Source organism: Stenomitos frigidus ULC18 (genome assembly GCF_003003795.1).
Lineage (GTDB): Bacteria > Cyanobacteriota > Cyanobacteriia > Leptolyngbyales > Leptolyngbyaceae > Stenomitos > Stenomitos frigidus_A.
The window spans coordinates 1-57,671 of record NZ_PVWK01000056.1 but is presented as its reverse complement, the minus strand read 5'-3'; the positions used below and the strand labels follow the sequence as shown (position 1 = coordinate 57,671).

Here is a 57,671-nt window from a genome sequence, read left to right as displayed (position 1 = left end):
TGAACCCAACCGTGCGGCTTGTCGTGCGATCGGCCAAGCAAAATTTGAATGCATTGCTGAGCCAGAGTCTAGGTAATTTTGTGGCGTTTGAAGCCACCCAATTGCCTGCACCTGCCTTTGCGATCGCGGCTCTGGCAAGTGAAGTGCGAGGGTTTATTAATTTAGGTGAGCACCTGCTGCGTGTGGTTAAGGTGCCAATTGGCGCTGACCATCGCTGGCGTGATGTACGGTTGCTGCATGAGCTCAACACCTCAACACGACGACTGCTCAGCCACATCCCAAAGAGCCAATCGCTACCAACAGAATTCCATCAATGGGAAGCGGATGCCAGAGTGCAAACGGGTGATTTGATTGCCTACATCGAAGTCACTGGATTAGCCGACCTTGCCGCTACGGTTACTCCAACCCCTCGTCCGGACAGTCGCGTCAAGCATCTTTGGCGGAAAAGGCGACAGCTTTTGTCCAATGGCTACTTACGCCAGACGCTACTGGCATTCTGGCATGCCACAGCACAGCAGCAAACCAAACGAGTGGCGATCGTGGTAGGCAGTACCATGCTCTCGCTGTTGGTCTGCGGCACCGTGATTTTCAAGCTGACGCAACCCGGCCTTGGTTGGCTGAAAGCGTTCTATACCGCAGGCGTCATGCTACTCGGTTCGTATGATACGGTCTTTGGCATTCTCAACCCGCAGGACTCGATTCCTCTCTGGATGCGGCTCATGAACCTGAGTTACATGATGGCAGGCACAGCATCCATTGCAGTACTCTATGCGCTGTTGACCGAAACGCTCCTGGCTGCGAAGTTTCAGTTGCCAAAGAAGCGTCCACCCATTCCTCAGCAAGACCATGTGGTGCTTATTGGTTTGGGTCGTGTAGGACGACGAGTTGCCACGTTTCTACAGCAGATCAAGCAACCGCTGGTTGGTGTGAGCAACCAAGCGGTAGACCCTACCCTCTTGCCCCAAATGCCGTTGGTTGTAAACGAACTCACCAGCACACTCTCGAAGGTGAATTTAGCGACAGCAAAGAGCGTGGTAATTGCGACAGATGACGAGATGACAAATCTGGAACTGGGTTTGATGGTGCATGCTGCCAATCCCCACTGCGCGCTGGTGATTCGCACATTTGATACGCGGTTTAGCGCCAGCATCGATCGTCTGTTGCCTTACGCCAAAGTGCTGTGTGCCTATGATCTGGCAGCAGAAGCCTTTGTCGCGGCAGCTTTTGGTGAAAACGTGCTCAACCTGATGCGCCTGAACGAGCAAACGGTTTTGGTGACTGAATACACCATTGCGCCAGACGACCATCTGCAAGGTCAGCTATTGGCTGAAGTTGCCTATGGCTACGGGGCTGTACCCATTTTGCATCAGCGATCGACGCAAGCCTCTGGGCGCTTAATGCCATCAGACGACACGCGTCTAGAAGCGGGCGATCGCCTGGTTATTCTGGCAACCAGCAACAGCTTGCAGCAGATTGAACGTGGCGAACGGCTTCCCCGCCAATGGCAGGTGTGCATTGACAAAGCCCTTTCTAAAGATGCGCTCTTTGATGGCGCGACGACGATCGCTCGGATCTCTGGCTGCAGCATCAATACGGCACGCGATTGGATGCAGCAACTCCCCTGCCTGATGCCGTTTCCACTCTACAAACAGCAAGCACAGCGTCTGGTTCGCGAACTGAGTAAAGCGCAGGTGCTGGCGCATTTGGTACCAAAGTAGAGAAAGGCGCATCGGACTCATCCTGGCCAGCGCAAAACGACGACTTCTTCTCGCATTTGTTCATTAGTGGCAGTTGCAATCCGCGTTCGAAACAAGTCGATCGCAACAACTTCGTAACCGAGCGATCGGGCAATATCAGCCAGAATTTGCCCGGTGCGAATCATAACCCGCAAGTAAGACGCTTGATCGCCAACCACATAAGCAAGCTGGGCACCGGGGCGCAAAATTTGGCGGAGTTCCGCGAGGTGTCGTGCCATGCCACCAAAATAGAGTTTGGTGGCTCGCGCATACAGTCGCTCGAAACCGCTCGTTTTGCCCAAGCTAATCCGCCGGGCTTCAATTTCGTTGGCGATCCGTTGCACTTCGGGCTGGTCAACGACCCAGCGATCGTCATCATCAACGGTATAAACATTTCGGGTATTAGACCGCACCAGCCCTTGCTTAAGGGAACGGAGATCAGCTTTATCCTTAATGAAGCCCAGCAGCACAGACTCTAGGCGAGTGGTGCGCGTATAGTCCTTTTCGTTGGGATAGGGTGGTGACGTAATAACAGCATCGATCGACTGGGGGTCTAGTACACTTAGCAACTGGCGTGAATCGGCGTAATGCACCATTGCCTCTACGGGTGGAGACTGTCCCAACGCATGCAGATCGTTCGCGATGGCGGCGATCGCGTTCAGCCAAAGGTCAACAACCGGTGCATCTGGCTTCGCACGTCCGACACAGACCTCTGGCCCAAAGTTTAGATTACTGATGGCACTCACCACCGACTTGGCTAAGGCGAGACGCTCATGGTCATAGAATGAGGCATCCGCTTGCTGCTGCAGATGTTCGAGCAGTACCAGAGTCTTATGCAGCGGTAGAGGGCTAATCGAGTTCTTAAGAATCAGCTTTTCCTGATCACCGTTCAACGATCGCAGGTATACAGGTGCAGTCGTTTGCTCTAGCTCAGCGATCGTCGCGTTAGCGACTTGAGTGGCGTGCTCAAGCAGTCGATCGGGATTGGGGTGCCAATCGACTTTAACTCGACCGGCAAAGTGTGCCATTGGGTTAGCCTCAACCCCCACGCTTGGTATGCCCAGCTTTTTACACTCCACAACCGTGGTTCCCGTCCCGCAAAAGGGGTCTAACACCCGATGTTCTGACGTAATGCCAAACCGTTGCAGGTAGTCACGCACCAGATGGGGAGGATAGGACAACACAAACCGGTACCAGTTGTGTGCCGCGTGGTCAGCAGCAAATAGCTGATTAATCTCGCTGCGGTAGCGAACTTGCTTGGCGGCAGCAGAAGTATCAAGAGGCGTCACAGGCGGTTTCGAGCCTTCAGTCATGAACTAAAAGGACAGTTTAACCGACATTCACCGCTTGTTCTTACGGTGCTCAGGTTTACTTCGTGGACGCTTGAGTCGGCGCAGTGGCTCTGCTGGCTGCATCGCGAATCTGTGGTGCTTCTGCAAGCATGACGATCATGCCAGTGCGCGCGGTTTTAAGCGTGGAGTCGCTCAATAAATCGATCACGGGAACGCCAACAACTGCCTCGATAAGCTCCTTGAGCTGCGGTCGAATGGCCGCATCCAGTTCAGTGTGAAGTTCGTTGACCAACTCATCTTTACCCTGCTCAGCTAAAAGCTGTTCTGGTTGGGTGAGGGATTGCTCCAAGACGATCGCAATCTTGGTTTCTAAAAGTGCGCAATCAACTTCGCTCACGCGATGGCCAAGCTGGCTACGATAAAGCGCCTGAATCTGTTGGGAAAGCGATCGTTCAAGCTGACCGCGTGTGGGAAGCGTAGTGGTCATAGATAGCAGCTAACAAAAGAAATAAGCCTCATATGATAAATAAGCGAATTTAGATTGCTCAAGCTATCCACCGCAGGATTGATCTTAGGAATGAGAATTTAATCAAACCGATAATTTTGTAGGGGCTTAGCATGCGGGTAAAAGCGCTTACCGTAGCCAAAGGCAACCCTGCCGCATGCTAAGCCCTTACCGTGAGGATGACCGATGTTATTGAATCCACGCTCCTAGGGATCGTAGTCTGTCGCCCTAAGGTAGAAAATACCGCTTTGCCGCGTGGGTGCCTGTATTTTAGAAAAGAGCATGGTCATCCAGTTTTCCCCTGGTGCTTAACACGGTATGGTAGCACTTGGAACCACGCTGTTTGCCCGATGATGGAAGCTCGAACAGTCGCTACTTAAACGTTGTCTTCTGTGAGGTCATGAACAATGGCACCGAAAATGTCATCGATCGCGTGTTTGGCGACATGAAACTTGGGTATGTCCCATGTTGGCGGCTGCGATCGTTCTAGTTCAGCAGCATTAAGATACACATGATAGCGAACTTCAATCTGGAGTGCTTCGACACCTGCCATTTGACCATAATGACCCGTAATGTAGCCACCATTAAAGACTTTGTTTCTCACCACTTGATAATTTTTACGGCGGAAATGCGTTTCTACAGAGGCCATTAAGTGTTCTGAGCAGGTCTTGCCGTTACGGTTGCCCAAACAAACAGCTTCAGTGATGGGGCCAAAGAAACTATGTAAGTCCAAAAGATAAACCTTACCGAAGTCAACAATGGTTTTTTGGAGGAGTTGGGTTAGTTTTCGATGGTATGGAACGTAGAACTTTTCAACACGTTCTTGCAACTGTTCTAAGCTGGGAGTCGCGACATAAATCGGTTTTCCAAAAGCCGTTTGCTCTGGAATAACCGATGACCAAAAGCTGCCAAAAATCGGTTCCTGCAGTTGACGATTCAGATCAACCACATAGCGACTATGGGTCGCCTGCAAGACTGTCATTCCTAACATGGGCAATGATCGATAGAGCTGATCAAGATGCCAATCGGTGTTAGGCAATGACTTTAACTGTGTTGGTGCAAACTGTGCCGCGATCGCCTCAGGAACCATCATACCGCTGTGGGGAAGATTAGCGATGATTGGCACTGCCTGTCCTTGCGGTGCATGTAAAATAAATGGTTCCATGGGTTCTGTCATGTCTCTTAGTGCCAGCGTAACGCACTATGTGCCCATATTTTTAGGATGAGTAACGCGACTGAAAGAGACTTGAAGGAGCACTTATAGATAAAAGACTCAATAGAAGACTAAAATTTCAATCCGTCTTGCATCCTCCCGAAGAGGGATTTTTCGGAGTTAGTTTGATGATTGTTGTCGCAGCTATTCTTTCAACGTTATTGCTTTCATCAAAGTGCTCCTTTCCGTTAAGAAAATTAACCATTTTGACTGAATTTCAAGGTCAGATTGAAATAACTTAAGCGCTGCTAAGTGGACGGTTAGTCTATGCTTTAAATAGCAATTAATGAAGCATGCCATTGAGGGAAGATCGCAGGTTGAACGATCACAAAGCCGCCACTGTAGGCTTAATTTCAAGTGAAAATTTTTAATTGCAGCGATCGCTTTCGATGCGCACAACAGTGTTTAAAACGCCATTTAAATTGTCAATACCATTATGCATACTGCTACAGCCTCCGCTCCGCCTCAGACAAGCGTTTCTTTACTGGCACCGCTCTCTGGTTCTCTCTTCGCGATCGAGCACGTTCCAGATCCCGTCTTTGCCCAAAAAATGGTTGGCGATGGCATTGCCATTGACCCCACCAGTCAGAGTCTGCTGGCACCCTGTGACGGGGAAATTATTCAGCTCCATCCCTCACACCATGCCGTGACGTTGCGCACTCTGCAAGGGTTGGAAGTTTTAATGCACATCGGGTTGGATACCGTTGCGCTAAGGGGAAAGGGCTTTACACCACATGTCAAAGTCGGCGATCGGGTGAAAACGGGCGAGGCTCTAATTGATTTTGATGCCGACTATATTGCCCTGCACGCCAAAAGTCTGCTGACGGAGATGGTGATCACAAACGGCGATCGAGTGCAGACTCTGATCGGTCGTTCTGGATCGGTCACGGTGGGAGAAGATATCATCCTGGAGGTCACTCTCGCTGGAGCAGTGGATGCGGAGACGGCAACTCCAGTCGGTGAACAAACCACCTCTGCGCCGATCGTCATTCCCAATCCGATAGGGCTGCACGCTCGACCAGCGGCGGTTCTGGCAAATTTAGCCAAGCACTATCAAGCCAAAATCCAATTGCATCGCGGCAACGACAGTGCCAATGTGCGCAGCGTTATTGCACTCATGAATCTGCAGGTGGTACAGAAGGAGACGGTAACGCTGACGGCAATAGGCGCTGATGCCAAAGCGGCGGTTTTGGCCTTAACGGACGCGATCGCGCGTGGGTTAGGAGAAGACGTTTCTGTTCCCGCCGTTGCACCGCTTAAACCCGCTCAATCCCAGCAGAGTCAGCCGCTTCGTCCTCGCTCTACCGATGCAAACCTGCTGTTGGGCGTCTCGGCGTCGCCCGGTCTTGCCGTCGGACAGACCTATCGAGTGCGCGAAGACGTGCTGTCGATCGTGGAGACCGCTCAAAATCCAGTAGCCGAGAAGCAACAGCTTGACGCTGCGATCGCCCAGGCCATGCTGGAGGTGGAAGCCGTACGAGCCAAGGTCGAGGAGCAGGGCAAGCCAGATAAAGCCGCGATCTTTGCGGCGCATCGTGAATTATTGGCAGACCCAGAATTGCTTGATGTCGCCCACAGCTACCTTGATCAGGGCAAGAGCGCTGCCTTCGCCTGGAAGCAAGCGTTTACTGCCCAAGCCGAACAGTTGGCTCGGTTGCCGAATGCATTGTTCGCTCAACGTGCCAATGACTTGCGCGACGTTGGGCAGCGTGTACTGCGTTTGCTTGTAGGAGCCACCGCCACCGCCGCCAGCTATCCACCCAACACCATTCTGTTAGCAGAAGACCTCACGCCCTCAGACATGGCGACGCTCGATCGCGAGGTGGTTAAAGGCTTCTGTACGCTGGCAGGAGGCGCAACGTCTCATGTCGCAATTCTGGCTCGCTCGATGGGAGTACCCGCGATCGTCGGCGCAGAACCCCGACTGTTAGAGTTACCAGATGGGTCATCGGTCATCCTTGATGGAAGCCAGGGCACCCTCCGCCTCCATGCCACACCCGACGAACTGGAGCGGGTGCAGCAACGTATCGCACAACAACAGGCAAGGCAAACGACCGATCGCCAGTACGCCACCTACCCGGCGGTGACGATCGATGGCTACCGTGTTGAAGTCGTTGCCAATATTGGTAGCCTGAACGACGCTAAAGAGTCCGTGGCTCTGGGTGGTGAAGGCGTCGGGCTGCTGCGGACTGAAGTGATGTTTATGGCACGAGCTTTGGCACCGAGTGAAGAGGAGCAGACAACCCTGTATCGCAGTATTCTGCAAGTCTTGGGACGCGATCGATCGCTGATTGTACGCACCTTAGATGTCGGTGGCGATAAACCGCTCTCTTATTTACCGATGCCCCATGAGGAAAACCCCTTCCTGGGTGAACGCGGCATTCGCATGGCATTCGATCAGCCCGACATGCTTCGCACCCAACTCCGTGCCCTTTTACGAGCTTCTGGTGCGGGTACCTTACGGGTCATGTTTCCCATGATCGGTCGTCTCGAAGAAATCCAAATGGCGAAAGCGATACTGGAAGAAGAGCGGCAACGGCTTGGCATTGCGCCCATTGCAGTCGGCATCATGATCGAAGTGCCGTCAGCCGCCGTGATGGCAGAGCAATTTGCCAAAGAGGTCGATTTCTTCTCCATTGGCACTAATGACCTCACCCAATACACCCTGGCGATGGATCGCGGTCATCCAAAACTGGCTCCCTATGTCGATAGCCTGCACCCGGCCGTACTCCAACTGATTGCCCAGACGGTCAAAGGAGCCAGCCAACACGGTAAATGGGTGGGTGTATGTGGTGGTAGCGCCAGCGACCCGCAAGCAGTGCCACTTTTACTGGGCTTAGGGGTGAAAGAACTGAGCGTTAGTATCGCCACCATTCCCAGCATCAAAGCTCAAATCCGCACCTTAAACTTCGCTCACTGCCAAACGTTGGCAAAACAAGCCTTAACCCTATCCACAGCCGCCGCAGTCAGAGCGCTATGCCCGTTAGTCGATGAGTAGCCTAGCAGCTAGGAGGCAGAGGAGGCAGTCCTCAGCCACCAAAAGCCAATAGAGTCACTCACTGACCACTGTTTGCTGACCACTGACCACTGACTCAAAACTCAAAACTCTCTAGCGTAGCGGCGCACTTACGAAGTAGCTCTCAAAGAGCTAGTGCTACTCAAAACTTTCACCCCACACCCCACACCCCACACCCCACACCCCACACCCCCTTAAACCCAATGTGGAAAAAAGCCTTTGCCCTACTGCAACAGATGGGGAAGTCCTTAATGCTTCCTGTCTCGGTGCTGCCGATCGCCGGGTTACTACTCGGACTGGGTAGCGCCCGCTCGATTGAACTCGAAAACCTGAAAACAGGGGTGATTACCAGTCCCGCTTTTTGGTGGCTGCCCGAATGGTTGGCAACCATCATGAAGCTGTCCGGTGATGCGATCTTTGCGAATTTGCCCTTGATCTTTGCCGTCTCAGTGGCGATCGGGTACACCGGTAATGATGGTGTGTCAGCACTGGCAGCGACCGTTGGTTTCGCGGTCTTCATCGCGGCTTTAGGAGCGGCCTCAACCTCTCTGTGGGGCGTTGATCCTGCCACGCTCAAGCCCGTCATGGGCATCCCCACGCTGGATACAGGCGTCTTTGGTGGCTTGATTATGGGCTGCATTGCGGCCTACCTGTTCAACCGTTTCTTTCGGATTAAGTTGCCGCCGTATCTGGGCTTCTTTGCTGGTAAGCGCTTTGTACCCATCATTACGGGCTTATCGGCGATCGTCATGGGCATTCTCATGAGCGTCATTTGGCCCCCGATCGGCCATGCCATCAGCACCGCCGCCAATGCCGCCGCCTCTGGTAGTAACGTCGCCCTTACAGCCGCGACCTACGGCATTGTGGAACGCGCGCTGCTGCCCTTTGGGTTGCACCATATCTGGAACGTGCCCTTCTTTTTTCAAATTGGCTCGTTCACCGATGCAGCGGGCAAGGTGGTGCATGGTGACATTACTCGCTTTTTTGCAGGCGATAAAACCGCTGGTATTCTCGGTGGTGCCTATTGGTTCAAAATGTTTGGTCTGCCTGCCGCCGCGATCGCCATCTGGCATTCGGCAAAACCCAAAAACCGTAAGGTCACAGGTGGCATCATGCTTTCGGCGGCCTTCACCTCATTTCTCACGGGCATTACGGAGCCGATCGAATTTTCCTTTTTGTTTGTGTCGCCGCCGCTGTATGCCATACATGCTGTGATTGCAGGTTTTGCCGATTGGCTCTTTGTCACGCTGGGCGGCAGGATGGGCTTCACCTTCTCCCAGGGCTTTATCGACTTCTTTTTGTTCAATCGTCTGGGCACTAAGACCTGGCTGATTCTCGCCTTTGGCCCGTTTTTTGCTTTGCTTTACTACTTTGCCTTTCGTTTTGCGATCAAGTCATTCAACTTTATGACTCCCGGCCGCGAGGATGAAACGGTCACGCCTGAAACCGGAGAAGCCACGCTTTCTGGAGGGTCAGCAGGAATGGCAAGAGCGTTGGTGCTGGCCTTTGGTGGGCGTAGCAATATTGCTGGACTGGATGCCTGCATTACGCGTCTGCGCATGACGGTGAACGATATGACGAAGGTGGATAAAGCAAAACTCAAAGCCCTTGGCGCTTCGGGTGTGCTGGAAATGGGCAACAGCGCTCAGGCCATCTTTGGGACGCGATCGGAGAACCTGAAAACCGATATGGTGGAATACCTGAAGACCGCTGGTGCAGACGCTGAGCCAGCGGAGGCTCCGACCGTTGACCCGTTGGCTGCAACCGTCTTGACAGAGACGAAACCACCAGAAGAGCCGCCTGCAACGCTACCTGATTCAAAGGCGACCCAGACAGCACAGGCGATCGTGAACGCGTTGGGTGGCAAAACCAACCTTCGTGAGGTCACGTCGGTTGCCCTGACGCGACTCCGTATCGATGTGGTCGATCGGGCTGCTGTGAACGAATCGGCATTACAAGCGGCTGGTGTCGAAGGCATTTTGCGCTTACCAGAGGGTAGGATGCACCTACTCGTTGGGTTGCATGCTGATCAGTATGCTGCGGCCATGTGCGCTCCAGAAATCTGTCCCTAGTCAGACCTCAAAGAAGCACCGTAGACGCTAGAACGAGTGTAGTAAATAAGAACTCTTTAGGGGTTTGGGATTTTTGCTGCTATGTCAAATCAGGTTTATCAGCTGCTTGCTGTCGATGATATCCCAGACAACTTGTTTCTGCTTCAAACGATTCTAGAAGCCGAAGGGTTTGTCGTCGATGTTGCAACCAATGGCACCACTGCCTTAAACAAAATCAAAGCGTCGCCGCCTGACCTGGTTTTGTTAGATGTCATGATGCCAGGTATGACAGGTTACGAAGTGACCCAACGCATCCGGCAGGATCGGAGTTTGCCGCCGATGCCGATTTTGCTGATCACGGCTCAGGACGAGGCAAACAGCATGCGGGGATTGGCACTAGGGGCAAATGATTTCATTAGCAAGCCGATCGACGTAAATGAACTGTTGTCTAGAATCCGAGCCCACTTGCAGCCAAAGCGCACTGAAGAGAGCGATCGGGTGCAGTCTGCTGTCTTTTCATAAACAACAGGTGAAAACGAGGAGTCAGGATTCCAGCTAAAATAAGGAATCAAGCGTCATAATTGATTTATCCTACCTTCTAACTCCTTAGACCTCACCCCTAACAACGATCGGAGCACCACAATGGCACAACGACTCAAGCGATGGGAGTCTCCCCGTCGCGAAGGACGAAACGACAAGGGTAAAGGCGGTTCTGCCCGTCAACGACAGCGCCGCAAGCAGTTTCAAGCACTGCGACAAAAGCTGAAAGAACAATCCGACAATCAAAACCAGAAACGGGGAAGCATCGTTGCCTCCCCGCTTTTTTTGGCAAGCTAACGGCTCAAATCAGCGGCGGCAGATAACCTCGAACTCAGCACCAGCGACTTTCGAGTGTCCGCCTGCATTTGAATTGTTATGCATCTTCATCGCTGACCGCAACAGCAATATCGAAATGAAGCACATCCTCGCGTACCCCAAGCTTCGTGTAAAGTGCAATCGCAGGTTCATCTCCGATGTCTGCCTGTACAAAAATAACATAGGCTGCTCGTACTACAGCGATCTTCTTTAATTCCTGGATTAATGCGGTGGCAATACCTTCATGTCGATGCGCTGCTGCAACAGCCAGATCGTAAATATAAATTTCACTTCGCTCTTGCTCAAACTTCTGGAGTTCGTAAGCGGCGATACCTCCGACTACTGATCCATTTTTTAGCGCTGCAAGCGCGATGAAATAATCACTGCTTAGCAACCGCTTGAGATAGGTATCGCTTGGGCGAGACGATCTATAAGTATCAACTTCGTCGAAAGCCTCACCGAACGTAGCCAATAAGCCCTCCATAAGTGCCAAGTCATTAGCAGAAAGCTGACGAATGCTAATTGGCTCGAAAGATGACATACTCTACCTACTAATTGGAGCGACGCAGAAAGGTGCTGGGTAAGATGCATAACGGGTCTGTTGAGCGGCTGTAGATAACTTTTGCAACAACACCGAGCTACTCTATCAGTCCGCTGCACCAGAATTGTTCTACGGCGATCGCTACTCAAGTTGGTTGAACTCTGACCGATATTTTACCATTCCAACACTTCCCTCTAATGCACCACTTTCCAACTCCAGCACCATAAATGCCTCATCTGGTACTGGATACTCACAGCCTAATCCCTTCTTCTTGGCTGGAATAAACCCGAATCGTGGATAGTATGCTGGAGAACCCAGGACGACAACAGCCTTAAAACCTAACCGAGCGCACTCTTCTAAACCATGCTGAATCAGCAATGACCCAATGCCTTGTCGCTGATAGTCGGGTAGCACTGCTACTGGCGCTAATCCAAGAACGAGTAAATCCTCAGCATATTCCCCTGTGTTCGCGGAGCGTCCGCTTGGCGGAATCGCAACTGGACTAGAGAAAATGTGTCCAACAATTTGCTCGACTTCAACCGCAACGAAGGAAAATGTAGACGCAACGCCTCGTAACTGATCAACTAAATCAGCCTCACTCTCTCGCCCAAATGCCGCAACATTGACCCTGCGAATCACTTCTATATCTTCTGGTTTCTCGGCTCTAACTTCCATAACTCAGGACTACTGATTGCGGCAGATTACAGATATTTTCAATCAAGATAACTTAGCCTCGAACACCCACTGAGGCTTTTCAAAGGACTGTCACAAACTGTAATCAAAGCGGTAGAACGGCTGAATTGAGCGGCGGCAAGCAATCTTGAACTCAGCACCAGCGGTTTTCAACCGTCCGTCTGTATTTGAATTGTTGGGCGGATCGCTACCCACCTACCATTTCTAGATCACAATTCACGTCGCATCACAAGTTCGCCGTTCTCTTCTTTTCCGGTGTAAACAAAACCCATCTTCTCGTAGAACGGACCGGGACCACCTTTGGTTGGCACACAACTTGTTTCGACTGCATCCGCTCCAGGGCGCGTCTTGACGTGTGCGAAGAACAACTCCAGCGCCTTTCGCCCGTACCCACGCCCCTGGTATTGCTCACCTATCATAAAGCGCCACAGAAAGTACTCTTGCTGAGCTACGTCGTCTTCCAACATCAAAAACCCGACTGGCACATCACCAGCGTAGATCGCGCGGAACCAAGCAACCTCTGGGTTAAAGTGCGCTTCTGCGATAGATGCGGCGTTGGATGCCACGAACTGCTCTTGGTGGGGGGCTACTTTTAAGCGGAGGATATCACGCCAGTTTTCCTTAGTAATCTCGCGCAGCGTTACTTCGAGGTCGAACTTGGACATATAGAGTGTTCTCCCTGAACAATGCTTTTAAGAATAGTTTCTCACTCAGTAATACAAGCGATACCACAACTGCCGCCCAACGGCTAAGTTGAGCCGCTGCCAGCAACCTTTGCACAGCACCGACCAACTGTGTCAGTCCGCTCCAAGCGAATTGTTATGCCGCCTTATACAGCGACCTCTCCATTACGTAATTGATGAATATTTTGCCCCGACAAGTTACCTTCTGCTCTTTAACGATTGAAAACCCCATACGTTGAAAAAATGGTTTTGCCGTGATGCTAGCTTCAGTGATTAGATGGCTCACCCCCAAGCCTAACGCCTTTGCTTCAATCGCTTGATAAATTTGACTACCCACTCCACAACGTTGATAGTTTTTGTGGCAGTAAAAGCAGTCGATATGACCATTAGACTCTAGCTCTCCGAATCCAGCAATCACACCTTCATCGTCAGCAACATAGGTGAATCGATTTGAGCAGATCTTTTCCCAATCTCTGAAGTAAATATTGTTAGGTGCCCATGCCTCAACTTGATTACTTGAGTAATCGCGGATGTTTATTTCGCGTACTGTTTCATGAAACAACCGTGCTACTTTTTCTGCGTCTTGTTTTTCAAACAACCTTATTTTCATAGGATCGCCTCATCGACAATCTAAAAACTGCCTCTTTTCCAGTAACCTCGCGCTAGTTCAACTCTAAACACTGACAGATAACTTCTAACTACTTCCACCACCGAGAACTTGCGGCATAACGGGTCTGTTGAGCGGCGATAAGCAACACCTACACGAAGCGCAAAGACTTTGTTCGCCGCTCCAACAGATTTGTTCTACTGCGCTGCTACTCAGAGCTTCTCAGAGCGTCGATATCTGCCGCTACAATCTTATCCAGATTTCGCGTAATTTTCTCAATGTTCCAATTCCACCAAGCAACTTCAAGCAAGGATTGGATCGCATCATCTTCAAAACGCTGTCGGATACGCTTAGCTGGATTGCCGCCAACAATTGTATAAGGTGAAACATCGCCTACAACAACTGACTTTGCTGCAATGATGGCTCCGTCTCCCACTTGCACCCCCGGCATCATGACCGCTTCATAGCCAATCCACACATCATTGCCGATCACCGTATCGCCTTTGTAGGGCAGTTCTTCAGATTGAGGAGTTACTTTCTCCCAACCGTTGCCGAAAATTTGAAACGGATAAGTCGAAAACCCGTCCAACTTGTGATTAGCACCATTCATGATGAACTTGATGTCTCTTGCCAAAGCGCAAAACTTTCCGATGATTAAGCGATCGCCGATGAACGGGAAATGATACAAAACGTTTCGCTCAAAATCTTCTGAATCTTCTGGGTCATCGTAATACGTGTAATCTCCAATGATGATATTAGGATTCGACACCGTGTTTTGAATGAAGCAGATTTGCGGAAACCCCTTCATTGGATGCTTATCTTTCGGATCTGCTCCGTACAATATCAACAGCCTCCTACTTTCAAAAGTGCATTATCTCTGCATATTATCTGCAAACTCAAAACCGCTGTCTCAACCTTTAACCGAAGCAGTAGAACGTTCCTAGTCAGCGGTTGCCAGAGACTTTGCAGCAACACCAGGCGGTTTTGGTCAATCCGCTGCACTAGGTTTGTTATGCGGCGATCGCTAGCGTAGTAAACATACAACTCCTCATGGTATTGAGACCTAATGCAAACCTTCAGCTTGTAGCCAATTCAAAGTTGTGTCTGCTGCAAGCTTCCAATTTTCCCCCAACATTAAATCATGAGGAAGTTGGTCTAGAAAGACAGGTCGAACTTGATGAATATCAGCAAGCATATTACATTCTCTATCTTGAATTAATGCATCTTTTTTTCCTTTGAGCACCAATATACGCTGAGGTTTTATCGGACGGTTAAACTTCAGAGATGGTAGCTCCTTTAACATCAAATGTCCCGGTTCAGATTGACTTACAATCCGTTTTGTATAGTGATTTTTCTTGTCCTCAGTTATTTCAGGGGATAGAAACATATTTTGGATGACTTGGGAAGAATGCCAGAAGGTATTAGGATTGCCTGTCAAAAGCATTTGCATAGTTTTGATTGGATAAAGACTTAGAAGACGTTTCCCTACAGCATTCAGCCCCTGTGGCGTAGTTGCGGACATAATCACTGCGGCAGGTACAGCATTTGTCTCGATATATTTCTGAACCAACATTCCACCAAGCGAGTGTCCTACCAATATGGTCTGTTGACCAAGTTTTTGTATGGTTTGCTTGATATCTTCCAAATATTCGTTGAAACCCACTTTCTGAAGTGCAAAGCTCTCGCTGTTTCCATGCCCCCGTAAACTGAGAGCATAGGCAAAATATCCAGAATTAGAAAAATAATCTAGAAAGTGCTCTTCCCAACACCATGCAGCATGATACGCACCGTGAACGAATAAGATGCTATTGCCATTTTCGTGATTTGTAGGCGATCTCGAAATTAATTCAAGCTGCATCGTAAGACCCAGAAGGACTAAAAGTGTTTATGCTGTCTCGAATAACTGATTCCAATATCCGTAGCTATCAAACTAACATTAATCTTAAGGCTTGAAGCCGCATAACGTTCGCGCTCACCGGGCGCAGATAATCTTTGCCATTCAACAACCAAATCGAGGCGTTCCGGTGCAGCGCGCTTGTTAGACAGAGGTATCCTCTCTTAACTTAAGTCTATCTGTTAAGTGCAGGCGATCTCCGTCTCAACCTAAAAATCTACTCTTGAAGTTTCTGTCCTTGGTAGACCGTTGGAATCGCCATCATCATCAACATCGCCAAGTTTGCAGCCCAGAACAGTACAACACCAACAAAACCCACCAATGCCAAACGGGACAATGGTAGGTGTGTGAATCCATCCAGTAATTGCCACAACCGAAAAACAGTGTAGAAAAAGCCAATGGGTACAACGATACTGGGTACTAACCACCGACTAAACACACGCTCCGAAATTAATTGCACAGCTACTACCAGCAGGTAACTCCCCCAGAATATCAATAAGGAAGGTTGTCCCCAAGCCTGAATAAACAAGAAAATCGGTAACAAAACCCCAGTAATTAAGGCTAACTTGACCCACCACCGCAAGAATTGCCATTGTTGCTCACTAAATCCAATTTCTGCGGTAAAGGGAAAATGTTGAGCTTTAACGCCAAAACCATAGCCAACGGCTAGGCTTGTTGCAACTAGAATAAAGAGCGTAATAATGAGTCCGTTATTAACTGCCACAACTCCTTCTCCACCAACTCATAGCGTACTTCTTCACATGCCTAACCGCGCTTCTAACTTTCCTATCACTAAAACGAAGGTAGTTATAGGGAATTCATATATTCGGTCAGCGCAAGGGAGATGTCTAACTATTAATAGACTGAAGTTTTCCGCCTAAGATCCCAATTGGGGTAGATAGGTAGAATGATTCGGCATAACACCCGAAATTTACCACTTATGCAGATTGTTTCTGCATAATACGCCGCTTAAGCTAAATAGCGAGAAACTTTCCGCATATTTTCAGATTCCTTACGGAGGTGAGCAAATGTACTATTAGACACGCAGTACATCTACTTATCTCTATGCAGCCACCTCCTAAGAAATTATTAGATCAGGTGCGGGATGCTATTCGCCTTAAGCACTATGCCTACCGCACCGAAGAAACCTACGTGCAGTGGATTCGCCGCTATATCCTGTTTCACAATAAGCGCCACCCCAAAGAGATGGGCAAAGCTGAAATCGAAGCGTTTCTGACTCATCTAGCCGTAGAAGGACAGGTAGCCGCTTCGACACAAAATCAAGCCCTCAGCGCCTTGTTGTTTCTCTATCGGGAGGTGCTCAATCTGGACATGATGGGTATCGATGCGGTTCGCGCCAAGCGACCGCAGTATGTGCCGACGGTGATGACCAAGCAGGAGGCATTAGCAGTAATCCACCTGTGTGATGGCGTGTATCAACTGATCGTGAAGCTGCTTTACGGTAGTGGTCTCCGCTTGATCGAAGGGCTGCGCTTGCGCGTCAAGGATGTTGACTTTGCTCAACAGCAAATCCTGGTCAGGGACGGCAAAGGTAGCAAGAGCCGTGTGACGATGCTGCCATCGAGCGTAGCAGTGGAATTGCGAGATCATCTCGTGGGTGTACAGCGGCAGCACCAACGGGACTTGAGTCGAGGGTTTGGAGCCGTGCCTCTGCCTTTTGCACTAGAGCGTAAGTATCCCAATGCCGACCGCGAATGGCTTTGGCAGTATGTGTTTCCGGCTAGTCAGGTTGCCAAAGATCCACGCAACGGGTTGATGTGTCGGCATCACCTGCATGAGAGTGGCGTGCAAAAAGCGGTCAAACAGGCGGCGAGGGGTGCAAAGCTCACTAAGCGCATTGGCTGTCACACGTTTCGACATAGCTTTGCGACTCATCTGTTAGAGAGCGGGTATGACATCCGCACGATTCAGGAGTTGTTGGGACATAGGGATGTCAAGACAACGATGATCTACACGCACGTTTTAAACCGAGGTGGAAAAGGCGTGAGAAGCCCATTGGACGACTAAGAGCGTCGCTTGCTTTTTACGACTGATTCAATGGGCAAAATGGCTATTTGCTTTCTCATTTTGCTTGTTTGCTTTCTCAAACTGCGATTTGCTTTCTCGTTTCAGTAGTTTCCGTAAGCAAAAAGGTCATATGCTTACTTGTTTTAAGCATTTGCTTACTCATTTCAGTCGATCGCGTACTCATTTTGGTGTTTCCCCCAAACAAAAGGGGAGTTTGCTTTCTCATTCCAGCCGATCGTGCATTCACAATCACCATCACTGTGTAGCAATCATCCTAACTAGACTTAGCGGCAATACTGCTCCACACAGCGGACAAAGATTTCAACACCCATGCCCAAAGCCGTTTCATCAAAGTTAAACCGAGGATGATGGTGGGGATACGCCAGATCCTTGTCAGCGTTCGCGGAACCGAGGAAGAAATAGCAGCCAGGAATTTCCTGAAGGAAAAAGGACATATCTTCGCCGCCCATTGTTTGGCATTGCGGGACAACGCCAAGCGGAGATTCGATAACCGTTTCAGCCACCGATCGCACCAAACCTGCAATGCGCTCATCATTAATCACAGGTGGATACAGACTGTAGTATTCCAGCGTGTAATCCGCACCGTGACTTTGGCAGATCCCTCTCACAATTTGCTCAAGGCGTTGCTTGAAAAACCCATCAAATTGAGGGTTGAAATAGCGTACAGTGCCACTCATTTTGGCTGTGGCAGCAATGACGTTATGCGCCGTACCCGCATGTAACTTGCCCACCGTCACCACCGCTGATTGGATCGGGTCTACATTGCGCGACACGATCGTTTGCAGCGCCGTCACTACTTGCGAGGCAACCACAATGGAATCGATCGTCTGGTGCGGCATCGCGCCGTGCCCACCTTTACCCAGAATCGTGCAGTTAAACAGTTCGACTGCCGCCATCAGCGCGCCACTACGAACGCCGATCGTTCCCAACGGCAAGTTATTCCATAAATGCAAACCAATCATGGCATCCACATCAGGATTTTTGAGCACGCCTGCCTCAATCATGGGCTTCGCTCCACCTGGCCCTTCTTCAGCGGGTTGGAAGATGATTTTGACCGTGCCAGCGAAAGCGTCTCGGTGTTGCGCTAGATAACGCGCGGTGCCGAGGGCGATCGTGACATGCCCATCATGACCACAGGCGTGCATCACGCCATCGTGTTGCGATTTGTAAGCAACCGTATTTTCTTCTTGAATGGGCAGTGCATCCATATCGGCGCGAATCCCCAGCACGCGACCAGGACGGGTGCCCCGAATAATTGCAGCAATCCCCGTTTGAGCAATCCCTGTCTCATGCTCAATGCCCCATGCTTCTAGTTTTTGAGCAATAAACGCTGCCGTTAACTGCTCCCGAAAACCCAATTCTGGTTTTTGGTGTAGCTGCCTACGCCACTCGACTAGCTCAGGCTGCAAGGACTGAATCGTGGCGCGAATGCGCGACGTATCAATCGGGTGTGGGGATAGGGAAGTCGAAACCATAGCGTGTGCCTCTCAAAGAAACCCTGGGCATCCTGAAAGGATTACCGATCGCAATAGATCTACTTTAGCGACTTTAGGCGAGGGCTTTAACTGGCAACCTCTATTTTTCTATGGTGCAGCATGTTCCCCGATCGCCCCAATGTCTGATTCGTCCTGCTACAAGGGGCGATCGCAGAGCCGTTAATCGACTCATTGACCAATTTTATCGATCGCTTCAGCCTCATAAACCCTGGTGGACGCGTCCACTTCCTAATCAAGGGGTGGGAGCGATCGCGGTTGCTATGGGCCTTTTGCTAGTGCTGATCCTATATGGGTTCTACTCACATGCCGTGGCTCTGGGACTAATTTTCGCCCTGGCACTGCGAGCAAATCAGTGGATTGACCGATCGCTCTCAAACGTCTGGGTGGTTGAATGGCGTGGCAACGTGATTGGATGCGCCAAACTCTTTTGCTACGAAACCCATTCCGAGGCGTATCTCGTGTACATTGATGCTCAATGGCGCGGTCAGGGACACGGATCGTGCCTGGTGCAACGGCTTACTCAAGAAGCGATACTGCCACTCTATTTAGCCAGTCAACCCCATCGAGTGCCGTTCTACACACGCCTGAGGTTTGTGCCAGTGCCTACCAAGGCTGTGCCGGACAGCATCAGGGTGAACCTTGGGCTCGATCGCTACCCGTCTTACAACATTCAAGCATTGGTTTTCAAAGCAGTTTAACGGTCAGACAGAGTGATAAAGTGTCCTCACTGCAGAGCCTCTGCAGTTGCTTTTGTGCCGAAAAGTGAACGCTACATGTGTTTCCCTGCTGCTTTAAGGAGTCTCATGCCATGACGATCGGATCTTCTTCACTCAAACGTCGCACCGTCATACGGGGTCTGCTCGCTGCAGGGGCGTTTGGAGCCACCTCGCGTTTCTGGACAGGCTGTACGCCAGCGCCGCCGCAAACCCAGACCGCCCCCAGCGCAACGGCAGTCAAAACGTTGACGATCGGCTACATCTACGTTGGCCCTAAAGATGATTATGGCTACAACCAATCCCATGCAGAAGGCGAGGCTGCTGTTGCCAAAGTCAGTGGGGTCAAAACGGTGGATCAGGCGAGCGTGCCCGAAACCGTCGAAGTGCAGGAAGTCATGCGGAACATGATCAAGGAAAACGGGGTGCAAGTCCTGTTTCCAGCCTCCTATGGCTATTACGATCCACATATTTTAAAGATGGCGGTAGAGTTCCCCGAAGTGCAGTTTTTCCATCCCGGTGCGCTCTATAAAGAAGGCGTTCACCCTAAGAATGTGGGTTCGTATCTGGGCTATTTGTTAGAGCCTGCCTACATTGCCGGGATTGTGGCAGCCTACACCTCAAAAACAGGCAAGTTGGGCTATGTCGTACCCAAACCAATTCCGATCGTGATCCGAGAAGTCAACGCCTTCGCTCTTGGCGCTCGCAGCGTCAAGCCAGATCTAAAAGTACAGGCGATTTTCACAGGCGATTGGTCGCTGCCGGTCAAGGAAGCCGAAGCCACCAACAGCCTGATTGATCAAGGAGCCGATGTGATTATCAGCCGAGTCGATAATTTGAAAGTCGTCATCACCACAGCTGAAAAACGGGGTGTGTTTTCCTGCGGCTACCATATTGACCAGTCCAGTCTGGCTCCTAAAGGCTACCTGACAGGCGTGGAATGGAACTGGGCCAAAATCTATACTAACTACGCAGAGCTGATCAGTGCCGGTAAGACGTTGATGAATGGCGGCATTCCACACGTCATTCGCGGTGGGCTGAAGGAAGAGTACTGCAAGAATTCACCCTATGGCCCCGCTGTGAGTGAAACGGCTAAAAAAGCGGCAGATGAGGCAAAAGCAAAATTCCTCGGCGGTAGTTTAGTAATCTTTAAGGGCGAACTCAAGGACAACAAAGGCAAAGTCGTCATTCCAGCCGGAAAGCAGTACACGCTGCAAGATCCGCAGCTGGAAACGATCGACTGGCTCGTCGAAGGCGTCCTTGGCGATCCCAAGAACACTTAGGTTTCTAACCAGCACAACGCCTGTAAGGGCAGGTTTAGGCGCAATTGCACGGTTGTAGCAAGAGAATTTGTGCGAAACCTGCCCCTAGCAGGGGATAGCAATGATTTCGTCGATGGAGCTGATGCAGAATGTATGTAAAGAAGATTTTGGATTTATCGATCGCAGGTGCACGCGTTGTACTAAGAGCCGCGATCGCCCACGCTGAGACAATGGGTGTGCCGCAGTGTGTCGCTATTGTCGATCGGGGGGGTAACTTGCTGGCCTTTGAGCGCATGGAAGGAGCCAAGCTGCTCAGCCAGCATTCCGCCATGCAAAAAGCAATCACTGCCGCCTCTCATCGCACGCAAACTGGGACACTCCCGGCCGAACTCGGTGTTGGCATTGCTCTAGCCACTGGCCTGCGCTATGCACCCATTGCCGGTGGACTCCCAATCACCATTGATGGTGAAGTCGTTGGCGCGATCGGTGTCGGCTCTGGTAGCGATGAAGAAGATATCGAAGTGGCTCAGGTCGGCATTGAGGCGCTGAAAGCGGTGTTGGCAGAGGCTGAATAGAAGGCAGGGGAGTGGGAATTCAAAATGCAAAACTCAAAACTCTCTAGCGTAGCGGCCCAAAGCGCTACTCAAAAATCCCTTCGCTCCCCTCACACCTCACTCTGCCGCATCGGAATCTCAATCCTAAACTCACTGCCCTGTCCCAATTCTGAGAAGCATTGAAGCGTTCCTTTATGCTTTTCGGTCACAATCTGGTAGCTAATGGAAAGGCCGAGCCCGGTGCCATGACCAACGGGTTTAGTGGTAAAAAAGGGGTCAAACAGTCGCGTTCTCACGGCTTCTGGCATGCCTGGTCCATTATCACGAATCCGAATGGCAATCCGATCGTCGTGCAATTGTTCGGTCTGAATGGTGATTGTGGGGCGTGCGTTGTCCGTTTTCTCGTTCCCACTGTCTGGCTTCATGCCATCGACCATTGGCCACCGACCACTGACTACCGCCTCATCCAGCGCATCGATCGCATTTGCCAGCACATTCATCAGCACTTGATTGAGCGGCCCGGCATAGCATTCGATATGGGGTAGCTCGCCATAGTCCTTAACGATTTGAATGTCGGGGTGATCGTGGCTGTCTTTCAGGCGGCTGTGGAGAATTAGCAGCGTGCTCTCAATGCCTTCATGAATATTGACCGCTTTCATTGCGGCCTCATCCGTCCGTGAGAAGTTGCGAAGCGAGCGCACAATTTGCTGAATCCGCTCTGCTCCCACTTTCATCGATGCCATGAGCTTGGGTAGATCCTCCATTAGAAAGTCCAGGTCGATCGCCTCTGCTTCTGCCTGCACTTCGGGAGCCGGATTGGGGTGATGTTGCTGGTAAAGCTGCACGAGCTTCCGCAAATCCTTCGTGTAGGTATTGGCGTGGGTCAAATTACCATAAATAAAATTCACCGGATTGTTAATCTCATGCGCCACACCAGCGACCAGTTGCCCCAGACTCGACATTTTTTCAGTCTGTACTAGCTGTGCCTGGGTTTGCTGCAGGTCATGCAGCGTTTGTTCCAACTGCTGTGTTCGCTGGCGCAACTGCTGCTCAGAAGCCAAGAGCGACACCTCTGCCTGCTTGCGATCGGTAATATCTTCGATCGTGCCTAAAATGCCGATGACGTTTCCCTCAACATCACGAATGGGAATTTTGTTGACATCAATCCAAGCCTGCTTTTCATCTGCCTGTAGCCGATGTTCAATGAGGTGGAGCACGGGTGTATCCGTTTCCATCACCTGACGATCTTGCTCGCAGTACAATGCGGCTTCTTCTCGCGTCCAGAATAACTCAAAGTCGGTTTTGCCAACGACGTCTTGAAAATGGTTGATTCCGGCTGCCTGTGCCCAGTTCTTGTTGCAACCCATGTAGACTGAGTTGCGATCCTTCCAGAAAATTGCTTGAGGAATGTTGTCCAGTACCAGTTGTAAAAGTTCGGCACTGGTGTTCAGCTTTTCTGCTGCTTGCTGACGTTCGGTGATGTTTTCAAAGGTACAGAGAATGCCAAGCACTTGACCATTGGTATCCAAAAGCGGCACTCTGCTGGCATCGAACCAAAGTTGTTCGCCATTGGCTTTCAGACGGCTCGTCAGGCTGTGAAGGTCAGGCTCACCCGCTAGCATAAGCTGGCGATCACGCGCACCGTAGGAATCCGCTTCTCCCTCTGCCCAGGGTAGATCGTGATCGGTTTTGCCGACGATCGTCGCAGGGTCTGCAATGCCGACTAGCTCTGCCCAAGGCCGATTACAGCCTAAATACACTGAATTCACATCTTTCCAGAAGACACAATGAGGCATGTGATCTAAAACCAGTTCCAGCAATGCTTCCCGCTTCTGGGGCACAGCCGTTACTCGTGTAGATTGGTCGGCTGCAGCAATCTGGATCGATGACAGTGAAGCGGCTGGGCTGGGGCTCATACAGATAGCCTGGGGACAACAGCACGATCATGGCTACCCCCAACCCTATCTGCACATCGTACAAACCACAGAGTTTGTGGCACGACTCGCTACAGTAATGGTCAGAATTACGCGGTTGACTACTGATGCCGCTAGCACAACCCTTACGCAGCATAGGATTTCTGGCTTGACAGTTGTTTATACCCTCATCGCTCCCAGTGGAACGGGTATCAGGCGCTCTAACGCCAGGTTTGAGGCAACTTGAGCTAATTGAGCCAGATCCGTTGGATCAGTCAAATGGGGCATGACTCCTAGAACAGGGGTTCGGGTCAAAGACTGGATCAGGTCAGCTGAGGCCCAGTTCTCAATATCTTCCTCTGTGCAAGGCTGCACACAGTTAAGCACAATGCCTTTGAGGTGAACGCGAGTTTGACGAGCCAGCGCGACATTGGCAACAGCTTGCCCGATCGCGCCCAGCTTGACAGGCACCACCAAGACGGTCGGCAGACGCCAGTCCCAGGCTAAGTCTGCCACAGTAGTTTCGTGCGTGATGGGAGAACCCAGCCCGCCTAACGCTTCTACCAGCAGCCCATCATATTGCTGACGCATGGTTTCAAAGGCTTGCCAGACTGGTTCCATATCAACGCGCCGTCCTTCTTTCGCGGCTGCTAGCGGTGGCGCAAGAGGGGCGTCAAAGCGCAACGGGGTGACTGCATCCGGAGCAAGCGCAAACAGCTGGCTGTAGAGTTCGCAGTCGCCCTTGCCTGTTTGAATGGGCTTCAGAATGCCCCAGGTTTGGTGAGCACAATAGGTGCGTAAGTAAGCTGCCAGTGCCGTTGTGAGAACGGTCTTCCCAGCTTCGGTATCGGTTGCAGTGATCAGTAAAGCGTTCAAAAGAGACAAGGCGTATTTGTTAGTTTTTGGTTGTTAGCGGTTGGGGAGGACGTGACAAGCCTGAGACAGGCTAGCTGAATTGGGCTGAATGAATGAAATGAGTGAGTCAGTGATTGGTTATAGCGATCGTTTTGCCTTAAAAGGCACTGTCTTTAACAGCCAATCACTAAAAGCCAACTTCTATCTTAGTTCCGAATACTTATATCCAGACTGAAGTTTGTGTCCTGAGCCGCAATGACATCAATCTGGTACGTGCCGCTCATGGGCAACTGATCTTCCCATGACAAGACGTTGGAGGCTGCCTGGATCGCTTGACCATCGGGGGTGGTGATGTTGAGCGTCACGGAACCATCCCGTACCACTGCTTTGAAGATCTGCCCTTCCGTGGCTCTGACTAAATAGCGGTGGATGACTTGGGGATTTGCCCGATCGCTAACAGTAGTTGCCGTTTGCCCCGCTTCAAACCGCACGCGATGAGTTTGAATGCTGGGTGCCGAGGGTGATGGGCTCGGTGATGGCGTGGCTTGGGTTGGCGTCGGGCTGGGCGTAGCGGCACTTCTAAGCACGACATCAAGCCGATAATCACTCTTAGCCAAGCCTTTAACGGGGCTGAGTTGGATGTAGTAGTTACCAGTATACGGCAGCGTTCCTTGCCAGAGCGACACCCGGTTGGACTGACCGCTAAGAGGCTGTCGATCGGGGCCTAGCATGGTCATCAACACCCCTTCGCCTGAAATGACAGCGTTCAACTGCTGCCCCTGCTCTCCGGCAAGAATATAAGTGACGGTTTCGTTCGATCGCAGCGTGCCTGTTTTCGTCGCCTTTGTATCAGGGTTGATATCAAGATTTTGGCTGTAGGCGATCGGCTCATTGGTGGGTTTTGGCGTCGGCGTGAACGAGAACGTGGGCGATGGGCTAACCGATGCCGTGAGCGATGGTGTTGGTGATGGCGTCGGCTGGTTGTTGAGCACTGCCCGAACAACGGCCCAGGTGCCCACGCCTGTTAATACCACCAGGCCTAGTCCGATCGCAACCACCGCCAACGGATCATCCCAAACGGAGCTGCGGGGTGGCGGCACGATCGGCACGTCTCGATTGGGGCTCGCCGCCGCTGGTAAGGGATCAGGGCGTCGTCCTACCGCCATCGTTGCCATGTGAGAGACATCTGGATTAGGCGGCGCGGCGGTCTGAGCCGGTGGTTGATAAGGAGGAGGCGTATAGGCTGTGGGCGATTGCAGCGCCTGTACCACTTCGGCAACCGACTGAAAGCGATCGTCTGGACGGTAGCTCAGCATTTTATTTAAGACCTGAGTAAAGCCTGGGCTGACAGTCACCCACCGCTGCCAGTACCAGGTCAGCGTCGTATCATCCAGCAACGTCTGGGGCTCACGTCCGGTCAAGAGTACCACTGCCGTCACGGCCAGCGAGTACAAGTCGCTGCTAGGGTAGGCTCGCCCCGACTGCATCTGTTCGCTGGGCGCAAACCCCGGCTTACCAACGGTTGTATTCTGCACAGTCAGCGTTGGCGATTGGAAGCGCGTTGCCAATTCTTTCACCACGCCAAAATCAATCAAGACGGGTTTCCCATCTTGTTGCCGCAGCATGATGTTATCTGGGGCAATGTCTCGGTGGATGATACCTTTGCTGTGAATATGAGCCAGCACGGGCAAAAGCTGCCGCATGAGTTGCAGTACCTCCGCCTCCGAAAAGGCGATTCCCTGTACCTGGCGTTGCTCTAACAACGTCCGATAGGTTTGTCCCTCAACGTAGTCCTGCACTAAAAACAGGCGCTGGTCTTCCTCAAAAGTGGCCCGAAATTGAGGGATCTGGGGATGCTGAATTTGGTAGAGAATTTGCGCCTCCCGCTGGAACAGCTCTTTAGACTTGTCCAACGCATAGGCATTTCCCTGTGCCGGAATCAGTTCTTTAAGCGCGCAGAGTTCGTTAAACCGCCCCTGGTCTTCTGATAGATAGGTACGACCAAACCCCCCCTGACCCAAAACGCTGAGGATGCGGTAACGGTTCTGCAAAGTAGTGCCAATGGGAATGGGTGGTCGCATAGCGGAATACTTCTAGCGTCTAGCTCTCCTATTCTGGCAGACAAGGTGTTGCGATCGACGATCAGTGTCAACCACCCAACTTTGCTTTCACCAGGTCTTGTACTTTTTTACCATCTGCTTTACCTTTCAGCTGTTGCATAGCGGGCCCCATGACCTTACCCATATCTTTGGCAGCGGTCGCACCCACTTGAGCAATGATTTGGTCAATAGCAGCAGCGATCTCATCGTCCGAGAGTTGCTTGGGTAAGTACTCTTCCAAAATCACCAATTCCTGAGCTTCTAGATCGGCTAAGTCAGGACGGTTTGCTTGCTGATATTGGGCGATCGAGTCCCGTCGCTGCTTCGCCAACTGCACCAGCAATTCGATTTCCTGGGCTTCCGTCAAGCCTTCCTGGCCCGATGGGCGGACGCTGGATTCCTTTTCCAGGATCATTTTTTTGATGCTCCGAACCGTTTCTAGCCGAACTTTGTCCTTTGCTTTCATAGCGGTTTTAATCTCTTCGCTAATGCGATCTTTCAAACTCATGTCTTGCTCCTTGACTTAATTAAGGCGGCTTGTAAAACGATCGGTTCGACCATATGGACACACCAGTTGGGTGAAGTCAAGCGATTTTTGCAAAGGCTACGCTCAGATTGCCTAAAATTGTAGTGGTGGTTTCTGTAAATTCACTGATTTGTTTTTTTAAGATCAAGGGAAAATGGGGAGCGAAGGGCACCGTACCAACAGCGCTTTCTTGACTACTAGCAACTTTATGAGACTAGATGTTTTTAGGCCTGGTGGACTCTTTGGGCTGTGATCGAGTAAATTCTTGCAATCCCTTCTCCCTACTGTTAACTTTTGAATTTCTTTCGTTTTTCATGGCTGTGCGCCGCTTTTCCACGGGTATATTCCGAGGGCTGTTTTCAAATCTGAATGGTAATATTGCGATGACTACGTTCGAGGGTACGCCGTGATCCGCTCTGCAACTCTTACGCCTCAAGCTACGCTGCCGTCTCTGAATGACCAAAATCGGTTGCGGCTGCTCTCTGGTTCAGCAAACATGCCACTCTCTCACGAGGTTGCACGCTACCTGGGCATGGATCTTAGCCCAATGGTGCGGAAGCGGTTTGCTGATGGCGAACTCTACATCCAAATTCAGGAGTCGATCCGGGGTTGTGATGTCTATTTGCTCCAACCCACGTGCCGCCCGGTGAATGACAATATCATGGAACTGCTGATCATGATCGATGCCTGTCGGCGCGCCTCGGCACGGCAGATTACTGCCGTGATGCCGTACTACGGCTACGCCAGGGCAGACCGTAAAACAGCAGGACGAGAGTCGATCAGCGCTAAGCTGGTGGCAAACCTGATCACGCAGGCAGGTGCAAGTCGGGTGCTGGCAATGGATTTACACTCGTCACAAATCCAGGGCTATTTTGATATTCCGCTCGATCATGTCTACGGTTCGCCGACGTTGATCGATTATCTTTCGAGCAAGCAATTATCTGATCTGGTTGTGGTTTCACCTGATGTCGGTGGCGTAGCACGAGCACGAGCCTTTGCTAAAAAGCTGCACGATGCGCCACTGGCTATTATCGATAAACGGCGACAGGCTCACAATGTAGCAGAAGTCATGAACCTGATCGGCGATGTGTCGGGTAAAACGGCCGTTTTGGTTGATGACATGATCGATACAGCTGGCACCATTATTGAGGGTGCGCGGCTATTGAAGCAGGAAGGCGCACGGCAGGTCTACGCCTGTGCGACCCATGCGGTCTTTTCGCCGCCTGCGATCGAACGGCTCTCTAGTGGCCTCTTTGAAGAGGTGATTGTGACTAATACCATCCCCATTCCAGAGGGCGATCGCTTCCCACAGCTTACGGTGCTTTCAGTCGCCAATTTGCTGGGCGAAACGATCTGGCGCATCCACGAAGATAGCTCTGTGAGCAGCATGTTTCGTTAGGCGATCGCGCCAGTAGGGGAGCCTGCTAAACGCGCTTAAGGCTGCATCTTCCATCTTGTAGCAGGTATTGTTGCCAGTGTGCTTGTCGGGTAACGATAGCAGCACGTGGCGAAAAGAACCCATGATTGTGTCAAAGCATGCCCGCGCTCTCAACGGTTTTAGCTCTCTTGCCTCATGCCGAGGTCCTGACAATACAGACACGTTGGGAGCTTGAACAGCTATTTCCTCAAATGAGAATTGCTGGCGCTTCGCATCCCAACGTGACAGAGACAATCCAGTCAAGCTGTTTTGTGTGGTCAGCCATTGGCTGTCCATCGCTGTCAGGATAGACTACATCCTTCAGAGCCTGCGATCGCGTCATCGTTTCTGACCCTAATGTTGACCTGTAGCCAACTGCAGCACCTGATTGAGCTTACCACTCCGAAAACCTTCCAGGTCAAGGGTGACGTAGAGAAAGCCGAAGGACTGGAATTTCTCAACCAGTGTGGGCAAATCGGTCGTCAGCACAAATTCCTTAAGCTGATCGGCAGGCAGTTCGATGCGTGCGGTATCACCGTCCGATCGCACTCGAAACGTTCTTAACCCCATGCGGCGCAGGGACGCTTCGGCTCTACCGACGCGCTGTAGTTTGACGATCGTAATCTCCTCTCCATAGGGAAAGCGAGAACTGAGGCAGGGTTGCGCGGGTTTGTCCCAACAGGACAGCCCTAAATGCTTTGCAATTTCGCGTACTTCAGCCTTGGTAATACCCACTTCTGCAAGCGGCGATCGGGCACCCCGTTCTTTGGCTGCTTGAATGCCGGGTCGATAGTCGGACAGATCATCTGCATTCACGCCATCTACCACGTAGGGATAGCCTCGCTCTAACGCCAGGAGTTTCAACGTGTCGTGCAGTTCGCTTTTGCAAAAATAGCAGCGGTTGATTGGGTTCGCCGTGTAGTTGGGATTGTCCATTTCGTGGGTTCGCACCAACTCATGGGCAATACCAATGTCTACCGCTTGAATGCCCGCTTCTTCCAGATCTTCTGGCAAAAGGGATGGCGAAACAGCCGTAACGGCAAGGGCACGATCGCCCAACACATCGTACGCAACCTTAGCCACCAATGTGCTATCGATCCCGCCCGAATAGGCAATCAATGCCCGTTGCATTTCACCAAAAACAGCGGTCAGTTTCTCAAGTTTAGCCAGCACCGTATTATCCAGCATCATTTCATTCAGCACCATAATTCCGTTCGTTCAGTCTGATGCGTTGCGTGAGGCGATGAGTCATGATGGCATGCGATCGCATCAAGCCTTCACCAACCCGGAGTCGATAGTGTCCGAGGGGTTTAACCGACTGTCTGTAGGGACGTTACATGTAACGTCCCTACAGACGAAAGCAACTTTTTGGAAATACCACCCACTCAAAGCCGCCTATCAGACTGCAAAACCGTCGATCGGTTCCATTGATTTAGCGTAACGTGACGAAACCTGTTTTGGGGTGCGCCTGATTGCAGCAGAAGGATGAGGGATGAAAGTTTTGAGTTTTGAGTTTTGAGTTAGTGGCTGAAAGCTGACGGCTGATGGCTGATCGCTAAAGGATGAGAAATGAGGGATGAGGGATGAAAGGCTAAAGGCTAAAACTCAAAACTTTCTTCACACCTCTCCCCTCTCCTCTCTCCCCTCTCTTCCAACTCAAAACTACTCCCCCCTCCCCTTCTACCCCAAATACTGCGGTTTCTTCGCCGTACTATCAAATTGGCTGCTGGTCTTAAATTTCTCGTACTCTCCCTTTGCCGCCGCTTGAGCGGTGCGGTGCAGCAGCGCAGAGACTTGATCCTGCCCCATTGGTTGAAAGGTACGAACGGCTTCAAATGCCTGCTCAAGCATAGGAATGCTCTCGATGCCCGTGATCACGGTGGAAATGGGTAGATTCATCGAATAGTGGAGACACTCGATCGGTTTCACTGTGTTGCTCTTGAGAATGCTCTGATCGCCCATCGACTTCATCCCCAATACGCCAATGCCGTCTTTCAAAAGCACCGGCAACACTTGCTTCTCGAAGCGGCGGAAGTGGTCATCCATCACGTTGAGCGGCATCTGCACCGTATCGAAGCGGACGTTGTGTTGAGCGGCCATTTCCAACATGTGGAGATGCACCATCGGATCGTTGTGTCCGGTAAAGCCGATGTAGCGAATTTTCCCAGCCTGACGCGCTTCTAAAAACGCTTCTTGCGCACCATCTGATGCAAAAATGCGATCGGGGTCTTCCAGGCGAATCACTTCATGGTGTTGCAACAGATCAATGCGATCGGTTTTTAAGCGCATGAGCGATTGATCAATCTGCCTCACGGCTTCTTTTTTGGTACGCCCATCAATCTTGGTCATCAGAAAGACCTTGTCGCGGTAGCCGTTTTGCAGCGCTTTACCCATCCGAATCTCTCTGCCACCATCGTGATAGTCCCAACTGTTGTCCATGAAGGTGATGCCGCGATCGATGGCTGCATGGATGAGTCTGATCCCGTCTTGCTCACTGGGCGGCCTGCCGATATGATGCCCACCCAAACCAATGAGGGACACTTTTTCGTTTGTCCGCCCTAGTGTGCGGTAGAGCATTTCACCACGTTTGGTTGCAGCGGCTGAGGTCTCTCAACAGCAACACTTTTGAGCGCACTTAGATAATCTTGCGTAGTCGTCACCCAACCAAAGAATTTTTCAACATTGAAGAGGGTCGCTTCCTGGATGGACGGGGAACCAATATGCAGGGTGGCATCGGCAAGCATGAGTGCGAAGTATTCCAAAAAGAAGGCATCTCGCAGAGTCGATTCGACGCAGACGTTGGTTGCGACCCCTGCGAAAACCAGATTGCGAATACCATTGCCACGCAAAAACATATCTAGATTGGTGCCAAAAAAGCCGCTGTAACGGGGCTTTTGCACAACATAGTCCTGTGGCTGGGGCCGAATCGCGTCAATAAAGTCGTAATCCCAGGTGCCTTTGATGGTGAGTTTGCCTTCCAGGTCGGCATGTTCACGCATTAGCCGCATCGCGTTGGACTTGTGCCAGTGCGGTGAGGCAGGGGAACCGGCTTCGTGTAGGCTAGCGCTCCACCCGTTTTGCAGAAACACAAGCTGCATTCCTGCCTGACGAGACGTGGCAATAACGGTTTGGATTGACTCCACCACCGCTGGAATACCGGACAGATCAACGCCCAAAATGTCCAGATACCCGCCTTTCGAGGCATAAGCATTTTGCATATCAACCACGATCACCGCCGTTTCACGAGGGTTGATAGCGATCGCCTCTGGTTTTGCGGGAACGGTGAGTAGAGGAGCCATGATGGTGCAGATTAATGGCAGATTAACGACTGATATGAGCGATCGACGCAATTTCGACGAGAAATTCTGGCTTCACCAGATCAGCGCGAATGCAATAGCGGGCAGGGCATGGGCTAGGAAAATACTCAGCATAGACCGCATTCATCTTGGGATAGTCGGCAAAATCCTTCAGAAAAATCATATTGAAGGTGACATCGGCCATCGTGCCACCAGCAGCAGCAATCACGCTCTTGATGGCTTCTAAAACCTGACGAGTCTGTGCGGTTGCATCGCCTTCGCCAACGAGCTTGCCATCGGTATCAAGTGCTAGCGTGCCAGAGATATAGAGTGCCTCGCCTGCTGCCAGCATTCCGGGCGAGTAGGGGGCAAGTGGTGGCGGTGAGCCGTCGGGGATGATGGGTGTTCCGGGCATTGGGGAGGGGAGTGAGGAGTGAGGGGTGAGGAGTGAAGAGTTTTGAGTTTACTGAGCCTTTAGCCTTTAGCCTTCTGACAACTTTTTGCTCAAGCAGCGATCGCCCGTTTTGTCTGCTGTCGGCATTGCAGCAAAGGTATGACGGCTTCACCAAAGTTGGTAATATCGTCTACGAAGTTGGGAAAGGTGAACAGTACGCCATCGATCGTGGTTTTGGTTGCGAGTTGGTCGAGTTTGGCAGCAACAGTGGCATAGGAACCAACGATCGTGGGAATGCCCATGAACATTTCTGCCTGCATGGCTGTGGACATACCGCCCCCTTTGTCTGTTGCTAAGGCACCCCCCCAGGCTTGGATGGCAGTCATGTCGGCATTCTCAGCCAGTGCCTGCACTCTTGCTTGTGCAGCGGCATCGGTGGGCGCGGCAACGACAGTAAAGAGAGCGTAGGTGCCAACTTGACGCTTACAGTCACTGGCTTTCTGTTTGAGGCGAAGATTGATATCGCTTACAGTTTCAAGTTCGCCCAACACAAAGTTGTAATGGCCCAATTCAGCGGTGAATTGAATGCCACGATCGGACTGCCCCGCACACACGATCGGAATGTCTCGTGACGGTTTTGGTTGACAGAGACAATCCGTTAGCTCAAAGAATTTACCTTTATAGGTGACTCGACCCTCTGCCCACAGTCTTTTGAGGATTTCAACATATTCAGTCGCGTATTCATAGCGGTAAGACAAATAGGAATCATCCGCTAAAATGCCCATCTGAGAATATTCGAGTTTGTTCCAGCCGGAAACAATATTGATGCCAAATCTGCCGTTGCTGATGTCATCGATCGTGACTGCCATCCGCGCCACCACCGCAGGATGAACGGTAGGAATGGCAATAGAGGCGTAGAGGTCGATCGTGCTAGTCACCGCCGCCAGCCCCGCCATTAAATTAAACGATTCGAGAGCATAGTCCCAATGCTCAATTTCACCACCATAGCCACGCCATTTCACCATTGAAAAAGCAAAGTCAAAGCCATATTGTTCAGCCTTCAAAGTGATCTCTTTATTGAGATCAAAGGTCGGCATATATTGCGACGCTTTAGACATAATCCAACCATTGTTGGCGATCGGAATAAAAATGCCAAAATCTAGATAATTCATGGCAACCTGTTCGCGTTCATGCTGACTTTTTGATTTTTGGATTTTCGAGCATTGGCATGGTTATTTGGTGCCATTGTAGGGATATCAGCCGCTTTGGAAATGAAGCAGAGGCTACAAAAGCTCTGCCTGAATTCTGTTGGTATGCTGTCACATCAAACGATTTGATAGACAAAGCGGAGACTTGCCCAGGCGTTCATATCCAAGACAAAACTATCGGCAAGATTGCCAGGAGACTGAGCTACGCGAGCGCTGGCCTGGTGCAAATCTTGCAAGATTGCCTGAGCGACTTCGAGCGGCTTGGAGAGGGTCTGGAGCGATGGCGCATCGGACGATCGCGCACCCAGGAGCGTCATCGTTTGGGTGAAGGGCGCACGGCTACACAGCAGATAGGTGGTTGCCAGTCCGGTTGCACCTGTGACCAGCCATTGAAAGGAGGCGGATACCTGGGGCAGCGTGAGGGTTTCGCGAGGTTCGATGGTATTCCGGGTGCGATCGCTAGCACTTGGACTGTCAGGAAGCAATGGTGCTGACGCTGAAGACGTGGGGCGCAACAGTGGTGAGCGAAGTGCGATCAGATCACCGTTACTGTCCAAATGCAACACCAAGAAGTAGAGTGCGACATCGCTCTGGTTGTCTAGCTGATACTGAATGTGACTGCCAATGGGAAGGCTTATCAATGCAGCCGTTTCTGGTGACAGCAGTAATGGCAGCGTTTTGGGAATCGGCACACGTTTTGCGATCGCGGGCGTTTCACGGAGCAGCAAACTGCGCTCTTGGGGAGACAGCACGATCAGCGTTGCCCGTACTGCCAGTTGAGAGGAGCCATCATTGACAGTCAGGTTCAGCAGCTTCGTTGCCAGTAGTGCTTGCAGCTTGGGCACCAATCGTTTGACCGCCACTTTGACAGCTTCACCGCCTTCGCCTGCCGTGTGTGGAATGGTGCTACGACCTGGAGAAAAAAGCGCATAGCTGCCTTGCGAAGTCGCCTTGTTGGTGAGTATGTCCGGCAATGACGTTGTCGGTAGCGCTGCAATCTGCGTGGGCTGCACGTCCTGCGTTTTGCTAAACAGGTAGTCGGCGGCGTGTTTGCCTGCGATCGCGGCTGATACGCGTGGCACTGCCGAAATGGCGCTGATCGCATCGACTCGTTCAATGCGGGCCAGACTGCTATCGAGGGCGATCGTCAGCCCAACATTGCGAGGCAGCACGCGCACCTGTTCGCGGACAAATTGCCCCACCTGGAGCGCCGGGACAGCCCCTGTTGCTGAATACAGCTTGGCTTTTGCCATCAACCCATCGCGGGACAGGATTTGTAGTTGGATTGGGAGAGTGGATGGGCGATCGGGAGTCGCAGGATCATCCACCAGCCGCAGCACTGAATTTGCCTCATACTGCTCCAGCACCGCCGCCGCTAGTCCACCTAACCAAACCTGCGCTGCGCCCCCGTCTTCCAGTCCGACAACGACACCATCCGCGCCCCACAGAGGAACTGGCGTCACGTGATACGGTGTCAGCGGACGCTCCTGGCTTTTTTGACCACTAAGCTGCGGTTGTTGAACTTGATTTGCTAGCTGTTCTACCTGTTCAGTTGCTCGTCGCAGACTGATCCGCAAAGCCGTTGCTGGGGTTGCTTGCCAAAGCTGTTGCGTAAGTGCGTAGGTAAAGAGTCCGGCGCTAAAGCCACTCCATTTTGCTTCGGTTGCCAGTTGATCAATGCCAACGGCAGACAGCACCACTCCTGGCATTTGTCCAGATCGTCTCTGAGCTGCCAGTCGCGCTCGATCGAAGTTGGTTTGGCTCAACAGTGACTCTTGCAAGACAAGCTCAGCCTCACTCGGTCGAACACTGGAGAAACCGGGACGGCTGCGAAGACGGAGATTGCCTTGAAGCGGCTGTTCCGAAGGGGTATAGCTGGCATCGAGAATGGTGGTGACGCGATCGGTGGGCAGCGATCGCAGTAGCAGCAACAGCGTATCTGCCAGCAGATCCTGCACGATGGGAACCTCGCCCTGCATGACTGGATCATCAACGGCCACCAGACTATTTTGCACCGTCTCTGGCGTAGCACCGAGTGCGACTCTGCCACCATAGCCACTGAAGTGAAAGACGACGACATCACCCGATCGCGCTTGCTCAATAAGATGCTCGACAAAGGCAGTCACGATCGCCTCCCGTGTTGCCTGTTGATCTGTGAGCGTGAGAATATCACTGGCTTGAAACCCAAACCGATGGATGAGCAGTTCTCGCTGCAAGGCCACATCGGTCACACAGCCGCTCAATGGGGCTTGATGGTACTGATTAATGCCAATTAGCAACGCCAGCCTGCGTTGTGTCGGTGCTGCTAACACCTGCTGATACTGCTGGGCACTCGGCGACAGCAGCAAATCGTCCGCGCCCCACAGCGCCAGTGTCAAACCCGATCGTTGTAGAAAATCCCGCCGCTTCATGTTAGCTGCCAGCCATGAGCCGTCAGCTACTAGGGTATCAGGTGATGCCGAATGGGCAATGCTTGCACCGCTGTTGCCTCAGATCTTGCCGCAGAAAAAACGCACCCGACCTTGTGCTTGGACAAAGCGGGCGAGCATCGATGGCATTCTCTATCAACTGAAGAATGGCTGTAATTGGGAAGACTTACCCAAAGACTTTCCTCGTTACTCGACGGTCTATTGGCACTACAAGCAGTGGCGGGCGGCAGGCGTGATCGAGGCACTGATGCTGACCTTGCATGAAAAAGTGCGGGAACAGGTCAAAAAAAAGCCCAAGTGGACGACGTTAATCATCATTGACTCCCAAGCGGTGAAGCACACTTGCAATGCGAGTGTCGCTTCAAAGGGGTTCTGTTTTTACAAAGCCACGAATGGGATTAAACGGCATTTAGCCGTGGATACGCTGGGGTTTCCCTGCTTCACTCACTGCACCAAAGCCAGTCTCTCAGATGATGCCGGCTTGATTGAGATGCTGACGCTTAACATCGATTATTTTAAGTTGAAACCCGTTAATCTTCCCAAGACGACGATCCTGCTAGACCACGGCTATCACATTGACTATTTGATTGAAGCGTTGGAGCAGGTTTATCCCCAGATCATGACGAAAATTAGGTTTGAGCTTGCGACCAAGCCCTCGAAGCAGGAGAAGGCAGCACAAGGCAAAGCTGGCTTTGTGCCAGCGGTCGCGCGCTGGGTGATCGAACGTTCCAATGCTTGGATGGAGCGCTGTAAAAGTCTCGTGAAGAACTTTGAGCGCACCCTCGCTCATGCCACAACCAAGATTAATCTCTGTTTTGTCAGGCTCATGCTGAAGCGGCTTGCTGCCCCTTCCTGAGATCTCAAATGGGTTCTATAAGGGTTTCAGAGAAATTTTTGAAATTGGCTAAAACTGCGGTATGGCAGCCTTTTTGCTCCGTTTCAGCGGCTGCAACCCCGATGCTCTCGTGGGTCTTCTGCGCTGGGCTGCAAGAAACCAAGCGTTGGTAATCGCCTCATTCAACTTTGAATCCAGTGTGGGATTGTGCTTCTTGAATGTGGGTACAATCGACGCTTGTTAAGGTCGTTTCAAACCTTGTCAGCTAGTGATTCCTTCCAATGGTCAGCAACGCTTAAAGGTCAAAAGTTTGGCTTTTACAATGTTTTGACTGCATGGCAAGCAGTCCGATCGCGACGACCCAACCCACTGTTAAGCCTTGTAAGAAGCCGACTGTGCCACTGATGATCCAGATCAGTTGCACAATGAAGTAGTCCCAGCGGGAAAGCTTGCACCAGGCAGCATAGACCCATTCCAACAGCAGCGACAAGCCCAAAAATAACAGCAAGCCACTCAGTACAGGCTTCGGAAAGTATGCCAGGAGCGAAGAACCCAGCAGCGGCACCAGAATGAACACAGCACTATCAATCAGGGTTATGAGTCGTCCGCGACTGCCCAGCTTGTGTGCCAGCACTGATTTGCTCAACGAGTGGTAGCTGAGAATGCCGCCCCACAGACTGATCGCTAGATTTGCGAGACCTGCTACTTTCAATTCCTGGTTAGGATTAATGGCTTTGTTGCTCATCAACTCCATGCTGCTGACGTTCATCAAGAGCGAGATCGCCGTGGTGACGGTCACCGTTGCCAAACACAGCCATTGTGTTGCGATCGCGTCCCAGTGAATGTGCCAAAAATCTGACCAGTGGAGCGACCGCCAGATGCCTACAAAACCAGCTTGAGTAGGAATGGCTAAGGTCCAGCCGTGCTGGCTTGCGGCGGCGGCAGGGGTACCCGTCAGCGGCAGCAACAAGTAGAACAGCCCGATCGCACCCAACAAGCTGGTAATCATCACCAGGGGATGTGTGCGACGTTTCGTGATGACAAGCAAGTAGAGGGCGAAGAAGAGTCCAGGCAGCCAGTGCATCAGACGCTCAGGCTGCATCAGCGCGGGCAGTTGGGCAAGTTCCAAAGGTTTATCGGTCATGATTTTACAGGCTCCTTTCACCAATAGCCAGCCGGTGCTAGCGATAAAGCCGCCCAGAACGGGCGTGGGGAGCGATCGCACCCAGCCACCTAACCGCAGCACTCCCAGCAGCAGCAGCACAGTACCCGTGAGCAGGGACGTGAGGGCGATCGTCGCCAGCGCCGTCACCAAAATTTCGGCTGAGGAGGCCGTTGTAGGCATTTGTTTCACCACCATGCCCACACTCCAGGCAAGAATTGCTGTGGGAACGGTGCCTAAGTCTGCGACCATGCCAGGAAACGAACTGGTCAGGACGATCGCAATGCGCGTGGTGGCGGCACTAAACAGCACTAAGCTAATGCCAGCGGCAAGGTGACTGGCAAGGCTGCCAGAGAAGATCAGCGCAGCGTAGGATAAGTCAAAGATGACCCCGATCGCGCCTGTGGTTAAACCCGTGCTGAGACTGGGCAAGAGGCGCATGAGTGGCTGCGGCGGCAGGAAGCGTGCGCGTATCGATTGAGGGTTGGTCAGCGGTAGAATGTGGCTTTTCATGATGAGGGAGGGGGCTAAGGATGACCGCGAAAAAGGGATAGGGCTTAAGTTGAGCCTCGTGACTACAGTGATGTGAGCTCTAAAGCTGTAGTAATCTGGTTGGCTAGTTTCAGAGGGTTAAAAGGCTTTGCAAAGATGGCTACAACGTCCAATCGAGCCAAGCTCTCCTGCTCAGATGGCTTCACCGTAGCGGTCACAAAGATGACCGGAATCTGTCGAGTCGCAGGGTTTACCTTCAGGTGTTGCAGCGTGGTTCGACCATCCATATCAGGCATCATCAGATCGAGCAAGATGACATCGGGTTGAGTGGTGGCCGCGATCGCCAACGCTTCTGCACCAGAACTTGCCGTGAGTACGTGCCAATCGGCTGCCATTTCCAGTCCCATTTGGGCGATCGCCCGCACATCTGCCTCATCGTCAACAATTAAGACACACATGTGCACTGAAAGGACTCCGTTGTAGTGTTTCGCGGCGGCGGGGCAAAGTTGGGGGGCTTCTCTATAAAGGTAGAGACCAATCGAGAAGAACTAGGGAAGATTACTTGTGGTTTTATGCCACCACACCTTTCTTAGTAAGGGCAAAGATCTGTCCCTATTAAGGCACCAAGGGCAACGTCATGAAAAAGGTACTGCCCTGACCGAAAACGCTCTCAACCCAAATTTTGCCGCCGTGCTGCTCTGTAATATTGCGGCAAATGGCAAGCCCCAAACCCGTGCCTCCTTTCTGGCGAGCATCCGACTGATCGACCTGCTGAAAGCGATCGAACACGAGCTGCAATTTATCAGGTGGAATCCCGCGTCCCTGGTCTTGCACTTGGATCTGAATGTGATCGGCGTGCAACTGGGCACTAAGCCAGACGGTGCTGCCACCGGGCGAGAACTTGATGGCATTGCTGAGGAGATTGGTCAGGGTTTGCAAGATGCGATCCGGGTCAACAAAGAGGGTCGCAGTGAGCGGTGCGGTGACCAGCGTAATCTGTGCCTGTTCTGCCATCGCTTGCATGGCATCTGCTGCCTGGAGCAGCAGATCCGCAGCATTGCACGCTACAGGCTGCACACTCATCTTGCCCGCTTTCATGCGTTCCAAATCAAGAATGTCGTTGACCAGACGCGTTAAGCGTTCGGTGTTGGTGGTGGCAATGTTGAGGACGTTTTGACCCTTGGGCGTGAGCGTGCCTAGCTGCCCTGACCCTAAAAGATAGAGTCCACCCATCAAAGAGGTGAGTGGAGTCCGCAGTTCGTGGCTCACCAGGGAGATGAATTCGTTTTCAAGCTGCTTACGCTCGGTAATATCGTTGATGATATTTAAGACGCACTGAGTACCAGAGAGGTCAATCAGCTCAATGGAAAGCAGCACGATCCTGGCTTCACCGGACTTGGTGCGAAACTCAACTTCCTGGTTGTAAAGCGATCCCGTTTCCAGCAATTGTTGAATCGCGGTGCTGTAGGTTTCCTGGGGCACTCCGAGGTCGAGTTCTGGAGCCGTGTAACCGATGATTTCCTCTAAGGAGCAGCCACTCATTTTAAGAAAGCTCGTATTCACATCAAGGAACCGTCTTTCTGGCAAAGTGGTGAGCGCGATCGGGCTGGGGCTGGCACGAAAGGCTTTGGTGAACTTTTCTTCTGCCTGGTGGCGAGCGCGCCCAATGGCGATCAGTTCGCTCACCAGTTGCAAGAAATTAATTTCTTCCTGGCTCCATGTTTTAGAGCAAGATACGACATCCACCCCTAAAACGCCGACCACCTTATCGGCGTAAACCAGCGGTACATCGAGCACAGATTGAATGTGCTGACTCTGAAACATCGCTTGCTCGGCTGTCGCTTCTGGTGGCAAGGCTGCAACCTGGGCAATTTGCACAAGCTTGCCATTTAAGATGTGAGCGTGATACCAGGGAAACTGTTCAAGCGCTAGGCTGCGGGCACTGTCGGTTAATGGTTGCATGTCAGCATGGCACCACTCATAAAGCGTGTGTAACCGTCTTTGTGGCTCAGAGTATTCAAACAGGCAGCACCGTTCAACCCCAATGAATTGAGCGATCGCTTGCAGCGTAAAGTGAATGGCGGTGTCTGCCTCCTGATCCACAAACTGACGCGAAATACTGCTGAATAGGCTGTCCATGCGCGCACGTCGTGCGATCGCGGCTTCAGCCTGTTTGCGATCGGTAATGTCTTCACTCAGGCACAGCAGATGTGTGGCGTTGCCTTGTGGGTCAAAGAGGGGCAGTTTCCAATAGCGGATGGCAATGGTTTCGTCTGAGTCTGCCTGCACCTGTTTCCACTGTTCACCACACTCCAGCAGGGTTCCTTGCGCTAACGTCGCCAGGTCTTCAGCTCGATAAAAGTCTGCTTGCGCTTGCGGCGTTAGCTCATAGTCATTGAGTCCTAGTGCGACCTCTTTGGTGAAGCCTAAAATGCCTGCTGAACCTTTGTTGATGAGAACATAGCGAAAGTCATCATTGACATCTTTGGCAAAAACAGCCAGTGGAATATTGTCGATAATGTTGTCCAGAAATTGCTGCGATTGCCGCAATTCTTCTTCAAGCCGTTTGCGATCGCTAATGTCTACCAGCACAAAGTCAAGACAGTCTTCGTCAGCGTTTAACCGGAGCGACAATAAACCCCAGGCGGTTGATCCGTCAGGACAGCGCAGTTCCTCTTCAAAGTTGCGCACCTCCCCATGCTGTTCTAGCTCTGCCAGAATTTTCTGTTGATCGTGAGGATTCGCATAGAATTCGGTGGTGAATCGCTTGCCAATGAGGTCAGCGGTGGAGTCGAAGCCCATAATATCGGCATAACGCTGATTCACATCCAGGAACAGCCCATCCTGCAAGCGTGTGCGACCAATCCCCACTTGAGAGTTTTCAAAAATATTGCGGTATTTTAGCTCACTGCGGCGCAGGGCTTCCTCGGCTTGCTTGCGATCAGTGACATCACGCGCAACGCTAAGCACCAGCAAGTTTCCCCTAACATCTTCTAGGGTCGATAAGCTCGTACTCTGCCACTGCCAGCGACCATCCTTGATTTTCGCTCGGTACTCAACTTCACACTGCCTCTGATCCGTTGTCAAAATGCTTTGGAAGGCATTCAAACAGGCTGCTTGATCATCAGGATGGATGAAAGGCATAAACAGTGCGCCCTCCAATTCGATAGTGGCATAGCCTGTGAGATTGGTGAGATTAGGAGAAATGTAGACAATTTGCCCTTCCAGATCAATCAGGGAAATGATGTCATTGGTGTTTTCAACAATGCGCCGAAACTTTGTTTCGCTCTCACTTAAAGCGGCTTCGGCTCGCTGACGATCGCGTTCAGCCTGCTTCCGTTCGTTAATATCTTCCATCAACGCCAGCGTAAATTGAACGGTACCTTCGGCATTACGAATGGGAGAAACGGTTAAACGACCCCAAAAGAGGCTGGCATCTTTGCGGATATAGCGTTTTTCTAATTGAAAGGAGTCCCGCGCGCCAGCAAAGACGGCTTGAGTCAGCACCACATCTGCCGCCACATCATCGGGATGCGTATAGTCAGCAAATTTCATTTGTCGAAACTCTGCTTCGCTATAGCCCAGCGCTTGTAACCAGGCTGGATTCACTTGTAGAACGGTGCCGTCTTGCGCTGCTAAAGTCGTGCCAACAGCGGCATTCTCAAAAATGGCTTGAAAGCGCAATTCGCTTTGCCGTAACGCGGCTTCGGTCTGTTGGCGAATGATCTCGTCACGCTTTGCTTTCGTGATGTCTCGTGCAATTCCCACAATTAAATGCTGGTCACTCACCGCTTGAGGCGCAGCCAAACTAGCAATGTACCAGTGCCAACTTCCATCCTGGTGTCTCGCACGATATTCAAGATTGGAAAGCCCCTGACCACTAACAGTGACATGCTGGAGGGCATCCAAACAGCGTTGTAGGTCGTCGGGATGAATGAAAGGCATGAAGGAGTCACCTTCCATCGCCATTGCGGTAAAACCCATCATGGTTTCAACATTGGGGGAAATGTAAGAAATGACTCCAGTGGCATCGATCGCAAAAATGAGGTCGTTCGCATTTTCGACCAGACTGCGAAATTTAGCCTCTCGCTCTCTGAGGGCTTGTTCGGTTTGCACGCTCTGAGTCACATCCCGATACGTCCAGACGCGACCGAGAATCTGGTCGTTGTGCCAGAGGGGCTGAGCCAGACGCTCGATCATGCGCCCATCTTTCATCTCGATCAACTCCAGTGCCGTTTCGGCTGGGCGATCGCGAAACAGTTCCCAAATTCTCGCCAGAAAGGCTTTTGGGTCTTTGGTTTGCTCAAGTAACCATTGAATGCGCTCATCTTCTCGACCGGGCTGCATCAGGGCTTCCGGCATTGACCACATTGCCAGAAACTTCTGGTTGTAGATGGGAGACTGACGATCGGTCGTCAGCACTAAAACGGCATCATCCATCGACTCTAGCGTTGCCCGCATCAGCGCGAAAAACTGCTGCCGTTGCTGCTCTGCTTGCTGGCAATCTGCTTGTGCTTGCTTTGCCTGGGTGACATCACGGATGACCAGTACCGCAGAGTTTGACGGTAGCCCCTGCTCGGAATCGCCCTCCGATCGCTCCAGGCAATTCCCTGCGATTTCTAGCACGAGGGGACGATCGCCCTGCTGAAACTCATATTCTGTGATGGGATATTCGCCACCTAACACTCTTGCGTCTGGGTAATGTGTCAGCGGCACGGCTTGACCTGCCTGACTCAGCGGTAATAAGTCACTAAACGTCTTCCCCAACACCAAAATGTGGGGTTGCTTCACCAACTGATCGAAAGCCGCGTTGCACCACTGAATCTTGCCATCTTGACCAATCCACACGATGGCATCGGCAATCGCCCCCAGTGCCATTTCCATTCGTCCCAACGTCGATCGGAGTTGGTTAACTAAACTCTCTAAATGAGTGCTCATGGATCGTCTCCTTAAAGCGGACGCAGAGTGGCGGCAAAAAACCACTGTCCCTGCTCTTGCTCTGCCATCAGTAAATGCTCAGAGGCAATTTCTCTGCCGTCTTTGGTGATCGCTTTTAACTGTAAGGGATGGTTCAGAATCGTCGATTTGTGAGTTGAGAGAAAGCGGGAAAAACCAAGATGGTGTGGGTCATGAAACCCCATTGGGATGATGATCGTGATCATTTGTCCGGTGATTTCAGCTTCACTCCAGCCAAAGATCGACGTAAAGCAATCATTGATATAGGTGATAAAGCCCTGTTGATCGGTGATCACCACAGGCACATCGGTTTCTAGTTTCAGTTCACCGATCGTTTTCATAGCGCTTTTAGTGGGTAGGAAGGACAGACTACATCTGGCTTGAGAACTGACTGCAACGTGAATATCACGATTGTAAAGTCAATTCGCCCATAGGATAGGCAGCGATTCCAAAACCAAGGATCGGATTGGCAGCGATCGCTCCAAAATTTTCTTCCACCAAACAGCCAGCTTCCCTACTTCTTCCCGATCGCTTCCTATTGTTAAACCTAAGCAACACCGCTCGGTCAACCCGTTTCTTAAGGGGAACCTTCCATGAACACAAAGATTTTTGCTGCCGTTATTGTCGCCGCTTTGGGTTTATACCAAAGCCCAAAATAGGCGCTACAGATCAATCAAGCCGCCCTCACCCTCAATCCCTCTCCCTTTCTTGAATGCCCATCGGGCTATAGGGGCGAGGGACATTGCCTTTAGCTCCCTTCTCCTGCGGGAGAAGGGCTGGGGATGAGGGAAAGATTTGTAGTCTTTGCAATTCGATTTGGTATTAGCAGGCTTTTCGTCTGTTGCTCACGCTGGTGTCATTGTCCGCGACTAACCCAATTAAAACATCAACAATCCCTTCTTTAATGGAGACTCACCATGAAAATGCAATCAAAAACGCAGTGGACGCTTTTAGGTCTGTGGCTACGGAAAATGTGGCAGGGTCTACTGGATGGAGTTGCGCGTCAGTCTGAACCGAAAGTCTGGCAAAGTGTCGATCGCTCCGGCAATCTCCGGTGGAATGTCTATCATCCTGGTACGCGCGAATCTGCTGTTTTAGACTCTGAGCAGGAAGTGCGGATCTGGCTGGAGCAGTCTTTCTATCGCTAAACTTCGCTTTGCTCATATCGAATCATTCATCAGGCAGGATAGCCAAATCGCTGTGCTAGAAGTAAGCGCTTCATCCTGCCATTAACTTGAATCAAGTTTAGATCTGAAAGGGGGGGTTTCAGATATAGCTGGATGCGTTGGGATTTTCCTGACGCACTTTTTCTTGGCGATCGCCCTTCATCACGGTTCTACTTTTTGGCGCTTCCGATTAGCCTTCCCTAGTTCTTCTCAATCGCTCCCTATTGTTAAAGTCATCGAGTTAAGGAAAAATTTTATGGTTGTTGCAGTTGACTACAGAAATGCGTTGCTAGACGAATATCACATCAAGTTTTGCCAGTTGATTGAACGCAACACCTCTCCCCAAACTCACTCTGCACAAGCCGAGTTGCGTGGAATGCTAAAGTCACTTACTAAGCGATTGACACATCAAGTAGAAGACATCAATCCAGAGCAAGCCCCTCGTAAGATGCTTCGGTTTTGTGATCAGTATGAGTTATTTCTGCTTGATCGTGAGCCGTACGATCATTCGCTACTGCCTCATGATCATGGTCGGGCTTGGGGAATGGCATGTGTAATATCGGGAGCTTTAAAGGAGACTACTTATCAGCAGGTTGACTCAACGCTTGTTCCCGACAGCCAATGTGTTTACACCCCTGGAGATGTGGTTTTATTACATGAGGGGTTGATTCACGTCGATTCCAACCCCACTCCCCAGCGCTCTGTTTCTTTAAATCTATTCGTCCCTTGCATTGTGGGTATGAAGGTTTACGTCCAACAAGAGAAACGAGTCTATGTAGTCAAACCGGGTAGTCGCCCTCTCTCTCCTCAGATCGAAGATGTTGTTGAGTGGCAGGGGCTTTAACAGATGAGCTTTTTTAACAAATCCGTGTTTAGAAACCCTTGAGAGCCTTTCTCCTGAGATTGATCCTTCAACGCTGGACAAATCTGGGCTACAGCTAGGATAAGTGCTGGCTGGCAGCTTGATACAGAGATTGTAATGTCACTCCGTCAGTTGGATACGCTGCCAGCCCAACGTGAACGATCGCTTGAAATTGTCTGCCATCTGAATCGGTAAATTGTTGCTGTTGCAGTGCAGTTTGCAGTTCAGAGAGTTGCCGCATCGCTTCTAGTTTGGTCACTCCTGGTAAACCGATGACAAACTCACCATTGCCCCAGTAGCTCACAATTTCTGCTCTTCGCAAACTCATTTGCAGCCTGCGCCCCCAAGCTTGCAACACTTGATGACCTGTTGCATGACCATACTGGAGATTGAGTTGAGCCAGCTCAACGACCACAAAAACGGCTAAACAAAAAGGCTGTGATTCTGTCAAAGACTGTTCTAACTCACGACTGGATTGGGATTGATTGGTTAAGCCTGTGAGGGGATCGCGACTGGAAAGGGTTTGTAGCAGATGGGCGCGATCGAGTCGATTGGTGATGCGAGTAATGAGTTCTGCGCCGACCACAGGTTTCGTCACATAATCATCTGCTCCAGCCGCGAACCCCTGTTGAATCGTGTCGCGATCGCTGTGTGCCGTGAGAAACAAAATCGGTAATCCTTGCCAGGTTGGATCAGTGCGAACTGCCTGACAGAGCTCAATGCCGCTGACTTGGGGCATATCGACATCCAAAATTAACAGGTCTGGATCTGTTGAGCGCAAGACATCCCAAAACTGCAACGGCTGATCGAGTCCGGTGAAACGCATTCCCCACGGTTCCAGCATCGATCGGAGCACCGTCAAAAAAATCGGGTCATCATCCACCACCAGCACTCTCACCAAGCGCGATTGAGCTTGCTGCAATAATTGCGTTGCTGATGCCCACACTTGGGCGGCAGTCATAGGCTGCACCAAAAACGCTTGTCCACCCGATCGAGCAACCGTGACTCGATCCAAGAGTCCATCGGCGGAAGCAATGACTAGCACAGGAATGGCAGGCGTGCGGGCAGCCAGTTCTGCCAACAGTACCAAACTGAGTTCTCGTTGCCCCAAACCATCAATGCTCAACACCACCAAGTCTGGCGTATGACTCTGGAGCCAAAGTTTCGCAGCCTCCAGGGTATCAACCTGTTGCCAATGCAGCGACGCGGCTTGTCCTAACTGCTGTAAGGCTTGCCCCAATGCAGGATCAGGATCGATTAACAGCAGGCGATCTGACGTTGAAGCGGCGACTGGCTCAACGTTCTGCAAATCTAGTAAGCGATCGAGTTGTTGTACTAATCCGCCTAGATCGTCTTCCTGACGGCAATCTCCCTGCCCTAATAAAATCTCCTCAATCTGACGAGCGAGTACGGTGCCCTCTGGGCGATCGAACATCCCCAGCACCCCCGCCAACTTATGCGCGGCTTGTCTTGCGGCTTGGCGCAATTCAATCGCTAAGGTGTTTTGCTCAACAGCAGCGACGGCTTGTTGCAGCACAGCCAGCCGTTCTGTCATCAATTCACGGCTTTGTTTCCACAAGTGATCGAGTCCCTGATGAAACTGCATCTCAACCACCGGAGCAGGCGAGAGTGGCAGTGTCTCTTTATCTGAACTTTTGGGGTTTACAGGAGACTCGGTTGGGCGATCGTTAGTTTCCTGCCGCAAACGATAGCCTAATCCATAGACATTCTCGATCCAATCTGCGGCTCCAGCAGCTTTTAGTTTTTGCCGGAGTCCCTTGATGTGGGCTTTGACACTGTCTTCTTGCGGCGGGTCGTCAAACGTCCACAGATGTTCGACCAATTGTCCGCGACTAAAGACACGGGCAGGATTTCGCAGAAACACCTCCAGCAAACTATATTCTTTGGGCGTTAACCCCAACACCTTCTCGCCATACTGCACCTGACAACTGCGCGGGTCGAGGCGCAACTGCCCCCATTGCAACACTGTCGTGGGAGCCACTTCACCGCGCCGCAACAGTGCCCGAATCCGTGCCTGAAGTTCTGCCAAATCCAGCGGTTTAATTAAATAATCATCGGCACCAGAATCGAGTCCACGCACGCGATCGCCATTCGCCTCGCGCGCGGTCATCAGCAGAATCGGGCTGGTGCATTTTTCCGTTCGCAACCGTTGACATAACGCGATGCCATCAAGTTCAGGCAGTCCCACATCTAACAAAATCAGATCATAGCTGGTGCTTTGGGCATAGTCCCAGCCAGTTTGACCATCTTCTGCAACATCCACAACATAGTGTTGCCTGGTCAAGGTTTCCAGCAGCACATTCAGTAAAACCTTGTCATCCTCGACGAGCAAAATTCGCATGGTCAGCGTCCGACTAAAGGAGTGGATGAACCAGATCGCACAATAGTTTTCTCAACAATTCACTCTTCTCTAGTTCTTCTCGATCGCTCTCTACTATCAAAAGTGTCGAGACAGAGAGCAACCATTCCAGGAGACAACAGCAGTTTGCCTTGATGCCAGTGCTGCTTCCATTTTATTCCAACCGATGTTCAACTCTGCCATCGATTATTCAGCCCCTACTTTATGGAGTAACATCATGACCGCTTTAACCCTTCAAGTTCAATCTGAAACGACCGCGCTGCCCCTGATGGCGGCACCCACTGCAACCAAGCGTGGTTTAACTGCATCCTGGTTCAAAGCTGATGGCAAGTTAGTTTGCAAATGGTTTCCCGTTAAAGGCTAAGCAGTTGAATGGAGCGATCGCGCTGCTCGACTTCTTCTCGTTCGCGTAGCGTCTCTTCTGAGAATCGCTCCTCTAAGTTAAATCATCGATCCAGGCAACCGCAGCAAGTTGAGCAGGCTTTGAACCTGAGTTCACAACCGCTGGAGCACAGTTCAATCCAACGTAGGGAGAAACAAATGGACATCATTAGCAATGATATTAACCGTAACAAAGACAACGAGCCTGAATCACAGAAGCATTCTGAAACAGTCATGAGGACAGGCATCATTGTTAATGACATTAAACCCGATGAAAGCAACTGCTTTGAAGTTGATGCGGAAGCCGAAACCCTCATCATAACGGGCATTATTGTCAACCAGGCCGATCGCCAAGAAGACAAGTGTGCTGAATCTAAAACCTCGGCTGCTGAGATAGCCGAAGTAGTAATTGAGACCAGCGTGATGATCCGCGAGGTCAAGCGCACTGGAGTTATTGTCCACGACTAATTGACTCTGTTCTGAATCTATTGAGTGCTTTCATTTTTTAGGTTGTTGGCGATCGCCACCTTCGCTCATTTCACCATTTACCGCTCATCCATTTCATCAAGAAACGCTATGAATACCGCACTCGCATTCAATACTGCAACCTCCGCTCAACCTGCAATTCTCCAGTTGGCTCAACACGCCTTTGCCTCGCACCAAAAGGGCATTGCCACCGGAGATTGGACTGATCTCCTCGCTCTCATGAGCGAGGAAGTTGAGTTTCAAGCCCCTTCCCCCTACATTCCATCAGGCGTGGTTTACGGCAAACAGAAGATTACTGCCATTCTGCAAAAAGTCTCCGAAGACCTTAACGTTAGAGCCGCACTGACGCTGCTGTATCCCATCGTAGTCAGCGAAACCACTGTTGGCTTTGAGTTTTTCGCCAATGGTCAAGCAGCCAACAAACCTTTCTCTAGTCGGCTCGTGGTGTTCTACGAAATCGAGCAGGGCAAAATCAAGTGCTTGCGCGAGTACACTGGGCAACGGCATCAGAACGTGCAAGCCATTCTGCAAGCCATGCAAACAGCGGGTTGAGCTAAACACTTATTTTGCTCCTTTCTATGCGATCGCCTCTCTAGTCAACACGCGATCGCCGCAATTACGAACCCTTTCTAGACCTCATTCCAACCCATCTATTGGAGAAATTATGCGATCGACATCATCACAGCTCGCAACCATTTTCAAACCCGATGAGGGTCAAACGCTGAAGTTTTTGGGCAACATCATCACCTACAAATTTGATCCCAACGATCGCGGTTGGCGATTCTTTGAATTCTTAATGACTGGAGACAGCCCCGTGCCGCTGCATCGTCATCCCTGGGATGAAGTATCTTACCTGTTGGAGGGAGAAGTCGAGCTTCAGATTGAGGATCAGCTTGTGCAGGCAACTCCTGGTTATTTCATCAACTTGCCTGCGGGTGCTGCCCACGCCTTTACTTTGCGATCGTCCCAAGCGAAATTTTTGGTCGGCGTTTCTAACGCGATCGCCGCCCAGTTTATGCAGGAGTTAGCTCAAGCCGAGCAAGAACTGCGACTCACCCCAGAAACCACGATCGCGATCGCCCACAAGCATCAGGTCTGTGTCGTGGGTGCAAATTTTCAATAACTTATGCTGCTTGAGTGCTGTGCGATCGTCCTGTTGTTGAGGACGATCGCTTTTTTATCTCTGTTTAGCGTTAGAGATCCCAAAAAAAGTGCTGCTTGCAGCATTGAGAGGAGATGAAAGCAGTAAGTATAGAACTCATTAATCTTCCCGACTTTTTCTCGATCGCTCTCTATTCTAAAAATTATCAACCATCAATCACTGGTTAGATAAGTTGATGGACTGCCTGCATAAGCAAGACAGTTTTAATGCCCAAAATGGGGCTTAATCCTCCCTATTTTACCTACGGATAATCGCCCAATTAACCTCAACCTAAATTCAGGAGAAGAAAATGTCTACTTACGATGTTGGTACGCTTAATGCAAATCCTAGCCACTACCAGAGCGGCAATAACGGACAGTTCGTAGATGTCTTTAAGGTCAAGATCGATGCTGGTGACAACTCATCAAACCTTAACATAGCAATTCATAGTCTCAATGGCAGTTCTAACAATACTCCTGAGGCGAAAATCTATCGAGATGATAACCATAACGGCACATTCGATCAGAATGATAGTCTGTATGACCCCAGGGCTTGCAAAACGAGTTTGTCAACATCCACTTGCCCCCTAAAAAGCCCAGAGGCAAAGCACTCACTGAACAGCAAAAGCAGCAGAACAAAGCCTTCAGTGCTCAGCGGGTGGCCTGCGAACAGCCCATGCTGGGATGAAGCGTGATGGTGCAGTATCGGCAATTTATCGGCATCGTGTGCCTGATTTTGATGATCATCTCATGCTGACCGCCGCAGGGTTATGGAACTTCTATTTGGAAGCTGCTTAACGGCAGAGGGAAGGGAAAGACAGTCTGTGCACCACTTCTACGACCTTTTATTAAGCAACAAGTCTATTAATTAATCCACGATCCTTAAGGCTTGAGATGCGGGAGTCGCCATCGCAGCCATTGAATCAACCGTTGCTCCTTGAAATTAAGCCGCAAACATTAGAGAGTAATCATCATTGCTGATTTAACCCGCTCTTTGGTTACCGCCTGTGTGGTTTTACATCGTCAAACGATTGCTCAGTCTCTTGCCTGTTTTGCTGGGTATCACCCTACTGGTCTTTAGCTTTTTGCACTTTATCCCTGGTGACCCTGCCGTGACGCTGTTAGGAGAACGGGGAACGCCTGAACAAATTGCCGCTTTGAGAGAGCAACTGGGGTTAAACCGACCGCTGGTGACGCAATACCTCATCTTTCTCAATAACCTCATTCACTTCAAGCTAGGGATTAGCATCATCAGCGGTATTCCCGTGGCGGACGAAATTCGGACTCGCTTTCCTGCCACCTTAGAGCTATCGATCGCTGCCATGTTCATCGCCCTGCTGCTGGGAGTGCCTGCCGGGATTCTTGCTGCTGTCCGTAAAAATCGGTGGTTAGACAATCTGACCATGATAGGTTCTTTGATCGGTGTTTCGCTGCCTGTGTATTGGCTGGGCTTGCTGTTGATTTATCTGTTTGCGATCAATCTGCACTGGCTACCACCGGGCGGACGGATTAGTGTTGACCTCGGGTTTAACTTCAAACCCATTACAGGCTTCTATGTGCTGGATGCCGGACTCAAACTCGATGGCGCGGCTCTCAAAGACGTGTTGGCTCATCTGCTTCTACCCGCGATCGCGCTCGGCACCATTCCGCTGGCAATTCTGGCTCGCATTACTCGCAGCGCCATGCTAGAAACCCTCTCGCAAGACTATATTCGCACTGCCCGCGCCAAAGGGTTACCGGAACGTTGGGTGATTTTGCGGCACGCATTGAAGAATGCCCTCTTACCGATGACGACGATCGCTGGCCTACAGTTCGGCACGCTGTTGGGTGGGGCCATTCTTACCGAGACGATTTTCTCCTGGTCGGGGATTGGCTCCTGGATTTATGACGGCATTCTGGCACGAGACTACCCTGTAGTGCAGGGAGGAGTCATCATTGTCGCGATCGCCTTTGTCCTCATCAACTTACTGGTGGATCTGTCCTACGCCTTTTTTGATCCCAGAATTCGTTTTAAGTAAGGGGAATGTGACTGTCATCAGCCGAACAAGCGAGCTACGCCGCTACTCAACAAAGAGAAGATTCCCACGACAACCATTTGCATCAAATAGGTGATTAGCAGAGACGGGTACAGTTTGCGACTCTGCTGCCGAAACAGGTCGCTCCACAAAGACCACTTGCCCTGAATATAGGCGGCAGTGAAGAGTAAGGCTAAGAGTGGCACGCTCCCTAAGTGGCTGTAAAGAAATAACGTCATGGACTGTAGCGTTCAGCCGTCAGCGGTCAGCTATTGAAGAAAAGCTGACCGCTGACGGCTGAACGCTGATCGCTAATCCAAAAGTATGCAGTTATTTTTTAACAAGCCCTAAGGAAAACTTGGCAGAGCCTGTGTAGAGGTCGATCGCTAGCAGCCCGGTGCCCAAAAAACCTTTGACCACATTCATTTGTGCTCTCTCCTCAACGCTCAACGTCTGCTGACGACAACGGTGGTATCCCTACCAGGGATTGCCAATGATGGTAAACGAAGCCCAATAGTAGGGATGGGATAAATCTGCATTCGCGGCGGCAAGCAGCTCTGAGGCTACAGCGCGTTGAGCGATCCCTCCCTTGGCAGCACTCTTTTGCAGACGAGTTTGCCCGCGCAGCATAGCCAATTGAGTCTGCCGCAGTGCTTCTGCTTTGATGGGTGCCGCTTTTAAGCGTTGATAAAAGTTGACCATCAGCACAAGCGTCCCGGCATCACTGACAGACCATAAACTGGCTAGTGCAGCCTTTGCACCCGATTGCACGGCTAAGCCTGCAAAACCCAGTTCGGCATTTGGATCACCCAGGGCGGTTTGACAGGCACTTAAGACTAGCAGTTGCACCACTGGAAAATTTAAACCCAGGTCGCGTAAACGGTTCAACCGTATTGGTTGATCCCAAAACTGAATATAGGAGGCTTCGGCAGTTCCAGGCGCAAGGATGGCGTGGGTGGCCAGGTGGATCAGGCCGAACGAAGAGGCCGATCGCCGATCCTTCAGCTTTGCCAGTGTAAAGTCTTGATTCAGCCAGGACTCTCCCTGCCAGAGCTGACTAATTGTCGTTAGCTCAACTGGGACGGCTGGCAGAGGCGATTCGTTTTGAAATTGGGACGCGCCCATCGCCAGTACTTTCGTGCCAGCGAGACGAGAAGGGTGCTGATCGAGCAGACTAAAGGCAGGAATCGTGGCGAAGCTGTATCGCTCAATTAGAAAGTGCTGCCCATCGTGAAAAGCGGCGATCGGTACACCGCGTAGCCCACCGCCCAAACAGAAGATTAAGGTGTCAATCTGCTGTGCTTTCAGTGTGGCTTCCAGAGGGGAAATGATCCACTGATAAAGCTGTTGTGCCGCTGGTAAATAGTCTGATGGTTGAGAGCCAGCGTTCACTACGCCTGAGCGGAAGGCTTTCACTGTTTCAGTGAGACGCGTGCGCGTTGCGGCTGTAACGCGTCGATGGCTAAGCTGGCCGTCCGGGGGCACTAGCAAGAGTTCCAGATGCTCAGGGGTAGGAATGACATAGATCAAAGCGGCCTTTTTACCCGTTAACTGAGCCACCCGGTTTAAGCTGTAGCCAATTTGATCGGCACTGAGTAAGCGAGTGGTGAACTTGCCCTGGTAGTAGTTCTCATACTGCTGCTTCCAACTCACTTCCACATCCTGAATCGCGCCTGCAATATCGTTGCGATCGAGCGTCTCCTGGAGCTTCTTTAGATCAAGCTTCAGGACAGATAGTGGTTTTGCAACGGGAACCTCCGGGGTTGGCCGATCGGGGCTTACTTGCAGGGGCGTTCCTTGCGCAATGGTTGTTCCTTGCACAACGGTCATTTCTTGCACAAGGGTCGTTAGGGCTGAGGCGGCCATTGTGCAGCCCAAGACTAGGACAAAGAGGAGAAGCCAGCGAATCAGTTTCATAGCAGCGCTACGCGATAGTTCTAGGGGACGTCAGCAACGACACTTTTAATCATGCAGGCTCGATACACTAGCCAAAGAATACCAAAAACAAATCGTTCAGTAAGGCATGACGGCATTGCCTTTAGCGACGCCATGCCTCATGCTTTACACACCTTCGTACCCCACGCACTGCCCACTCTGCCATCTCATCTCCCGTTTATGAATCCTTTAGCGCCGCGATCGTTTCAGCGTTTTTGGCAATCGACTGCTGGCAGAATCGGACTGATCTTGACGATCACCCTCATTGTCTTAGCGCTGTTAGCGCCAGTGCTGCATCCGTACAATGCAACCACCGATCGCGATTATCTGGCACGGCTTTTGCCACCGACGGGCAAGCATTGGTTCGGCACCGATTCATTAGGGCGCGATGTGCTGACGCTAGTTTGGTATGGCATTCGAACCTCATTGCTGATTAGCGTGATCTCAGTGGCGCTGGGACTGACAATCGGTCTAGTACTGGGGTTACTGTCTGGATATTTTCGCGGCTGGCTTGAAGTCATTATCGGCTGGCTGACCGACATTTTGTTGTCATTCCCGTCGATTTTGCTGGCGATCGCGATCGTCACGGTGGCTCGTCCCAACTTGCAAAGCGTCATGGTAGCCGTTGGAGTGGTGCAAATTCCGATCTTCACCCGGTTGACACGTGCCATAGTGCTTTCGTTACGAGAGCAAGAATTTGTGCAAGCGGCACAAGCGCTAGGAGCAACGTCCAGCCGCATCATTCGGGATCATATTCTGCCAGCCAGTTTGGCTCAAATCGTCGTACAGGCAACACTTTCGATCGGCACTGCAACACTAGAAGCGGCAGGACTTGGCTTTCTCGGTCTGGGTGCACAACCACCCAGACCCGAACTGGGTGCAATGCTGGCTGATGCCTTCAAAGGTGGCTATGCACTTTCGTCGCCCTGGACAACGCTCTTTCCTGGCTTGTTGATCACGCTGATGGTGCTAGCCTTTAACCTTTTAGGCGACGGGTTGCGCGATGGTCTTGATCCGCGATCGGAGCGAACGTAACTAAAGGAGCGTGCAGAATGTCGGGTCTAGCGTTTAGGGTAGAAAAAGCAACGATAATCATCAAACACACTTCCTTAAAACTGACGCCTGAGAGATCCCCTCACCCCCCTAAAAAGGGACTTGAAAAGTTTCCTCTTTTTAAGGGAGCCGAGGGGATTAAGCTTCCAGGGTCAAGTGCGTAAGTTCTAGCCCTCACTCCTCTCCCCTCACTTCTCTCCCCTCCTATGCCTGCACTGCCTGATACCTGGAATCGATGGCTCAAGAATCGGTTGGCTCTGCCGCTACTGGTTCTCAATGGCTGGGTTTTACTTCAACTCGTGGAGTACTTCGAGCCGCTCTTTACGGTCTTTGTGCTCTCTGCGGTCTTAGCTTATGTGCTTAACTACCCGGTGCAGTTTTTGTATCAGAGTGGCATCAAACGTAACTATGCCGTCTTGATTGTGCTGGTGATCAGCTTGATTGTGCTGGTGACGTTAGGGGTAACGCTATTTCCAACAGTGGTGACGCAGTTGACCGAGATTGTCACGCTGCTGCCCGATTGGGTCAATACAGTGAGCCAAAAGCTTGAGTTGCTACAAGAGTGGGCGTTGAGTCGTCGGCTACCAATTAACTTGAGCCGCTTGATCAGGCAACTGTCCGATCGCCTCCCGGGTGAAGTGCAGGCGCTTGCCGACCAAACGCTAACGCTAACGCTAGACGCGATCGGAAGCCTTTCAGAAGGAGTGCTGGTGATCGTGCTAACCCTCTACTTGCTGTTGGATGGCAGGCGCGTGTGGGATGGCGTGTTTCAGTGGGTGCCGGTCAACTATCGCGATCGCGTAGGTCAACAGCTTGAAGGCAACTTCAATCGCTATTTCATCGGCCAAGCGACAATGGGGCTGATTATGGGTAGTACTCTGACGCTAGCGTTCTTTTTACTCAAGGTGCCCTACAGCTTACTCCTTGGTCTTCTTGTCGGGGTCATGACTTTAATTCCGTTCGGCGATATCCTTAGTTTTGGGCTGATTAGCCTACTGGTGGCTGCCCAAGATCTGGGGTTGGGGGTCAAAACGCTAGTGGTTGCCGCTGTGATTGATCAGCTGATCGATCAAGGGGTTGCCCCTCGCGTCTTAGGCAGCTTCACTGGACTCAGACCCATTTGGGTCATTATTTCTCTCTTAATCGGCACCAAAATTGCTGGCTTACCGGGACTGCTCACCGCCGTGCCCATTGCAGGGTTTATTCAGGATCTCATCGAAGACCTCAACCGTCCTGCTGATGAACCTGCGATCGACGAAGACTCTGCTGCATCCCATGCGATCGACAGCCCACAGCTTCAGCAGCCCATCCCAGAAACCGCCTCTAGCCTCCCTTCCTGATTGCTCGCTGAAGAAAACCACAATTAGCGATGAGTCCATCGCTGCTCACTGACGACTGAGCGCCACCTAAAGCGACCTTTGCTGAATGTTATCGATGGCACTCATAGATCTACACCTTTGAAGCCCAGCGATTAAATTCGGCACTTTAGAAAAAATCGTCTTTCCCAGTTAAGTGGTCACAGATTGTGGTAGAACTACAGTAAGTCAATCAAAAAGCCGTGTTTTTGGCTAGATTCATCCCGTAGCAACTAGGAGTTTCACACTGTGGGGATCACCGTTGACAACGTATCAAAACAGTTCGGCAGCTTTAAGGCGGTTGAACACGTTAGCGTTGAAATCAAATCAGGCTCGTTAGTTGCCCTATTGGGGCCGTCTGGTTCCGGAAAATCTACGTTGCTACGGTTGATTGCTGGCTTAGAAAAGCCTGACAGCGGCAGAATTTTGCTGACGGGCAAAGATGCCACTAATGCCAGCGTGCAAGATCGCCAGGTCGGTTTCGTCTTTCAGCATTATGCCCTGTTTAAGCACTTGACGATTCGCCAAAATATTGGGTTTGGCCTGGAAATTGCCAAATGGAAGAAACCCCGCATTTCTGATCGCGTCAACGAACTGATCGACTTAGTGCAGCTACAGGGAATGGGCGATCGCTACCCCTCTCAGCTTTCGGGTGGGCAACGCCAGCGTGTGGCGCTTGCCAGAGCGTTGGCGATCGAACCTGGTGTCTTACTGCTCGATGAACCCTTCGGTGCCTTGGATGCCAAAGTTCGCAAAGATTTACGCAGTTGGTTGCGCCATCTACACGACAAAGTAAACGTCACGACGGTCTTTGTTACTCACGACCAAGAAGAAGCGATGGAAGTGTCTGATGAGCTAGTGGTGATGAACCACGGCAAGGTAGAACAGATTGGTAGTCCAGCTGAAATCTACGATCATCCTGCGACTCCTTTTGTCATGAGCTTTATTGGTCCCGTTAACGTATTACCCAGCCATTCCCAAATTTTTCAACGCAATGGGTTTGATCCAACTCATGCAGAAGCCTTTTTGCGCCCCCACGATATCATCATCGAAACATCGCCTGATGCTGCCAGTGCACCTGCCACACTCGATCGGTTAGTCCATCTGGGTTGGGAAATCCAGGCAGAATTAACGCTTGAAGATGGACAAACAGTGAGTGTCTTTCTCACACGCGAGCAATTTGATCAGCTACAACTGCAGCCCAGTCAACAAGTTTACTTGAAGCCAAAGAAAGCAAAATCGTTTGCTCTGCAAGATGCTTAGGATCGCCGCTGCAATAACCTGAAGAAGTGCTCCAAGAAAGGCATTGGCGGCAGGGCTTGGCGCGATCGTGGCCCACGAAATAAGTGGCATCACGGTACCAAGTGTCTTGGCACAGAGGCTGTAATTAGCTGTTTTCTCATGTCGGCGGTTGCAAAACGATTGTTGCTGCGTGAATGGGTCTAACCAGAGGCTTGAAGCGTCTTGGGCGCAGGCTTGCCAGTACGACTGCTAAAGCAGGGATTTAACAACGCCGTTATAAGTCTAGTGAAGGCATTGCATTCCTCAAGAACAAGAATTTAATTACTGCCGCATTCCCCATAGGGGCGAATGGCTGCGCGCCTAACCCGCAGACAATTTGTCGATTTTATTTAATCCCCGCTCCCAAGTGAGACTGGATTAATACTAATTCCTCAAGGTTAGCTCAGATCTTGCACCAGTTTCAGTAAGGGGTTGCCAAGAGAACGAAAATCTGAAAGAAAGGGCGTAGAAATGATTTAAGTTGACGGTTATGGAAACCATCGTTCAGCACGCCCAAGGGCTAGTGTATAGCCTGCTTTGTCTGATGCCTAGTGTGTACCAAAAAGCCAGCCTCAATGCCCTATTCGGGCTGTTCCTTGAAGCTCAAGGTCATCCTTTACCTCAACACACCCAAGTAATACCAATTCCTCAAGATTAAGCTACAGATGATATAAAGTAGCTATTGGGTTCAATCAATAGACATGGCAGGCGTTTACAAGCTCGATATCACCGAAACCGAAGCCGATCTGAAGCAACGACTCAGACACGCAAAGACTGCTTCTGACAAAGAACGGCTCCAATTGCTTTATCTACTCAAAAGTGGGCAAGCCAAAACGGTGCAGGCTGCAGCCACGCTCCTCGCTCGCCATCGCATC

General features: G+C 51.2%; 51 protein-coding genes and 1 pseudogene (1 of these 52 running past the window's edge). 23 read left to right on the top strand and 29 right to left on the bottom strand.

What is annotated here, in order from left to right; translation table 11 throughout:
- Window positions 1-1,718, top strand: partial view of an NAD-binding protein gene (locus C7B82_RS09880; RefSeq protein ID WP_219904217.1) — the 3' portion only. Its footprint begins 376 nt before the window's first position; only the last 1,718 of its 2,094 coding nucleotides appear in the window; its start codon lies off the left edge, out of view; it ends in the stop codon at window positions 1,716-1,718.
- A 17-nt stretch (window positions 1,719-1,735) separates the two neighbouring features.
- Here C7B82_RS09880 and C7B82_RS09875 read toward each other — a convergent pair whose 3' ends face one another.
- The 3 genes from C7B82_RS09875 to C7B82_RS09865 all read right to left on the bottom strand — a co-directional run bounded on the left by C7B82_RS09875 (window position 1,736) and on the right by C7B82_RS09865 (window position 4,698).
- On the bottom strand, window positions 1,736-3,049 hold the full coding sequence (locus C7B82_RS09875) for a DNA methyltransferase (protein ID WP_106256130.1): 1,314 nt from the start codon (window positions 3,047-3,049) through the stop codon (window positions 1,736-1,738).
- Window positions 3,050-3,104: 55 nt separating this feature from the next.
- Window positions 3,105-3,515 carry a Na-translocating system protein MpsC family protein gene (locus tag C7B82_RS09870; RefSeq protein ID WP_106256129.1) on the bottom strand — a complete coding sequence of 137 codons (411 nt, stop codon included), beginning with the start codon at window positions 3,513-3,515 and terminating at the stop codon, window positions 3,105-3,107.
- Window positions 3,516-3,909: 394 nt separating this feature from the next.
- Window positions 3,910-4,698 (bottom strand): N-formylglutamate amidohydrolase, encoded by a 789-nt coding sequence (locus C7B82_RS09865; protein WP_106256128.1) that lies wholly within the window; start codon window positions 4,696-4,698, stop codon window positions 3,910-3,912.
- Between the two features lie 484 nt (window positions 4,699-5,182).
- Here C7B82_RS09865 and ptsP point away from each other — a divergent pair, with 484 nt between their 5' ends.
- From ptsP to C7B82_RS09845, 4 genes are all read left to right on the top strand, one after another.
- A complete protein-coding gene (gene ptsP / locus C7B82_RS09860) occupies window positions 5,183-7,744 on the top strand; it encodes a phosphoenolpyruvate--protein phosphotransferase (protein WP_106256127.1) in 2,562 nt (853 codons plus the stop codon).
- Window positions 7,745-7,965: 221 nt separating this feature from the next.
- A complete protein-coding gene (gene ptsG, locus C7B82_RS09855; protein WP_106256126.1) occupies window positions 7,966-9,834 on the top strand; it encodes a glucose-specific PTS transporter subunit IIBC in 1,869 nt (622 codons plus the stop codon).
- Window positions 9,835-9,915: 81 nt separating this feature from the next.
- Window positions 9,916-10,335: a response regulator gene (locus C7B82_RS09850; RefSeq protein WP_106256125.1), complete on the top strand. Its 420-nt coding sequence runs from the start codon at window positions 9,916-9,918 to the stop codon at window positions 10,333-10,335.
- A gap of 120 nt (window positions 10,336-10,455) precedes the next feature.
- Entirely contained in the window at window positions 10,456-10,650 is a 195-nt protein-coding gene (locus C7B82_RS09845; RefSeq protein WP_106256124.1) for a hypothetical protein, read from the top strand.
- 76 nt (window positions 10,651-10,726) lie between these two features.
- Here the strand turns inward: C7B82_RS09845 and C7B82_RS09840 are convergent, their stop codons facing one another.
- The 7 genes from C7B82_RS09840 to C7B82_RS09810 all read right to left on the bottom strand — a co-directional run bounded on the left by C7B82_RS09840 (window position 10,727) and on the right by C7B82_RS09810 (window position 15,810).
- A complete protein-coding gene (locus C7B82_RS09840; protein WP_106256123.1) occupies window positions 10,727-11,209 on the bottom strand; it encodes an AAC(3)-I family aminoglycoside N-acetyltransferase in 483 nt (160 codons plus the stop codon).
- Between the two features lie 141 nt (window positions 11,210-11,350).
- Window positions 11,351-11,884: a GNAT family N-acetyltransferase gene (locus C7B82_RS09835; RefSeq protein WP_106256122.1), complete on the bottom strand. Its 534-nt coding sequence runs from the start codon at window positions 11,882-11,884 to the stop codon at window positions 11,351-11,353.
- Window positions 11,885-12,111: 227 nt separating this feature from the next.
- Entirely contained in the window at window positions 12,112-12,567 is a 456-nt protein-coding gene (locus C7B82_RS09830; RefSeq protein WP_106256121.1) for a GNAT family N-acetyltransferase, read from the bottom strand.
- 154 nt (window positions 12,568-12,721) lie between these two features.
- Entirely contained in the window at window positions 12,722-13,195 is a 474-nt protein-coding gene (locus C7B82_RS09825) for a GNAT family N-acetyltransferase (protein ID WP_106256120.1), read from the bottom strand.
- A 205-nt stretch (window positions 13,196-13,400) separates the two neighbouring features.
- The gene (locus C7B82_RS09820; RefSeq protein ID WP_422632138.1) at window positions 13,401-14,036 is read right to left on the bottom strand and encodes a Vat family streptogramin A O-acetyltransferase; all 636 of its coding nucleotides are present in this window, start codon (window positions 14,034-14,036) and stop codon (window positions 13,401-13,403) included.
- A 219-nt stretch (window positions 14,037-14,255) separates the two neighbouring features.
- Window positions 14,256-15,050: an alpha/beta hydrolase gene (locus tag C7B82_RS09815; RefSeq protein WP_106256118.1), complete on the bottom strand. Its 795-nt coding sequence runs from the start codon at window positions 15,048-15,050 to the stop codon at window positions 14,256-14,258.
- A 253-nt stretch (window positions 15,051-15,303) separates the two neighbouring features.
- Window positions 15,304-15,810 carry a hypothetical protein gene (locus C7B82_RS09810; RefSeq protein ID WP_106256117.1) on the bottom strand — a complete coding sequence of 169 codons (507 nt, stop codon included), beginning with the start codon at window positions 15,808-15,810 and terminating at the stop codon, window positions 15,304-15,306.
- A 341-nt stretch (window positions 15,811-16,151) separates the two neighbouring features.
- On the opposite strand from C7B82_RS09810, the gene C7B82_RS09805 reads away from it, so the two are divergent.
- A complete protein-coding gene (locus C7B82_RS09805) occupies window positions 16,152-17,114 on the top strand; it encodes an integron integrase (RefSeq protein WP_106256116.1) in 963 nt (320 codons plus the stop codon).
- Between the two features lie 284 nt (window positions 17,115-17,398).
- Here C7B82_RS09805 and C7B82_RS09795 read toward each other — a convergent pair whose 3' ends face one another.
- Window positions 17,399-18,610 carry a M20 metallopeptidase family protein gene (locus C7B82_RS09795; protein WP_106256114.1) on the bottom strand — a complete coding sequence of 404 codons (1,212 nt, stop codon included), beginning with the start codon at window positions 18,608-18,610 and terminating at the stop codon, window positions 17,399-17,401.
- A 110-nt stretch (window positions 18,611-18,720) separates the two neighbouring features.
- On the opposite strand from C7B82_RS09795, the gene C7B82_RS09790 reads away from it, so the two are divergent.
- The 3 genes from C7B82_RS09790 to C7B82_RS09780 all read left to right on the top strand — a co-directional run bounded on the left by C7B82_RS09790 (window position 18,721) and on the right by C7B82_RS09780 (window position 21,181).
- Window positions 18,721-19,329, top strand: a complete 609-nt coding sequence (locus C7B82_RS09790; RefSeq protein ID WP_106256113.1) for a GNAT family N-acetyltransferase — start codon at window positions 18,721-18,723, stop codon at window positions 19,327-19,329.
- A 110-nt stretch (window positions 19,330-19,439) separates the two neighbouring features.
- A complete protein-coding gene (locus tag C7B82_RS09785; protein ID WP_106256112.1) occupies window positions 19,440-20,627 on the top strand; it encodes a BMP family ABC transporter substrate-binding protein in 1,188 nt (395 codons plus the stop codon).
- Between the two features lie 128 nt (window positions 20,628-20,755).
- On the top strand, window positions 20,756-21,181 hold the full coding sequence (locus C7B82_RS09780) for a GlcG/HbpS family heme-binding protein (RefSeq protein ID WP_106256111.1): 426 nt from the start codon (window positions 20,756-20,758) through the stop codon (window positions 21,179-21,181).
- Window positions 21,182-21,270: 89 nt separating this feature from the next.
- Here C7B82_RS09780 and C7B82_RS09775 read toward each other — a convergent pair whose 3' ends face one another.
- From C7B82_RS09775 to C7B82_RS09760, 4 genes are all read right to left on the bottom strand, one after another.
- Window positions 21,271-23,076: a PAS domain-containing sensor histidine kinase gene (locus C7B82_RS09775; RefSeq protein WP_106256110.1), complete on the bottom strand. Its 1,806-nt coding sequence runs from the start codon at window positions 23,074-23,076 to the stop codon at window positions 21,271-21,273.
- 177 nt (window positions 23,077-23,253) lie between these two features.
- Window positions 23,254-23,958 carry a dethiobiotin synthase gene (bioD, locus tag C7B82_RS09770; RefSeq protein WP_339375066.1) on the bottom strand — a complete coding sequence of 235 codons (705 nt, stop codon included), beginning with the start codon at window positions 23,956-23,958 and terminating at the stop codon, window positions 23,254-23,256.
- Between the two features lie 176 nt (window positions 23,959-24,134).
- Window positions 24,135-26,009 (bottom strand): serine/threonine-protein kinase, encoded by a 1,875-nt coding sequence (locus tag C7B82_RS09765; RefSeq protein ID WP_106256108.1) that lies wholly within the window; start codon window positions 26,007-26,009, stop codon window positions 24,135-24,137.
- Between the two features lie 67 nt (window positions 26,010-26,076).
- The gene (locus C7B82_RS09760; protein ID WP_106256107.1) at window positions 26,077-26,535 is read right to left on the bottom strand and encodes a GatB/YqeY domain-containing protein; all 459 of its coding nucleotides are present in this window, start codon (window positions 26,533-26,535) and stop codon (window positions 26,077-26,079) included.
- 424 nt (window positions 26,536-26,959) lie between these two features.
- On the opposite strand from C7B82_RS09760, the gene C7B82_RS09755 reads away from it, so the two are divergent.
- On the top strand, window positions 26,960-27,952 hold the full coding sequence (locus C7B82_RS09755; RefSeq protein WP_106256106.1) for a ribose-phosphate pyrophosphokinase: 993 nt from the start codon (window positions 26,960-26,962) through the stop codon (window positions 27,950-27,952).
- A gap of 226 nt (window positions 27,953-28,178) precedes the next feature.
- Here the strand turns inward: C7B82_RS09755 and C7B82_RS34220 are convergent, their stop codons facing one another.
- Together C7B82_RS34220 and larE are read right to left on the bottom strand one after the other, a co-directional pair.
- Complete coding sequence (locus C7B82_RS34220) at window positions 28,179-28,313, bottom strand: hypothetical protein (RefSeq protein ID WP_281258951.1); 135 nt, start codon at window positions 28,311-28,313, stop codon at window positions 28,179-28,181.
- A gap of 11 nt (window positions 28,314-28,324) precedes the next feature.
- Window positions 28,325-29,176 carry an ATP-dependent sacrificial sulfur transferase LarE gene (larE, locus tag C7B82_RS09740; protein WP_245939814.1) on the bottom strand — a complete coding sequence of 284 codons (852 nt, stop codon included), beginning with the start codon at window positions 29,174-29,176 and terminating at the stop codon, window positions 28,325-28,327.
- Between the two features lie 37 nt (window positions 29,177-29,213).
- Here larE and C7B82_RS31440 point away from each other — a divergent pair, with 37 nt between their 5' ends.
- On the top strand, window positions 29,214-29,411 hold the full coding sequence (locus tag C7B82_RS31440; protein ID WP_146141115.1) for a hypothetical protein: 198 nt from the start codon (window positions 29,214-29,216) through the stop codon (window positions 29,409-29,411).
- Window positions 29,412-29,650: 239 nt separating this feature from the next.
- On the opposite strand, the gene C7B82_RS09735 is transcribed toward C7B82_RS31440, so the two are convergent.
- The 5 genes from C7B82_RS09735 to C7B82_RS09715 all read right to left on the bottom strand — a co-directional run bounded on the left by C7B82_RS09735 (window position 29,651) and on the right by C7B82_RS09715 (window position 35,279).
- Window positions 29,651-30,547, bottom strand: coding sequence for an aldo/keto reductase (locus tag C7B82_RS09735; RefSeq protein ID WP_106256103.1), 897 nt, complete (start codon window positions 30,545-30,547; stop codon window positions 29,651-29,653).
- Entirely contained in the window at window positions 30,529-31,269 is a 741-nt protein-coding gene (locus tag C7B82_RS09730; RefSeq protein WP_106256102.1) for an isochorismatase family protein, read from the bottom strand. The genes C7B82_RS09735 and C7B82_RS09730 overlap by 19 nt, the downstream gene beginning before the upstream one ends.
- Before the next feature lie 22 nt (window positions 31,270-31,291).
- Window positions 31,292-31,681 carry a pyrimidine utilization protein C gene (gene rutC, locus C7B82_RS09725; protein WP_106256101.1) on the bottom strand — a complete coding sequence of 130 codons (390 nt, stop codon included), beginning with the start codon at window positions 31,679-31,681 and terminating at the stop codon, window positions 31,292-31,294.
- Between the two features lie 89 nt (window positions 31,682-31,770).
- Window positions 31,771-32,832 (bottom strand): LLM class flavin-dependent oxidoreductase, encoded by a 1,062-nt coding sequence (locus tag C7B82_RS09720; protein WP_106256100.1) that lies wholly within the window; start codon window positions 32,830-32,832, stop codon window positions 31,771-31,773.
- A 152-nt stretch (window positions 32,833-32,984) separates the two neighbouring features.
- Entirely contained in the window at window positions 32,985-35,279 is a 2,295-nt protein-coding gene (locus tag C7B82_RS09715) for a caspase family protein (RefSeq protein WP_106256099.1), read from the bottom strand.
- On the opposite strand from C7B82_RS09715, the gene C7B82_RS09710 reads away from it, so the two are divergent.
- Window positions 35,278-36,153, top strand: coding sequence for an IS5 family transposase (locus C7B82_RS09710; RefSeq protein ID WP_106256098.1), 876 nt, complete (start codon window positions 35,278-35,280; stop codon window positions 36,151-36,153). The two genes, C7B82_RS09715 and C7B82_RS09710, sit on opposite strands and share 2 nt — an antisense overlap.
- A gap of 274 nt (window positions 36,154-36,427) precedes the next feature.
- On the opposite strand, the gene C7B82_RS09705 is transcribed toward C7B82_RS09710, so the two are convergent.
- The 4 genes from C7B82_RS09705 to C7B82_RS09690 all read right to left on the bottom strand — a co-directional run bounded on the left by C7B82_RS09705 (window position 36,428) and on the right by C7B82_RS09690 (window position 43,083).
- Window positions 36,428-37,807, bottom strand: coding sequence for a SulP family inorganic anion transporter (locus tag C7B82_RS09705; RefSeq protein ID WP_106256097.1), 1,380 nt, complete (start codon window positions 37,805-37,807; stop codon window positions 36,428-36,430).
- Window positions 37,808-37,869: 62 nt separating this feature from the next.
- Window positions 37,870-38,244 carry a response regulator gene (locus C7B82_RS09700; RefSeq protein ID WP_219904219.1) on the bottom strand — a complete coding sequence of 125 codons (375 nt, stop codon included), beginning with the start codon at window positions 38,242-38,244 and terminating at the stop codon, window positions 37,870-37,872.
- Window positions 38,245-38,401: 157 nt separating this feature from the next.
- Window positions 38,402-42,724: a PAS domain S-box protein gene (locus C7B82_RS09695; protein WP_106256095.1), complete on the bottom strand. Its 4,323-nt coding sequence runs from the start codon at window positions 42,722-42,724 to the stop codon at window positions 38,402-38,404.
- Between the two features lie 11 nt (window positions 42,725-42,735).
- Window positions 42,736-43,083: a PAS domain S-box protein gene (locus tag C7B82_RS09690; RefSeq protein ID WP_106256094.1), complete on the bottom strand. Its 348-nt coding sequence runs from the start codon at window positions 43,081-43,083 to the stop codon at window positions 42,736-42,738.
- A 576-nt stretch (window positions 43,084-43,659) separates the two neighbouring features.
- Between C7B82_RS09690 and C7B82_RS09685 the strand changes: the two genes are divergently transcribed.
- Together C7B82_RS09685 and C7B82_RS09680 are read left to right on the top strand one after the other, a co-directional pair.
- Complete coding sequence (locus C7B82_RS09685) at window positions 43,660-43,890, top strand: hypothetical protein (RefSeq protein ID WP_106256093.1); 231 nt, start codon at window positions 43,660-43,662, stop codon at window positions 43,888-43,890.
- A 163-nt stretch (window positions 43,891-44,053) separates the two neighbouring features.
- A complete protein-coding gene (locus tag C7B82_RS09680) occupies window positions 44,054-44,752 on the top strand; it encodes a cupin domain-containing protein (RefSeq protein ID WP_146141114.1) in 699 nt (232 codons plus the stop codon).
- A gap of 94 nt (window positions 44,753-44,846) precedes the next feature.
- Here the strand turns inward: C7B82_RS09680 and C7B82_RS09675 are convergent, their stop codons facing one another.
- Window positions 44,847-47,132, bottom strand: a complete 2,286-nt coding sequence (locus tag C7B82_RS09675) for a response regulator (protein ID WP_106256091.1) — start codon at window positions 47,130-47,132, stop codon at window positions 44,847-44,849.
- A gap of 235 nt (window positions 47,133-47,367) precedes the next feature.
- On the opposite strand from C7B82_RS09675, the gene C7B82_RS32145 reads away from it, so the two are divergent.
- The 5 genes from C7B82_RS32145 (at window position 47,368) to C7B82_RS09655 (ending at window position 51,175) form a co-directional block, all read left to right on the top strand.
- Entirely contained in the window at window positions 47,368-47,514 is a 147-nt protein-coding gene (locus C7B82_RS32145; RefSeq protein ID WP_181357426.1) for a hypothetical protein, read from the top strand.
- A gap of 176 nt (window positions 47,515-47,690) precedes the next feature.
- A complete protein-coding gene (locus C7B82_RS09670; protein ID WP_106256090.1) occupies window positions 47,691-47,999 on the top strand; it encodes a hypothetical protein in 309 nt (102 codons plus the stop codon).
- A gap of 108 nt (window positions 48,000-48,107) precedes the next feature.
- The gene (locus C7B82_RS31435; RefSeq protein ID WP_146141113.1) at window positions 48,108-48,569 is read left to right on the top strand and encodes a nuclear transport factor 2 family protein; all 462 of its coding nucleotides are present in this window, start codon (window positions 48,108-48,110) and stop codon (window positions 48,567-48,569) included.
- A 112-nt stretch (window positions 48,570-48,681) separates the two neighbouring features.
- Window positions 48,682-49,140 (top strand): cupin domain-containing protein, encoded by a 459-nt coding sequence (locus C7B82_RS32140; protein ID WP_181357425.1) that lies wholly within the window; start codon window positions 48,682-48,684, stop codon window positions 49,138-49,140.
- 1,024 nt (window positions 49,141-50,164) lie between these two features.
- Window positions 50,165-51,175, top strand: coding sequence for an ABC transporter permease (locus C7B82_RS09655; protein WP_106256088.1), 1,011 nt, complete (start codon window positions 50,165-50,167; stop codon window positions 51,173-51,175).
- Between the two features lie 17 nt (window positions 51,176-51,192).
- On the opposite strand, the gene C7B82_RS09650 is transcribed toward C7B82_RS09655, so the two are convergent.
- Complete coding sequence (locus tag C7B82_RS09650) at window positions 51,193-51,411, bottom strand: hypothetical protein (RefSeq protein WP_106256087.1); 219 nt, start codon at window positions 51,409-51,411, stop codon at window positions 51,193-51,195.
- A gap of 238 nt (window positions 51,412-51,649) precedes the next feature.
- Complete coding sequence (locus C7B82_RS09645) at window positions 51,650-53,089, bottom strand: CHAT domain-containing protein (RefSeq protein WP_245939813.1); 1,440 nt, start codon at window positions 53,087-53,089, stop codon at window positions 51,650-51,652.
- Between the two features lie 132 nt (window positions 53,090-53,221).
- Here C7B82_RS09645 and C7B82_RS09640 point away from each other — a divergent pair, with 132 nt between their 5' ends.
- From C7B82_RS09640 to C7B82_RS35085, 4 genes and pseudogenes are all read left to right on the top strand, one after another.
- The gene (locus tag C7B82_RS09640) at window positions 53,222-54,142 is read left to right on the top strand and encodes an ABC transporter permease (protein ID WP_245939812.1); all 921 of its coding nucleotides are present in this window, start codon (window positions 53,222-53,224) and stop codon (window positions 54,140-54,142) included.
- A gap of 224 nt (window positions 54,143-54,366) precedes the next feature.
- On the top strand, window positions 54,367-55,500 hold the full coding sequence (locus tag C7B82_RS09635; RefSeq protein ID WP_106256086.1) for an AI-2E family transporter: 1,134 nt from the start codon (window positions 54,367-54,369) through the stop codon (window positions 55,498-55,500).
- A 264-nt stretch (window positions 55,501-55,764) separates the two neighbouring features.
- The gene (locus C7B82_RS09630) at window positions 55,765-56,778 is read left to right on the top strand and encodes a sulfate/molybdate ABC transporter ATP-binding protein (protein WP_106256085.1); all 1,014 of its coding nucleotides are present in this window, start codon (window positions 55,765-55,767) and stop codon (window positions 56,776-56,778) included.
- Between the two features lie 508 nt (window positions 56,779-57,286).
- A pseudogene (locus C7B82_RS35085) lies at window positions 57,287-57,433 on the top strand (IS701 family transposase); the annotation flags it as partial.
- Window positions 57,434-57,671: the final 238 nt, after the last annotated feature.

Excerpts from the sequence above, each read along its gene's own strand:
- C7B82_RS09875 (WP_106256130.1), bottom strand. The coding sequence starts at position 3,049 with ATGACTGAAGGCTCGAAACCGCCTGTGACGCCTCTTGATACTTCTGCT.
- C7B82_RS09870 (WP_106256129.1), bottom strand. The coding sequence starts at position 3,515 with ATGACCACTACGCTTCCCACACGCGGTCAGCTTGAACGATCGCTTTCC.
- C7B82_RS09865 (WP_106256128.1), bottom strand. The coding sequence starts at position 4,698 with ATGGAACCATTTATTTTACATGCACCGCAAGGACAGGCAGTGCCAATC.
- ptsP (WP_106256127.1), top strand. The coding sequence starts at position 5,183 with ATGCATACTGCTACAGCCTCCGCTCCGCCTCAGACAAGCGTTTCTTTA.
- ptsG (WP_106256126.1), top strand. The coding sequence starts at position 7,966 with ATGTGGAAAAAAGCCTTTGCCCTACTGCAACAGATGGGGAAGTCCTTA.
- C7B82_RS09850 (WP_106256125.1), top strand. The coding sequence starts at position 9,916 with ATGTCAAATCAGGTTTATCAGCTGCTTGCTGTCGATGATATCCCAGAC.
- C7B82_RS09845 (WP_106256124.1), top strand. The coding sequence starts at position 10,456 with ATGGCACAACGACTCAAGCGATGGGAGTCTCCCCGTCGCGAAGGACGA.
- C7B82_RS09840 (WP_106256123.1), bottom strand. The coding sequence starts at position 11,209 with ATGTCATCTTTCGAGCCAATTAGCATTCGTCAGCTTTCTGCTAATGAC.
- C7B82_RS09835 (WP_106256122.1), bottom strand. The coding sequence starts at position 11,884 with ATGGAAGTTAGAGCCGAGAAACCAGAAGATATAGAAGTGATTCGCAGG.
- C7B82_RS09830 (WP_106256121.1), bottom strand. The coding sequence starts at position 12,567 with ATGTCCAAGTTCGACCTCGAAGTAACGCTGCGCGAGATTACTAAGGAA.
- C7B82_RS09825 (WP_106256120.1), bottom strand. The coding sequence starts at position 13,195 with ATGAAAATAAGGTTGTTTGAAAAACAAGACGCAGAAAAAGTAGCACGG.
- C7B82_RS09815 (WP_106256118.1), bottom strand. The coding sequence starts at position 15,050 with ATGCAGCTTGAATTAATTTCGAGATCGCCTACAAATCACGAAAATGGC.
- C7B82_RS09805 (WP_106256116.1), top strand. The coding sequence starts at position 16,152 with ATGCAGCCACCTCCTAAGAAATTATTAGATCAGGTGCGGGATGCTATT.
- C7B82_RS09795 (WP_106256114.1), bottom strand. The coding sequence starts at position 18,610 with ATGGTTTCGACTTCCCTATCCCCACACCCGATTGATACGTCGCGCATT.
- C7B82_RS09790 (WP_106256113.1), top strand. The coding sequence starts at position 18,721 with ATGGTGCAGCATGTTCCCCGATCGCCCCAATGTCTGATTCGTCCTGCT.
- C7B82_RS09785 (WP_106256112.1), top strand. The coding sequence starts at position 19,440 with ATGACGATCGGATCTTCTTCACTCAAACGTCGCACCGTCATACGGGGT.
- C7B82_RS09780 (WP_106256111.1), top strand. The coding sequence starts at position 20,756 with ATGTATGTAAAGAAGATTTTGGATTTATCGATCGCAGGTGCACGCGTT.
- C7B82_RS09775 (WP_106256110.1), bottom strand. The coding sequence starts at position 23,076 with ATGAGCCCCAGCCCAGCCGCTTCACTGTCATCGATCCAGATTGCTGCA.
- C7B82_RS09765 (WP_106256108.1), bottom strand. The coding sequence starts at position 26,009 with ATGCGACCACCCATTCCCATTGGCACTACTTTGCAGAACCGTTACCGC.
- C7B82_RS09760 (WP_106256107.1), bottom strand. The coding sequence starts at position 26,535 with ATGAGTTTGAAAGATCGCATTAGCGAAGAGATTAAAACCGCTATGAAA.
- C7B82_RS34220 (WP_281258951.1), bottom strand. The coding sequence starts at position 28,313 with ATGACGCGATCGCAGGCTCTGAAGGATGTAGTCTATCCTGACAGCGAT.
- larE (WP_245939814.1), bottom strand. The coding sequence starts at position 29,176 with ATGGTGCTGAATGAAATGATGCTGGATAATACGGTGCTGGCTAAACTT.
- C7B82_RS31440 (WP_146141115.1), top strand. The coding sequence starts at position 29,214 with ATGAGTCATGATGGCATGCGATCGCATCAAGCCTTCACCAACCCGGAG.
- C7B82_RS09735 (WP_106256103.1), bottom strand. The coding sequence starts at position 30,547 with ATGCTCTACCGCACACTAGGGCGGACAAACGAAAAAGTGTCCCTCATT.
- C7B82_RS09730 (WP_106256102.1), bottom strand. The coding sequence starts at position 31,269 with ATGGCTCCTCTACTCACCGTTCCCGCAAAACCAGAGGCGATCGCTATC.
- rutC (WP_106256101.1), bottom strand. The coding sequence starts at position 31,681 with ATGCCCGGAACACCCATCATCCCCGACGGCTCACCGCCACCACTTGCC.
- C7B82_RS09720 (WP_106256100.1), bottom strand. The coding sequence starts at position 32,832 with ATGAATTATCTAGATTTTGGCATTTTTATTCCGATCGCCAACAATGGT.
- C7B82_RS09710 (WP_106256098.1), top strand. The coding sequence starts at position 35,278 with ATGTTAGCTGCCAGCCATGAGCCGTCAGCTACTAGGGTATCAGGTGAT.
- C7B82_RS09715 (WP_106256099.1), bottom strand. The coding sequence starts at position 35,279 with ATGAAGCGGCGGGATTTTCTACAACGATCGGGTTTGACACTGGCGCTG.
- C7B82_RS09705 (WP_106256097.1), bottom strand. The coding sequence starts at position 37,807 with ATGAAAAGCCACATTCTACCGCTGACCAACCCTCAATCGATACGCGCA.
- C7B82_RS09700 (WP_219904219.1), bottom strand. The coding sequence starts at position 38,244 with ATGTGTGTCTTAATTGTTGACGATGAGGCAGATGTGCGGGCGATCGCC.
- C7B82_RS09695 (WP_106256095.1), bottom strand. The coding sequence starts at position 42,724 with ATGAGCACTCATTTAGAGAGTTTAGTTAACCAACTCCGATCGACGTTG.
- C7B82_RS09690 (WP_106256094.1), bottom strand. The coding sequence starts at position 43,083 with ATGAAAACGATCGGTGAACTGAAACTAGAAACCGATGTGCCTGTGGTG.
- C7B82_RS09685 (WP_106256093.1), top strand. The coding sequence starts at position 43,660 with ATGAAAATGCAATCAAAAACGCAGTGGACGCTTTTAGGTCTGTGGCTA.
- C7B82_RS09675 (WP_106256091.1), bottom strand. The coding sequence starts at position 47,132 with ATGCGAATTTTGCTCGTCGAGGATGACAAGGTTTTACTGAATGTGCTG.
- C7B82_RS32145 (WP_181357426.1), top strand. The coding sequence starts at position 47,368 with ATGACCGCTTTAACCCTTCAAGTTCAATCTGAAACGACCGCGCTGCCC.
- C7B82_RS09670 (WP_106256090.1), top strand. The coding sequence starts at position 47,691 with ATGGACATCATTAGCAATGATATTAACCGTAACAAAGACAACGAGCCT.
- C7B82_RS31435 (WP_146141113.1), top strand. The coding sequence starts at position 48,108 with ATGAATACCGCACTCGCATTCAATACTGCAACCTCCGCTCAACCTGCA.
- C7B82_RS32140 (WP_181357425.1), top strand. The coding sequence starts at position 48,682 with ATGCGATCGACATCATCACAGCTCGCAACCATTTTCAAACCCGATGAG.
- C7B82_RS09650 (WP_106256087.1), bottom strand. The coding sequence starts at position 51,411 with ATGACGTTATTTCTTTACAGCCACTTAGGGAGCGTGCCACTCTTAGCC.
- C7B82_RS09645 (WP_245939813.1), bottom strand. The coding sequence starts at position 53,089 with ATGAAACTGATTCGCTGGCTTCTCCTCTTTGTCCTAGTCTTGGGCTGC.
- C7B82_RS09640 (WP_245939812.1), top strand. The coding sequence starts at position 53,222 with ATGCCTCATGCTTTACACACCTTCGTACCCCACGCACTGCCCACTCTG.
- C7B82_RS09635 (WP_106256086.1), top strand. The coding sequence starts at position 54,367 with ATGCCTGCACTGCCTGATACCTGGAATCGATGGCTCAAGAATCGGTTG.